We start from the raw sequence: 57,671 nt of genomic DNA, 5'->3' as shown, positions 1-57,671 counted from the left end.
CTGTTCGGGAACTGCCAATACCGATTGCTCCGAACAAATCGGAGGTTGACAGTTTGCAGAACAATGCTCCAAGGAGGATATAGGACAATATCGTGAATGTCAAGCCTCCCCAGACGTATTCGTTTTTTAGGAAACCGAACAGGCTGGGTAAAGCGACGGCAATGGAAGCCAGAAGAATGAATATGATTAATTTCTTCAGGCTAAGTTTGCTCTTGATCGTTTTTATTCCGGTCAAGACAAATATCATCACGGCTACAAATAATGGAGCCAATAAATAACGTGCAAAGAAATATAGCAATATCTTCATATTATTAGATTTTTCATAAGTTCATATTATATCCTAATCGGTTTTCTCCGAGTATAAAATCCGTTTCTCCACGTACCAGATAATCAACTTCGATATTTCTTGTTGAAAGGATGAAAAATTCAAGTATCCGGCGGACATTGGATAGATGCGTTTTTACCTCCTCATAGTCATCTGTCGGAGTATCAAGGATGATTGTCGCCGTCAAATCATCGGTTTCGCTTATCATTAGACCATTAAGGCCTAATGTCTGTCCGACACATCCGGAACCGACGGAAAGGTAAACCGTTTCATCAATCTCATGGACTTCCAGTCGCAGTTTCACCTTCAATCCCAAAACGATAAGAAGCAGTTGCTCGATAGCAGGCAGGTTCTCTTTATACCGTTCTGCATTGCAGAGGAATAGGAACAGCTTATATTTCTGATGGGAAGTAATGGATAGTTCGACATTTTCCATAACTTCAATCATCTTGATGAAGTTCTTCTTGGAGTCCGGGTCTGAAAAGAAATTCAGATGGCGGTTATTGATACGGACCTTTTCTTTGAAAAACTCTGTATCAAAGGGTGCAAAGAATTGTATAAGCTCTTTATCCTGTTTTTCATTGGCTCGGATGGCTTCAACTATCTCCTTGTTGCTCATGCCCGGTGTGCTAAGCACCAATGGATGAAATAGTAATTCCGGCAATTGATGATAGATGCTGTTTCTTGCCAGATTCAGCAATATATATTCTTTGTCGGCATTTGTCGCCGCGATATGCTGTACCGAAACACTTAATACATCTCTGGATTTCACACGACTGTTCATACCATGGCAATTAACCATAGTATGGTCCAACAGCCGCCGGTCAAGAATAAATTGAAGTTCATCATAAAAGATTTCTGCGACAAAATTTATTGCCTGACTGCGTTGGATGCTTTCCAAGGGTTTCTTTTGCGCTAACATTGTTCCCATATCAGTTCACCGTTTCGATAGTTTATGACGATGTTGTCACCCGACTTGATTTGCTCAGAGACAATCAGACGAGATACGGACTTCTTGATATAAGTTCTTATGACTCCTGCTATCGGACGTGCGCCGTATTTGGGAGAATACCCTTTGTTTGCCAGATGTTGCAATGCTTCATCCGACAAATTCAACTGGATGTTTTTCTGTTTCATCAGTTGTTCTTGCAATCTTCCAAAATGGAGGTTGAATATCTGTTTGGCGACATTTTCATCTATTGGCGCAAACGGAACCACCTCGGTGAGACGTCCCAAAAATTCAGGTCGGAAATACTGTGCCATAACCTCGATGAGCTTTCCGGAATCAGGAGTATGTCCGGATTGTATTTGTTCCACAATCCACTGGCTTCCGATATTGGAGGTGAAAATGATTATGGAATTTGAAAAATCTCCTTCCCGGCCCAGTTTATCATGTATCTTGCCTTCATCCATCATTTGCAGGAAAACATCATAAACGCTGCTATGGGCTTTCTCAATCTCATCGAATAACACTACCGAATAAGGTTTCTGTCTGATTTGAGTGACCAGTAAACCACCTTCCTCATATCCTACATATCCCGGAGGTGCACCATACAGCAATGCAGCCGAATGTTCTTCCTTGAACTCGGACATGTCAAATCTGATCATGGCTGATTCGTCATCAAACAGTAACTCGGCCAGTGATTTTGTGAGTTCTGTTTTTCCCGTTCCGGTAGGGCCAAGGAAGAAGAATGAACCTATAGGCTTCTTGGGGTCACTCAGTCCGCTGCGTGATTCTATAATGGCATCTGATAAAGTCGTAATGGCCCGGTTCTGTCCTTTGACCCGTTCTTGCAATTTGCTCTCGATGCTCAAAAGTCGATCCTTCTCGCGGGCTTGTATTTTTCCGATAGGTATATTGGTGCACTCCGCTACAATCGCCTCTATTTCCGAAGAGCGTATCTCTTCAATAGACTGGTCGGATAGTGCCTTTAATTCTTTGATGATGCCCGACAAACGTCCTGCTTTTATCGCGATGTCATCTTCTTTATCCCATACATAGTTGTCTGACAGTTTGGTGGTCAATACGACACTGATTTTGCTGAATACAGAACGGTATAGTAAGTAAAGCGGCCCTTCAGATATTTTTTCGTCGAGACTCTTTATTTCCTCAAAATCCGCTTCCAAATCAGATACACTGGCTCGTGCATTCTTATTGCATAGCCGGACGGCAGCAGCGGTTCTGTCAAGCAGGTCGATGGCGGCATATGGCAGGCTGCGTTCCTTAAAATATCGTTTGGAGAGTGCGATTGAATCTTTAATACACGCATCTGAAATTCTCAGCTCGTAATAGTTTTCAATCCTTTTTTTATGTAATTGTATGGCACTTTCAAGTGTAGCCGTATCCAGTTCTTCAATCTTTATGATATCAAGACGCCCTTCTATCGGATGCTTTTCGATGTTCTTCCGGTAAGAATCGTTCGTGAGTGTGAGAACAAGATTTGCGGCTCCCTCGCTGATTTGCGCACTTAATATGTTGATAAGTGTGGATGCTTTGCCTGATACGCTGTTCTCCAAAAGGACCTGTAAATCATCAATCACCAGCACAGCTTGTTCCAATTGGTTGAGCTTGTGCATCAGATTGACAACTTTTTGTGCTATCTCCGTTTCAGACGAGGTTGATGCGAGCAGTTTTGCCGTATTGAGTCCGACAATAGATATTTGCTTTAACATCTCGTCTTCATTCTCACAGATATCTTTGACAAAGGCGTTAATGATGGAACTCTTCCCGATACCGGATTCACCGACAATCAGTATGCCCTTGTTCTCTGAGCGTTCGAGGCATTCTAAAATAGTACGGACCTCTTTTTCCCTACCGACGACAAAGCCACCGGCATTGATGGTTTCTTGCTTTTTTAGGTTGTCGGCATAAGGAACGCTTGCTGTTATCTGCATTTCCTCTCCTTGATAAGAATGCAACGGGGTAAGGGCATTGTAGTGGGACAATATGTCATCTTCCGAAACATCCAGCATCTCTATCTGCTGATGCGAATACACGACACCTTCACGCAATATGGCGGTAAACACACAGATGGAGTCTATGGAATCCGCTCCTAATTTAATTTTAGACCGTTCGGATTCATCCAAAACCTTTGACAGTTCTTCATCAGGTTCCACTTCTTCTGTGGAAGTACCACTGGACCTATACATTTCGCGGTGGGTGTCAAACCATTCCATTATGTAGCCGACATCCTTCTGCATCGAGGATAAAATTTCCTTTAGACCCGTGTTTTCTGCAAACATGGCCATGACAAGATGTGACACGCCGAACGTGTTATGCTTGTCTTGAAGTGCCATTCCTCTTGCTATCTTAAGGGCAGACACCAAACTTGGGCTATAATTGCTATCATTCATACGAATTTGATTTTATAGTTTGAATTACATACAGAGCGTTCAGTCAAATCTTTTTCAAGATAATGGGCCAATTCTTCCAGATTGGGAATTTCATCTTTATCAAATTGTCCAAACTTTATCTTGACCTCTGTCACTCTGATTAATCCTTTTTTGCTGTCAGGAGATATAGTCACGCCATTACCGACTTCGACTGATTCAACATGTTTTCCCAGCTTGTGCAACAAGTAGCTTTTGATGTCTTCTTTAGATATAATCCGTTCCCGGGACAACAGACCATACCTTAAACTATTAATAAGTTCCTGTTCGCTATCATGCGTTGTTCCTCCTTGCATACAAGTGCGCAACATGATGCCTGAAGCGTCATATTTTTCTATGTTGAATTGTTGTATCAGTGTGCGTTCATTGAAACCGTTCGCCAAAGATCCGGAAGTCACCCAATATTTTATCTCGGCATTGGTCGCATCCTTTTGGGGGACACTTAAAACAAAGGCCTTTATTTTGTTATCTCCTTTTAGCGTGGCCTCCAATCCTTTCTCTATATCATTTATCTTGTTGAACAACTCTTTGAGCTGCGTCGAAAGTGCATCCGGATTCATTGAAGCAAAAGCACTCCCGTCTTCTTTCATTAATTGTAACACTTTTGAAATTAATGAGCGGGCACTGTCCGAATCAAATCGTTCAAGGTCGCCAAAATACAGGCTGAATATACCTGTCGGATTTTCCTCATACTGGTTCAGTCGGTTTACATATTCCCGGCCTGTGTTGTCTTGAAACGAGCGTATGTTCAAGAATTGTGTACGGCCCGGACATTTCAGGGGTATAATTCGTCCGGTGGAACGGAAATTATGCTGTTTGTAAACGATTTGTCTGTTTACAACCGGAAATGTGTTCAAATATACTTCCAGATTTTCAAGACTTTCTTTCGTGAATATTTCCGGAAAGACTATCTTGACCCAAAAGAGATTCTCAGAGTCATCTGGGACCTCGCAGTCGGCCACATAACCGGGAAACATTTCTCGGTAGGTATGTTTCTCTTTGGAAGCATCTTTTATACTCACATTAAAATATAGGTCACTATAAAAATCGCGGATTTCATCAAAGTAGTGCGCATTACTATATGGATCTTCAACATGAAGGCCTGTTTTTGCATTCAATCGGTTTCCTGTGCAGTCATAGAAGAAAGCCATATTCATAAACGGAAGTAACCCCATATCGGAAGACTTGATACAAAACATTACAGAGTCCATGTTTTGCAGGACTTCTTTAGACACATCCAGCCCGACCCAGACGCAATAATCCGCTATCCGGTTTTTAGGGCCAAGGAAGCGTGTTGGAGTGCTAAAGCTATCGGTTGAATGCCTTATACTATCGTTGTATGCGATTGCTTTGACTTTTGCATCAACCAGTTTATAGGAAAACAAAGGGGTTATAAAGACTTGAATATCCCCTTTGCCAAATATGTTTTTCTCTGCATAAAAGTGATCTTCGGCATCAAGTTCGCAACATTCCCCATGATTGGGGGTAATAGTCATAAGCGCATGGGCCGGCTTTGGCAGCGACCATTTGTTTCCTATGAGTATTCTGGACAGGCGGTGAAGTATCCGTGAATCGGACTGATCTATTTCTTGATGCAGCTTGTTGGACTCATGGGCAAAAACTTCAAGCAGCAAATCTATCACGGGGTCCATATCGCGTATATCGGATACACCCCAAAACTCCATAGCCTGCTTTAATATTCGTTCCTTTATTGCAATTTGTTTCTTGTCTGACATAGTTCGATTATTGTGATAAAGGGCTTATATATAATGAGGTGTTAAAACTGAATTTCTCGTTGGTTCTATCCATTATTCCGGTCACCGTTATTTGTGCCTTTCTTCGGATATGAGATACTTTATCTATATTTTCTTCTTCTATTTCCAAAAGGGTAACGTTCACATCTACATTCCGTAGTCTCTTTTCATATTTCTCTATCGTTTTTATTAAGGAGTTTTTTACTCCTTCCTCCCAATCGCTGATTTTCACAAGTTGGTTGAACTCAAGGTCCCATATCATGGAACCAAAGTCTTCTCGGCCGATAACTTCCCCATGGTGAGAAAGAATCAGTAGCATGATGTGTTGGGCTATCGATTCCTGATAGGAACACCTTTGCAATTTCTTGGCAACAGCCGATTGCAATTGTAATGGCATTTTCAGGTAAGTCATACTATTCTTTTATTTTATTCTATTTCGCAAATATACTCTTTTCCTTGTTAGATGCCAATAAAATGCTCCTAAAAATTTGATGGTTTCAGAAATAATTCATATATTGCGCACGGTCACAAAACCAAAAGAGAGCTATAAAAAAAGTATGATATTAAAAAGTAAATTCTATGGCAATCTACAATTATGGAATTGGAGGCAACGAAGTAAAAGTCGATGCGAACGAATCCATCGCGGAAATCCCCTCCAACCGAACTTTGATAGTTCAAAAACTGACAGATGAAGCTCCTGCGGCTCCGGAAAGCGTGTATGGTTTGGAAACCATTGAAGATGTGTTCCAACGTTTTGAACCAACAGTTGACTTATGCCACGTGGATGCGGAAGGTAATGAAATCAAGGAAATCATGACATTCACCGGACTTGGAGACTTCGGAGCCAAGAAGATTAAAGAGAAGAGTGATTTCTTGAGTAAACTTGACATTGAGAAAGAGCAGGGTGTCAGAATAACTCGCCAGCTTACTTCCAACCGCGCTTTACAGAAAGCACTTGAAAATCCGGAAGTCAAAAATGCCATTATGGACGTGATTGAATCATCAATCGAGGAGATTCTGGCAAATCAAAAGAAAGTAGAACTTTAATCTTTTACTAAGATGAAGCAGGAAACTCAACAACAGACAGCCAGTACGACAACCTCACAGAAAGTCGTATCACAACAGGCGCAAAAGTCATCTGCATCGGCAATAGACAAACTCAAAGAATTTGGTGGCTTCGCTTTTCTTGAAAATATCATAGATGGGTATTCCAATCTTAATCCGGCACGAAAGGCCCGTCGCAACATCTTCCTCACGGATGAACAGTGGGAAAATGAACGTAAGGCCTTGGTTAATCGCTTAAGCGTATGGCTCAAACTCTTACGTGAGAATGACACTGCCGAACAAATGCGGGACAAGGCCAAAGAAACCGCAGAAAACGCCGAGAACCTTCTTAATCATAACTTGAAGAATGCTCTTGCCAGGACACGGGAACTTGAAAGCGCATATCGCACTATTGCGTTCTTTTACAAGAACACGGAAAGTGATAAGGTGAAGAATGTCACCATTGTCAATGCGACCATGGAGCAGCTTCAGGATTTGGACAATACCATTTTCGCTGACCACATTAGCAACGAACTCAAACAGAATTTTGACCGTCTTGACCTGCGTCGCAACTACTCCTTGCTTGTCGTTCCTGGATATATAGGCTCAAATGCCATTTTGGATAAGTGGTCTAAAATGGCATACGAGAACAAGGTTTTTCTTGTTACAGACTTCCAAGACCTCGAAACTCCGGACGATGTAGTAGATATATTCTTCAATGCCAATCATACGAGTGGAGATGTGTTCAAATCGAATACTATTATGACCTGTAACTGGTTGCTTGGTCGTCAAAGAGAGGAAAGCGTTGGAGAAGAAGAAAATCTTTATATTCCGCCATCTTCTTCACTTGCCGGAAAAATATACAACACCTTAATGTCTCAGGTAGTAGCCGGAAAGAAATTTGGTGGACTTAATGAAGTAGAAAGTGTACGCTTCGACCTTCGCAAGAGCGAGATTTCCGAGCTTGAACGTATGGGTCTTGTGCCGATGGTGAACGAGTACAGCAAGGTTATGGCTTTCTCCGCCAAGACATTATTTAATGGAGATAATCTTGGCTTGCAGACCTACTCCGTAGTTCGTGTATTCGACTATATAACGAAGGTACTGATTGACTTCCTGAACCGTCGGGCATTTGAAAATTGGACTACTCGCACGGAAGCAGATTTACGTGGTCAGGTTGTGAAATTCCTCGATAGTGTAATGGGACCGAACAAACTCATCGAACGCTTCAAGGTTATGAAGATTGAACAAGACCCGAATCAGAAAGACCGTGTGCTTCTTGACATCCACATCACACCGTATTTCCCGGCAAAAAGCTTCGTGATACAGCTTGCCGGTCATAAAGGCGATAATCCGGAAGATGCTATTTGGGAAAGCGAATATCATCAAGAATAGTATTGAATAATTTTAAATTTACAGATGGGCATAGTTATGCCCATCTGTAAATCATTTATCAGGGTCATGTGTTGCTGAAATTATATGTCTTATTATTGAAATCTTTACTTATATGAAACTCCGAGATGTGGATATTATTATTTCTGGTACAAAAACTGGGGATACCTATTATGCAAAATCTTATCCATGCAGTGATATGGATAAGAATAGCAAAATAGAGCTCTATGGAGTCCCTGTATATTATGTCTATATCAAAGGTACTGATGATAAAGGTCAAAGTGTAAAATATACATGGAAAGCATTACGCTTCATGCCGTATTATAACCCACCAAATTTTAGTTCTTATAAAACAATTGGATGGGTTAATAGTGGCTTGCATAAGCTCAATAGGCAGCCTGCACCAGAATATAAAAAAGCCTATGAGGTACATAATACATATTCTCAACATAATGGTGCAATAGTTCTAAAAGGAACTTTTTACATTCACGCTGGTCCTGAAGATCTTACTCATATTGGATGGGGAGCAGCAGGGTGCGTTGAAATAATAGGAAGTTTTAGTGAGTTTAAAGATCAAGTAAAAGAATTATCGGGGTCAACTCAAGTTGATGCGGATAGTGCAATTTCTGAATTAGTTTTTTATAAAAAACTTTATATAGAAATTGAATATGCTACTCCACCCAATATTAAAGCGAATTTTTATAAAGAAGTTAGTATAAAAAGGAGATAAGATTTATGTGTAACATAAAATATATACTATGTACTATATTTTGTATGTGTGCATATCTTCATGCTGCTGCAATCTGTAGCGATAGTATATCTGATAAGTTTTCATATAAGGTACTTGAAAATTTCAATTATTGTTGGGATAATAATATTGTCTATGAGGATACTAATTCCAAAGATACTGCTTTATTTGTCTCGTCTCATAAATACATAATCTCTCCTATTTTAAACGCTTTTTGTAATAATGTGAACGAACAGACAGAGTTGGCTAAGATCGGATATTGTTGTAAGCATTATCTCATTAAAGTCCCAAATAAATCAAAGAAAAATATACAATATTACTCTATAGAAATCAATATTCTATCTAATATAAAGAGTCATGCCCCCATAACCTCAAAAATAGAAGAATTAAAAAAACAGGACTATGCGATTATTGATATTATATCAGAGGCTCCTGTTATGTGTCTTGTTTTTGTGGAAGCTGATTATTTAGTAGCCGTAACTTATAATATGTTCTATGATTTTGATGATGTATTATCCTTTTCGAAATTCTTTGTAAAAGAACACTTCTCAACAAAATAATAAGATGTCATTACACAGTGAATATAAAACGTAATACATCCTCTTTCAAAGAAAAAATAGAGTTTCATTTTTCGATATATAATGCTTCTTCATTCTTATAATTCTCACATGAATAATCCAACATGAAGTTTTCTTTATATGAAATCATTAGGGTCTCATTTAAATTGACTTCTCTTATCGCAACCGGAAACTATCAGGGATTTAATGTAGATGTGCAGCAAGTTTTCTTCGTGTAGTGAGTGTTCTTTTTTCAAATTGGAGATTTTCCTATAATATAGCAATAAATAAGTAAATTAATACGTCTATTATTGAAATGCAAATTTATTGGTAAACGTAGTTTTTATATTCTGTCTATTGTTTGTAAAGCATAAAAATGTATATTTGCAACAGACCCAATTGCTCTATATCAAAACAAATGAAAAGAGAATGGAATAGCTGTATAAATACTTACAGCCTACCTTGGGATATTATCGTCAATTCAGAAAAGAAGAAGTTTATCGAAAGCTAAAATAAAAATATTTCCTTTTACTGATTTTTGCAGATTTATTTTTATAACATACTATATAATAGTGAAACAGAAAGAAAAGAAAGCTCGAAATAGGAGGACAAATGAACAAATAGACAAGGAGGTAATATCCGAACTTGAAAAGCTTGTAGCTGAATATGGTTTTGGTAATGTCAATTTGAGTGCATTGATGAAAGCTGCAAACATAGAAGCTAATGTGTTTTATAGAAGATACGGCTCAATGGAAAACCTTTACGACAGGCTTGCCAAGCAGTATGATTTCTGGATCAATGATACTATTGACGTTTCCAGCCTGAACATATTGGGACCTAAAAAGTTTTTTGCGGAAACATTCAAGACCCTTTATAGGAACTTGTCTGATAACACTGTAATGCAAAAGTTGTTACTTTATGAAATGTCGGTTATTAATGAAACGACAAAGAGAACAGCAGAAACACGGGATATTATGAATCTAAATTTGATTGCGTTTTATGACAATCTGTTTAAACCGGCGAAAATCAATATTAAAGCTATTATGGCGAATCTGATTGGAGGAATTTATTATCTGATACTTCATAGGAGGTGTGCGAAAACCTGTACAATAGATTTTAGTACTCAAGAAGGGGAAAAGGTCTTTTTCGAATGGATAGATTTTCTAACAGATGCCATTTTTGACAAACTGGAAGCGTATGAAAGGAATAGAAAAGCAGCTCAAGAAATGTTATCAGACGGCATAAGTGAGTTTAAAATATGTAAATACATGGGCATCAATAAAAATGACTTAAAAATGTTACTTTCAAATAGCCATAGAAATTCACGAGAACTTTCAAAGGAAAGCTAAAAATTTTATTTATAGTACATATCATATTGATAAGTAGAATACCATAAAATATTCGCAAAGCTCCATTGCTGCGTAAATCCCTATCCGGATACTTTGTATTAATAGCGGTCATTATCTGTATGGCCGTCGTGTGTATCCATGAACATATAAGTGATTATGGACTTAATAGTCTAATCAGGTCATTGGAGCAAGGGGTATTTGACGTTAGCTATTGTCGGTTACTTTTATAATTTTTTTCTATATCCCTTTGTATAAGGACTGATAGCCTGCTACAAGAAAAATCTGACACGCTTTGTGTAGCGCGTTACATAAAGTGCGTCAAGTTATTTTTCAAAGGGTACACGAACAGACTTGAAATTGCGGAATGATATAACTATATCACTATTCACAGTTTCAAGGTAGTCTTTGGATCTTAGTCCTGCATGTCCGTTCTCCTGTTTTATTATTCCCTGCTTTAGCGTTTTCTATTCCTTTTTTATATACTTCTATTTATCGCTTTTCTGCTGCCGTGCAACCTGCCGTGGATTGAATTTTTCCGCAAAGGTAATCGCCAGTCCCAGTCATGTCAATGCCGGCATTCAGCCGCAAGTGAAGCGCAAAAATCTTCCTCTCCGCTGGTGAGCGTATTTTTCCTCTTCAGCCTTGCCAGATTGTTCCTGCCGCCTTTGGATGCAGAAAAAATCATCCCGGAGGTCGCAAACAGGCCAAACAGAGGGAAATAAAGAATATTTATAAACTAAGGTAACGGTAGGATTAACCACCTGCCACAAAAAGAATTTATTATGTTATACGTTCACACAATTGGTCGCATTGGCAAGGATTGCCAGGTTATTACTGGAGCACACGGTTCATTCATTGCATTTGATATTGCGGTAGATGACTATTCACATGGAAACAGCATCACTACTTGGGTAAGGGTACGGAGTAAGAAAGAGAACCATATTCGACTATCCGAATATCTTACCAAAGGACGGTTACTGCTCATTGAAGGGACACTTTCGGCTTCACTGTGGAAGGATAAGGATGAAAACTGTCAGATTCAACTATCCATTACGGCAGACGCATTGGAGTTCATCAATACCGGAAAGCGTGAGGGTACAACTTCAGAAGCAGAGAGTCCGACGGATGCCGCAAGCAATGCACCTGTACCACCGGTAGCTATGCCGCAAGAGGACAAGGAAGACTTGCCGTTCTGATGATGTGCATATAGTATTGAACAACAACAAATACTAAATGTAGTATTTACTAATTATAGTAAAGTAGGAAGTTAGTAAGTTAGCTATTACTGAAAGTAGTACTTACTACATTTAGTTTATTAGTATTTTAGTATAGTAGTAAATACTAAAATACTTTTTTTAGTAAAATAGTATATACTAATTATAGTATTTACTAAGAATAGTATTATCTTTGTATCGCATATAAAGACATCAAATTATGACAAAAATTATAGCTGTTTTGAATCATAAGGGTGGGGTTGGCAAGACAACTACCACCATCAATCTTGCCGCTGCTTTGCGACAGAAGAAAAAGCGTGTACTGGCTATCGACATGGACGGGCAGGCAAATCTTACAGAATCGTGTGGTCTCTCCATTGAGGAAGAACAAACGGTGTATGGGGCAATGAGAGGTGAATATCCCTTACCGGTTATCGAACTGGAGAACGGACTTGCTGTTGTGCCGTCCTGTCTCGACCTGTCGGCGGCAGAATCCGAACTGATAAACGAGCCGGGACGTGAGTTGATACTGAAAGGCCTGATTGCGAAATTGCTTGACAGTCGGAAGTTTGACTACATCCTGATTGACTGTCCACCTTCACTGGGCTTGCTGACACTCAATGCCCTTACCACAGCGGACTTTCTGATTATTCCGGTGCAGGCACAATTCCTCGCCATGCGCGGAATGGCGAAGATTACAAGCGTAATTGAGATTGTCAAGGAACGCCTGAACCCGAACCTGAGTATTGGTGGCATTGTTATTACCCAGTTTGACAAGCGCAAGACACTCAACAAGAGCGTAGCTGAAATTATCAATGACTCTTTCTGTGACAAAGTGTTCAAAACGATTGTACGGGACAATGTGGCACTGGCCGAAGCTCCTATAAAGGGAAAGAACGTCTTTGAGTACAATAAGAACTGCAATGGAGCCAAAGATTATATGGCTTTAGCACAAGAGGTTTTGAAATTAAAATAAGACAATATGGGCAAGAGTGATTTATTGAAAGACAGTATGAAAAGCGGACTGGACGGATTGCTGTCATCCACGAAGAAATCTCCGCAAAAGAAGGAAGCCACACCACTTAAAACTGAAAAAGAGCCTGCGGTACATTGCAATTTCGTTATCGACAAGAGTGTTCATACGCGTATGAAATTCCTTGCTATTGAGAAGAATATGTCATTGAGAGACATTGTAAATGAGGCGATGAAGGAGTATTTGGAAAAAAACGGTAAGTGAGGGTATGTCCCTCGCTTCCCGTTCTTTTAAATCTGTGACTTCTGTTAGTACGTTATGCCGATATGTATTGCTACATATCAGTCATTGACAACCCTTTGTATGACAGGGAATAACCTTTGAACTCTCCCGTTGCACGCATGAAAGCGGCTGCTTTCGCTTCCAGTTTTTCCATGTCGATATTTTCGGCCTTGCGTTTGACTTCGAAAAATGTCGCCGTATCGTCCAGTTCGTTTTCAGCTACTATGTCTATTTCGTTCTCACCCTTGCGGTCCCACCAGCCTCCGATACGCGTATAGACTTGCCGTTCTATCAGTACACGTTTAAAGTAACGTTCAAGCATCAGACCGCTGAAAGTTTCATAATCCCGACCTATAATCATCTTCACACTTCCATAGTTCTCTATCTCCAGCATATAGCTGTACTTGTAGATGAAGCGGAACCAGAACGTGAAAAAATTATCCTCGATGACATACCGGACATTCTTGGCGGAACTCTTCTCGAACAGCGGTTGCTTCTTCGATATGATTTCGTATTCTTTCTCCAGCTTGGTAAGATAACCGCCGATTTCCTTGCCTACCACGTTTTCAATTTCCGAACGGGATGTTTTTCCTCGTGCAATGGCCGATAGTATGGAGAAATAGATTCCGTAATCCTTGCCGAACTCTTCGATAAGAATCGCTTTACCCTCGCCCAAAAATATGGAGTCGGCCTTTATAATCTGGTCGAGCATAGTCGTTTTGGCTGTTGCTCCTGCATCCACGAGTAGTTGTACATACTTCGCCACACCGCCCGTGAAAGCGTACAAGGCCAGCAGATCTTCCGTCGTGTAGCCGGGGTTGTATTCCGAAAGAATATCTTTCAGAACAGTTGGGGTAAACGGACGCACAGTCATAAAGCGCGACTGCCGGTTATACAACGGCTCTTTCTTATCCTTGAATATCTTTGTCATCATGGAATAAATCGAACCACAGACAATCAGGTTAATACGGGACTTCGGGCTGTATAGATCCCAGATGCGCTGCATATCGCTGAACACCGATTTGTTCACACGGAAAAACTCCTGGAACTCGTCGATAAAGAGTGTGATGGGACGTTCTGCCGAAAGTTTCATCAGGTACTCGAACACATCAGTGAAGTGTTCGGCCCGCCCCATGGTTGGGACCCCCAACTTGTTCTCTATTTCAAGCCGGTAGTCCTCACACAAATCGCCTTCGGCTTTCCGGGCAACAAAGAAATAGAGAATCGGTTCGTCCTCGTATGCCTTCCACACGAGTGATGTCTTACCGATACGGCGACGTCCCGTTACCACTGTAAACTGAGCATTGTTTTTGGCCATTTCGCGAATCTTGCGAAGAGAGGCTATTTCTTCTGTCCTGTCAAAAAATCTCATATCCTTATCCTTTTTTATTGCTATTTCCGAAACGGCTGTTTCCGAAACGGCTGTTTCGTTACTGCAAAAATAATGCAAATTTCTGGTAAAACAGGCAATTGATACAGATTTATTTAGCGAAATGGCTCAAAGGATTTTTATCTGGTAAGTTCCATTCCTGTTTTACACCGTCTGGTCTTACGTCCTTCCGCTTGTCCCGTTGTATCGTTAATCATCCCTTTATAGTTCCATCCGTTTTACCATCCGCCTTTCAGCGTATTCTTCCTTTTCTATATTCTTTTAATGCCACTCATCCGGTCCATCCCTGCCATCGCCGGTTGGTTTTCCAGACGCAAAGGTGGACTGCCGCGCTTGATTCCGTCGCTTTGAAGTGCATTTCCTATAAAATTCTTCCTTTCTGCGAAAGAGTAATTTTCCGGAAAAAGCGTCGGAAATCGCTTATTCGTCAGTCCTTGTAAAGCATCTGTAAATCCCAAGCGGTTCAGGCAGAAAAGAGAACCGAACAAAGGGAAAATAAAAAATTAAATATTAAAACCAATTAAATTTTTATGATTATGGAAGCAACAGCAATTCAATCAGTAGAGAAAAACATCACAATGGTAGCATTGGCAAACGTGCAGCCGAGCAATTACAACCCACGTAAGAATTTTGACGAAGCGAGCCTTGCAGAACTTTCCGAGAGTATTCGTCAGCAGGGTGTGTTACAGCCTATTGGAGTACGCCCAATAGAAGACAACCGCTTTGAGATTGTTTTTGGAGAACGCCGATATCGTGCCTCCCTCATGGCAGGATTGGAAGACATTCCGGCTGTCGTTATGGAAATTTCAGACGAAGTTGCCGAAGAAATGGCGGTAACTGAAAACCTCCAGCGCAAGGATGTTACCCCGATAGAGGAAGCAAATGCCTACCAAAAGCTCATTGATAGTGGTCGCCACGATGTGCAGTCTTTGGCGGTGCAGTTCGGTAAAAACGAAAGCTATATCCGCACACGCCTTAAATTCGTTTCCTTAATGCCCGAAATCGCACAGCTTTTGGAACAGGACGAAATCACAATCAGCGTAGCGAGCGAAATTTGCCGTTATGGGGAAGATATTCAGAAAGAGGTGTACAACAAGCATCTTAAAGAGGGGGTGCAGTACAATAGTTGGCGAGGAATGAAAGCCTCTGATGTTGCACGGAACATCGAACGGCAATATACCACCGACTTGGAGCGATACGCATTTGACAAGACCCTCTGTCTGTCGTGTCCTCACAATACAAATAATATGATGTTATTTTGCGAGGGTGGTTGCGGAAATTGCGCCAATCGTACTTGCCTTGCTGAAATGAATGCAGCATATCTCACGGAGAAAGCCGTGCGCCTTATGGAAGAACGCCCTGAGGTATCCCTCTGCTATGAAAGTTTCAACAGCAATGAAGCCGTAGTAGAACGTCTTACCGCCATGGGTTACGAAGTGGAAAGCCTTAACTATTATGCAAAGGCATATCCCGAACAGCCCGAAGCACCCCGAAAAGATGAGTACGACACCACCGAAGAATACGAACAGGCACAGAGCGAGTTCGAACAGGATTTGAACGATTACACGGAAGAATGCGAAGAAATCCGTACCCGAAGTGAAGCAGGTGAAATCATCCTTTATTTCCGTATTGAGAGCAAGGACATCGTACTCTGTTATGTTCCGAAAGTTACCTGTACTACCAATGACACAAAACAGGAGCAGACGCTTTCACCGGTAGAGAAGTTGGAAAAGCAAGACAAACGCAACAAGGAAATTGCCCTTGAAAAGACTGTAGAGGACACAAAAAAACAGATTTTGGAGGTTGATATGTCCGATTGCAAGTTTGGGCAAGACGAGGACAAGATGATTTATTTCTTCTTGCTATCATCCCTCCGCAAAGAGCATTTCGAAGCGGTAGGTATCGAGGAAAAAAAGCCTTATTCCTACCTTACAGATGAAGAAAAGATAAACATCATTGCCAACCTCACGAGCAAGCAGAAAGCGATTATTCGCAGGGATTTTCTAATTGCTAATTTCAAGAACGCATACGGCAACAATGCCATTGCATCCCTCTTGCTTGACTTCGCACAAAAACATATGCCCGACCTGTTGGCAGACATCAAGAACGGACATAATGAAGTGTATGAGAAGCGTCACCAACGTATCGAAGAGAAAAAAGCCGTTCTTTTGGTGCAGGAACAAGCAAAGCAGGAAGCGGAGCAATCTGACAAACAGCAATCCGAAGTAGGGATGCAGACCGAAGAACAGCCACAAGAGGAAGATATTGCAGCTTAACCATAATCAGTAACCAACGAATAGAGGGTGGAGTAATCTGTCCTCTATTCGTTCCTAATTTGTAATTAGATTAAGGTGAAGATGTTCACGGACAACTGCTCCAAACCGTTGTCGGGCGGCGCGTCTGCCGGGCAAACCCGCCATCCGCGCGATTATGCCTTTTCTATCCCATTTATAGCTACCTCCCGATACCCCGCCGCCACCCGTCTTCATTTATACCTATCAGTTTCCTCCTTTTTATCTTTTCCATCTTATTCCTTCTCCGGTTCCTTCCTGTCCTCGCCGGTTGGTTTTCCAGACGCGAAGGTGGACTGCCGCGCTTGATTCCATCGCTTTGAAGTGCATTTTTATAAAATTCTTCCTTTCTGTGAAAGAGTAATTTTCCAAAAAAAGCGTTGGAAGTAGCTTGTTCGTCAGTCCTGTAAAGCATCTGTAAATCCCAAGCGGTTCAGACAGAATATAGAACCGAACAGAGGGAAGAAAAATAAATCATTAAAATTTCATGACAATGGACAACATCAAAGAAAGCAAAGAGTACAAACTTGCCAAAGAATGGGAAATGGCAGTGAATAGTTTTAGTTTCAATCCCAAGCGTTTTGCAGCCGCTATACCTGATATGCACCCCACACTGCAACAGAGCCTCTATAGATTGTTTAAGGAGTGCATCATTGTGATGGCCGGATGAGACACGTCGCTATGATGACCGCAATCGTGCGTCACATGAAGAAGCAAAGTGTCTTATGGAATACCTCAAGACAAATGGAAAGCATATCCCATTAAAATAACAAGCGTATGAAAACACAAGAAGTACAATTTGGCGGCAATAACTATCCTTGCCGTGTGGTGGAATCCAACGAGGGTGAAGAACTCCTTATCGGCTCGATTACCTTGCTTGATGCCCTTCAGCCCGGTAGTTTCAACGATGAAAACGAAGGCTTCGCAAGCAAGGAAGCCGAAAGAATCTATGACGAGGTTTTCTTCTTTACCGACATGGCAAACCTGCGACTGACAGACGTAGAATTGGTTGCCGAACTGAAAAAGGACAACCCGGAATGGTTCGAATAAAAAAACAATAATCATCTTAAAAATAGCATAGTTATGGAAAAAGAGTATGTAATACAAATAGCACAGACCATTCAAGAGCAGTTGATAGGACTTACCCCTATGCCCGTCCTCATGTCATGGGGTATCGCAGAGTTTGCAGCCACCATCTTCAAAGACCTGCCTGCACTTCGTATCAAAGTAAACGGACTGTTACACACCGGATACGTCATTATTGCACTTAATGGGTCGGACTATTATGAGGTATATCTGTTGAAAGGCAAAGATGCAGAGTGTGTCAATGAAGAAGTTTGTTACAACGAGTTAGGGGATGTCATTGACAGGGCAATTGAATGCGGTACTGACAAAGAGGAATACGAAAAAATTGCCATCAGCAACTCACCCAATTATTAAGCAGGTAGCTCACCTGATAAACCAGAAGAAGAGATTAGTTAGTAGTAAACCGCCAGTACGATTGTACTGACGGTTTTTGTTGTTTTTATTTACATTATATGTCAGACAGCCGGATTTTTATTTCGCGTTGCGCTTATTTTGAACGTCTTTTATCATCTCTTTCACATCTTGCCCCACTTGTACGAAGTTTTTATATAGGATGCGCTCCCGTTCCTCTCTCGACTTGAAAGTGTAGAACTTCGGCAGCGGCACATACGCCGCTTCTTCTTTCTTGATTTCTGCCATATCAAAATCTGTTTTGCAGAAGAACTTTGTAGTCTTGAACTCTTCCGATTCTTGAATATTCATTGAACCGCCCATACCTGTTTTCGTCTTCACAAAGTCCCGTGCCGTCTGACCGCATATCCATCCGGTTGCCATATCCGAGATTTTCGAGGCAGGCACAAGGTTATCCATATTCTCATTGAGATTGATACTTGTTTTGTCCCGGTCAATAGTCACGCCTTTTTTGACCTGGACCACCTTGCCGAAGATGTCATTGGACAACCATTCCAGCGTTTCTTTGGCACGTGCCGAGCCGCTTACCACATTACCTACCGTCGTAATGATCTTTTGCATACCTACCTTACCATAATCGGCTTCCAGTTGCGGTAGTTCCTGAAAGCCGAGCGTTACACTCACCTTATTGCTTCGCGCTGTACCTATCAGACGGTCTATTTTGTGAAAGTAGAGTGTCGGTAACTCGTCCACTATAATACTCACAGGAATATTTTTCCCCTGCCCGGTATTCACACGGGTAACGAGACGGTTTAGGATAAGAGCGTTCAATGCACCGATGATGGATTCCATTTCCGGGTCATTTGCAATCAGCAGGTAACTCGGATTCTTCGGGTCACTCACCTTCAGGTCGAAGTCATCGCCATCCCGGTGGAATATCCAGTAGCTCTCTTTGGTTGCCAGACGCGAGGTATAAACACGTAACGTGCCAATCATACCCTCCAATTGTTCCATTGCCTTATTTTTGAAAGCTGTCTGGAATGGACCAAGCAGCGGAGCAACCTCATTGTCAGTTTCCAGTACCTCGAAAATCGTCTGATAACTTTCATTCAAGAATGACAGAATATGTGGCATGTCCGAATACTTTCCCAGCCAGTAGGCAGGTTCCACGATATTGCCGCCTTCACGGTCGCGCACGATACCTGTCGGTTTCCAGAATTTGGTCTGCGGATCTTGCTGTCTTTCCGCATATAGAGGCTTGCCGTTGGCATCGTAGGGTTCACGTTCATAATTCACGAAGAAGTAGATACAAGCGGCAAGGAAGTTTACCGCCGAGGTTTGGAAGAACTGGTCGCTTCCGCCGCCTCCCTCTTTCTTACCCTTTTGTAGGCTTTCCAATAATGTTTCCGCCGTTTCGCTGGCCGCCGCAAGATTGTTGATGTACTTTGCCTGAATTGGATTCACCCGACGGCTATACTCCACATCCACAAAATTAATCATGTTGAACTTGCACCCTTGGGGTACTCTGCCCAGTTTCTCGTTCTTCTTGTAATGGTAGTAGAGCTTGGTCGCCAATGTAGGAAACTTGTAGTCATACACCACCATGGCGAAACCTTTGGCCGAATGCTGTCGGATAAACGGCTCTATGATACTGAAAGTCTTACCCGATCCCGGTGTTCCAACTACCCATGTTCCTCGAAAGCAGTTGCTTACAGAAATCCACCCCTTACGGAATTTACCCTTATAGTAGTATCGCATGGGGATATTTACGCTGTATTCATTCTCGACTTTTTCTTCACATTGTTCAAAACTTTCATTCTCGAAGTTGAAACGGTCTTTCATCAATCCCTCCTTGATGAACTTTGAAATGTTGTCTAATGCGATATGTACCAGTACTACGCCAGCAATGGAGGCAATCATATAGAGAATGATATTCAGAGGTAAGGTATAAAGCCTTGTTTCCATCGTATGGCCGAACAGCCATACGGAGAGTACGAGCAGCAATAACCCACTCGTCAATGGATACACCACCTGCCGGCGTGCGTTGAACTCCAGATGCTTCTTGTTCCGCGTTCCGACACAAGTGATGCAGATAAGCAGTACCGTTGCGATTTTGCTGTACACAAGATTGCCGTCGTGGTAAATCATCCATTGTTTGATGCGTCCGTGAATGTCGGTCAGTATGCCGCCCCAGTGGTCGAGCATTGCAGGGTCAATGGCATATTCAAAGAACTCCAGCAGCACGGACACATATACCACTGTGCGGAATATTTTATAGAACCCTTGCAATTCCTTACTTTCTTCCATAAGTCAGTCTGTTATTAGTCCTTGTTTTCTACGATACCAATGATTACCTACTCTGATTACATCCATACCGAACCATGCACCATTCTCGTTCAGTTTTGTTTTTATCTTATCAAGTGTTACCGGACCGATACCCCAGATTTCCATGAGATATTGCTCGTTAAGATGAATCAGGTCTCCGATATATAATATTCCATGAGATTCAAGATGGCTTTTGATGGATGGGGTAATACCCAAACTGAATACCGGTTCCGAGAGATAGTGTACTTCTTCTGCCTGAATGTTATTCAGGGCTATTTCAAGCCCCACTTTGATTCTTTTGAGAGAATCAAGGCGTTCTTGCATCTTTTGGATGACAAGCTCGTCTTGCTGTATCTCATTGCGTAATTGGGTTGCTCTCTTTACAAGTTCGGCATTACTTCTTTTCAACTCTCCGTTAATATCCGCCATTGACAGATTACTTGTTTCAAGCTCGTTTCGTGTGCGGTCTAATTGCGTGACAAGTTCCTCCAGTCTGTCGGCATGACGCTTCAAGATTGAATTTTTTTCATTATCGGCAGTCATTTCGTCCAAAAGGTAGCCGAACCTTTTAATTTGAAAATTAATATCTTCTTTATCCGATGCTATGGAATCTGCGAGTTTTGCCAGTATTTGTCGGCATGAATTACCTTTCATGGACTTATACATGAGGACAATTCCCAATATCATCAATGCTATGCTGAAAAATATATCCGTATCTTTCATATCTTTCTATCTTTTATTCGTTTATGGTAATTATAGGGCGTACTTTGTGCGCCTGTACTTTAGGTGTTTCCTGCATTGCGCCGCTCCCCATGGAATAGAGCCATGCCTTGGCTGTCTGTTGCTTTTCGACTTCTGTGGATGTCCAGTACCAACAGTCGTTTTCATCCAGTGGTAACGGCTCACCGCCACATTGTTCGATGACAGGGTTGATTATCTTTCGCATGGTGTAGAGCAGCCGCATCTCTGCCACGGACGGTACATAGGCACTCTGCCCGTACCGCCATAGGTCGAAAACCGCTTCTGCCATTGGCGAAGCGGTTTCTTGTGTATCATACAGTGCGAATGTATTCTCATTGCCATCATAAGCCATGATGTCAGCCGATGTGCCTTGTGCGATGCCGAGGCTGTCGGCGAATGCCTGTGGAGCAATGTCCCACAGGTAAACTGCATAACCGTCCCCCTCCGTATCTCCGCGTTTTTCGGTATCGAAGACAACCGCTATCGCTTTTTTCCCCGATTGTTCATATTGTGCGTAAGGCAAGGCTGTTCCATCCTCGCAGAGGATATGTCCTGGACGAACTGCTGTATCGGGTACGTCTATATGCGTGTCACAGGCAGCGCAAAGCACGGCAGCCGTTGCCGCTGCCACCAAATGTATCTTTCGTATCATATTGCTTTCTTTTTTGTTTCCCTATTTTATAGGTAGTTTCACACCCAGCACGACACCTGCTCGCAGCACGTCCGCACCTTTTATCATCACATCGCTTTTCACTTGCCAATACAGTGTCCATCCGGCCCGTAGCACATAGTTGTGTTCGTAACCGAAGTGCAGGCCACCGAGGAACTTATTCATGTCGCTTCCGGCTGAAGCTCCGATACGCAGACTGCCATAGTGGTTGCGTCCCCGCGTCATGCACGGCTTGTAGGCCACGCCAAAACCGTAGCTGCGGTAGTTTCGCCAAAATGATTCCGGGCAGATATGCCCGCACGAAGCGCACTCTGCCCATTGTAGATAGCCGTTGACGAAGAACTCCCACGTATGGCGATAGTTCATTTCGTGTTCGTAGGCGAGCGTTATATCCATGCCGTTCTTGTAGAGTAGCCCTGTGCCAAGCGAGAGGCGTCCGCTACCTTGTTGTGCATTTGCACTTGCAGCGATACACACGCAGGTAATTATCACGATGATTGTCTTTTTCATAGTCATTCCTCCTCCAATAAATCTGCATGGAACGAATCTGCCGCCAGTATATCCTCATAGTCGATGTTCAGACTGATGTTACGGCCACTAATCTGTTTCTCCGTCATTTCGATGGTCAGTAGCTTGTCATTGGGAAAGGTCATCTTTTTCACGACAATCACATTCCGATAGCCGTGTCTGAATGTCTTGCCCGATTCCAGAACCAGGGCAGGTGTCAGTTCGATAGTCTGTGCGTTGGTTGCCTTGGCGAGTTTCTTGTCTGTCAGCTTTATCCGTATCTCATCAATGTCAAAACGAATGTTCGTCTTGTTCTCGATGGAAAAGTCTATGAAGAAGTAGTCACCCACCGAGTAGATATTGTTCAGACGCATCACCATGCGGTGTGCTTTGGTAGCTACGTTGCGGATTTTTGCAGGTGAGTTCCAGATGCGCCGTGCATGATGTGTCATGTCGGCAGCGGACATTGAGACTGCCGGATTGTTGTACGCATTACGCTCTTGCAGCAATATCTCCTTATCCGTTACTGCCTCTTTCATCCTTGTGGTATAAATCAGTGCGTATTGTGTGCGGTATCGTTCCGTCACAATGGTGACGATGGCGAGTATTTCACCATCCTCGTGTCCGCTTTCCTTGGGCTTTAGGCGAATGATGTTGTCAATGGGCTGATCGCCCGCCACCTTGTCAGTGGAAATATCCACGAAACGCACCGGTTCCGATGCCGTGATGACAGTTGTTATCTGTTCGTTCACCGTCAGTTGTTCCATTTCTTCGTAGGTAGTTTGTGCGTTAGCTTTCGGTAAAATGGAAATACCTGATAGAAGCATAATGCCAAATAAATTCCTTTTCATTGAAATACAGAGTTATAATTGAAAATTCATGATTGCTTTATTCTCTTGCGGATTGATATTTGCCTTATCTGGGATGTCATCCTGCATACAACTTGGAGATTTGTCCGTAACATCTATCTGTTCGAATATGATTTGTTTCGGAAGTATTTTATGGCAGAAATAGCTGCTGTTGAACGGTACGTTTTTCCCTTTTCCGAACTGAATACGTTTATCGAACATGAGTAATTCCAGATCAGTATTCTGGAAAAGTCGGCAGGGTGTTACGTTGTTCAGCCAATAGTTGGACATCAGCAAGGCGAATGGTTTTCCGAGTTTCAGACAGCGTTCGAAGACTTCCACTTTCCGGCTGAAAGGAGGATTGGATACGAGTATATCCCATTGGGACGGTTCATAGTTGAAAAAATCCTGTCCGTTATAGATATGGGAATACACGACATGGAAACCGGCATCCTTGAATTTCTGCACAAACTCACTGTGCTTCGTATCGAAAGGACACCAGACTATCTTGCCTTCAGGTATATATTTGATAATGGGTAATACACCATATCCCGGTGTATATTTTTCATCTGTCGGATTCCCGTATATTTTTTTTAAGTAGTTTGAAGATTTCATAGGCACATGATTAAAAATATTTATATTGATTTCTTTTCCCTATTTCGCTTCATTTCTTTATCTGCCTGGCACGCGCCCAAGTACAACGTCTCGTCCGGGTCATTTGGATTTCACATTGCCAAAGAGTGCCCTTCTCCACTGTTTTGAAATTAACATTCCCGTATCTTGGTCCGTAAAAACCGGTATGTTTTTGAAAAGCGAATAAGGCAATCCTCCGTCTGTCTTCTGTTCGGAAGTTGCATATTAGGGCAAACTGCCCTCTGTGATGCCACCATTCGGTACTCACAAGTTTTCCGATAAATGTTTCGGCTTTATTTGGGGCTATATAGTCCGCATAATAAAGCCCATCCGTACCTTTGTGATATTCTGATAAATCTGTTTCCATGTCATCATCGTTTTAATTCCTTTTTTCCTGTCCGTTCACTAAATACACGAAAGTTCCGTATTTCAACTTGACTTTGTTTTTCTTGATAGCTTTGCTAATGGCATTGCTTGTTTTCTGGTAGGCATTGTTCACCGCCTGCATCCCCCATTGTGCAAGGCTGTTTCCTGTTGTACTTCCCATACTCATGTTCATATTGCCCGACATTGCCCCGCTTGCTACATCCTTGCTCGTTTCCCGGAATTGGCTGTTGGGCACATACAGCCCCTCCATGCCATCTGTATCATAGAGTGAGAGACTCACTTTCACCAATTCGTCATTCACGAGGATGCTGCTGATATTACCTTTCACGCGCCCGGATGAGAATCCGCTTACCGTAGCGTACAGGTATGTTCCCCTTGCTATCACACACTCGCCAATCTCCACATCGTCAAGCAGGCGCAACCTCACGCGCGAGCCGTCCACCGCTTTGATGTTCTCGTCAATGATGGCTTGGATGAGTTTCGGTTCACGGACATTCTTCGACAGTGTGTTAAAGTAGTCCGAGGTTGTCTTCACCTTGCGTACCACCTCGCTGGGCGGTTCGTCCGCTGATGGCGTTTTCACAGCCCGGCTCTCTTCGTTGATGGTTCCGGAGGCTGCTGCTCCTTGTGGTGGAGCAATGTTGGCCGTGTCCGTTTCTGCCGGGGGTACAGTCGCGTTTTGCCCTCTCAGTCTCGCCTCTGCGAGTGCTTTCTCCAGTTCGGCAAGTGCTTCCTGTTCTCGTGTCTTGGCAGAGGCAATTTCCGCTGCCGCAGCTTTTTCCTGTTGTTCTTCCGTGAGCAGGTCGATGTCGTCCTGCGTGTATTTCGATTCATACTCTTCCTTGTTTTTATCGGGTTCTTCCCGGTCTATGTTATCTACAGCGGAGTAGTCTTGTATCTTACCCCATGATTTCGCCATATTCTCGTATTTGCTGCCTATGCCATCGTCCTTGATCTGTGCCCCCGGCAATTCGGGGTTTAGGAACTCCGTCGTCTGCAACGCCTTGTCTTGTATTTCTATCGTTTCTGTCTGAAACAGGTCGAAGATGAAATAAGACGTGCCGAGCAGGGGGAAATAAAGGATGGCGGGAAGCATATATTTCGGCTGGCGAAAATTGATTTTCTCCAATATCTTCATTATACATCTTTTAATTGAGTTGTACATATTTGCCTTCAATGGCACAATTTCTCAGTATCTCTGCGTTGTCTTCTCCGAAAGCTAATAGGATGCTACCGCGACTGGGAGAGTCACCTCGTGCTCCGCCTGGTCGGTAGAATCGGATGCGGTGGCGTAGGAATTTCATTCCCGTCGCTTTTGGAAAGATGACGTCCTGAAACATTTTGGAATCGCAACGGTTGAATAATAATGCAATGCCGTTGCCATGTTCTGCCAATTTCCGGACGAATAGCTCGATAAGAGGACGCGAATAGGGAGGATTGAGCCACACACGCCCTTCCCATATCTGGGACAACCCATCTATGTTCTGGTCATACATGACCTCGGCAGTCGGCCACAACGGATGGATGGGAGCGCAAGGGTCAAGGTCGAATTTGCCCAATGCGTCCAGTATCTCCTTTGGCGTGTACCATTCGTCTGACGAACGGACTGATTTTTCAAGCCGTGTATTCATAAGTACTCTTTTTACTATGGTTTGTCCCCTCTGTTTTTATGTTCCCTTATTTCGACTTCCTGCAACAGCTTGTGCCGTTCCCGAAGCACTGAATCCTGCTTTTCCGTCGCCGTGCGACTTACCGGACTGTGTCTGTACACAGTTACCAAGCGGTAGGCGTTCCATACGAAAGCTCCGATGACGAATGTAAAGACGATGACCAGAAACAGCGTCCGGTGTGCGTTGGCAAAGCCCTGCACCTTGGCCGCCGCTTGGTCGATGCGTGTCGCCTTGGCGAATTTATGCCCGGCCTGCACCTCTCGCTCGTAGCGTTCCTTGTACTGCGGGTCATCTTTGTCCGGCATCTTCTCGCCGAACAACATCCGTTTGAATCCTTTGATATTCATATCTTTGGTGATTTAATAGTTACTCTTTGTTTTTTGCTCGATATCTTTGTTCAGCAATGTGCGCCAGTTTACTATGAGCAGTCCATGCGGATTATTGTCCGTTCTCGGCACACGTTTAAGTTGCCCTGCCGTAACCAGTTCGCGCATCAGGATATTACTCCGGCGCTCGATTCGCTGCCGACCATAGTAGGTGAACTCCATATTCTTTTTGTCAAAGGAGATACTGTCACAGAATATCGAGAACACCGCGCTCGTACCCAATATATTGGAGTAAAATCCCTTTTCCTTGAGGGTATTGTACTGTGCCAGTCCCGTCTCATCGACCAGGTACATCGCTTTTTCCATCGTATAGCGGATGTATTTGTCGTCCGGTGCGAGAGTAAAAAAGTAATGGTGGAACATTTCTACGTGGCTCTTGGCCTCCACGTCCAGTGTTTCGTCCATCGTCGTGCGGGTTACGAGTATAGGTACATTTCCGTCCAGCACATACACCTTTTTCTGCGCGTCCGTCACCATTGTCCGGGCAGTCCAGATACTTGATACGCTGATGATGATACACCCTGCAAGAAAAGCAGTGCAGATGATGCCCACCAGTCGGATTTTATTCTCCAAATGTTTGATGACCATATACCTTTATTTTTTCTTGTTAGACAATCGTGTGTATTCGTCATGTAACATTGTCATGACTGTATCATGCAACTCCGTCAGAAATTTTTCGAACTTCCCGTCAAAAAGCTGTGTGTAATCTTCCCGCATGATTACATGCACGAATATCCACCAGACACGGCGGTTTCGATTCTTGGCATTTTTCTGCAATTTGACCAGTTGCAGACGATAGGTAAGGTAAGTCATCATAGGGACAATATATCGGTTGTCCCATGTAATGGCTTCGTCCAGTTCTTCATATTCCGGATCAATTCGGTGGTTAGGTGCATAAACGAGTTCTTCGCTTATGCGTTCATTTGCATAGTGCACGAAACGCTCGTTCCTGCACCATTTCTCAATTTTCTGTTGTACATTCATCTTTTGGATATTTAATATTAGGTTTATCATTATCTCATCATCGAGCCGATACCGCCCGTAGCCGTCATTTTGGCCTGCTGCGCCACACCTTCTCCAAAGTTCCGTGTAGAGAAGGCCGTGTCGCCTTCAGGTATCATCCATGCTGCCAAGTCCGGCACGAGGTTTAGGCATTTCAGTGCCACGATACTTGCCGCCATCAAGTAGCCGGCGGAGAAGAAGCTGTTTTGCAAGTAGGCCGCCATTGTCTGTTCGCTTGCTGTGATTGCCGTCAGGTTTTCTACCTGTATGCACAGTACAATGTCGAATAACAGTAGCACATAGAAGCCGACGAAGTAGAGCATTGCACCATAGAAATGTACTGTCAGATACCTTATAAGCCACTTCGCCCATGCACCTTCCCATTTGGGCAACAGCGAGAACGCCCATTGTATAGGTCCGAATATTGTTAACATGCCCAGTAGGATTTGCTGGCAATAGATGGTTGCCCACCATCCGATACGATACACAATCAGAGCGATAAGCATGATGATTTTGTCGATACCTACGATGACTCCTGCCGTCAGTGAGGTAAACCACAGTTCGGCTGCGTCTTTCTCCATCTTCGTCACTTCGTCCACTCCGGTTTGTTCCATGGTCGCTTCTACCAGGTTCGGGTCGGAGGTACCCGTGTGAGCGACATCTGCCTGTGCTTGCAAGCTTTGGTACATCGTGTCACGTACATGGATAAGTTGCTGCACTTCCTCGAATTTGTCCGCTATTTGGGTGGCTTCTGCCTCGTACAGGTCATGCGTGTACGAGCCGATGCAGTTCGGGATGTAAGACAGGAAGTCAAGGAAACACCAACTGCTCCCACTGCCAGCCATACCCGTGTCTGCTGGCGGATACCACCAACAGAGGATGATTGAAACAGCCAAAGGACGGAACAGCTTCAGCACATCCAGTGGCTCATGTTTCACCATCATCTTGTACGCCATTCCCGCTGCCATCACAATAGCGAACAGGGCAGCCAGTGCCATGCACATTTGTAGTATCCACCAGAACGGTCCCTGCGAGCCGGTAAAAGTCGCATCAGTCAGGAACTCGTTCGTTTGAAAAATCACATCGTCAATTTCTTCTTCAAGGATATTAATACCGAAATCCGAGAGTATATTTCCGTCTGCCATACGTTTTTGTTTTTTCAGTTCCCTTTGTTTACTGTTTCATCTCCGTCGCCGTTGCCACCCGTGTTATTGCCTGATTGCGGGCCGCGCACGGCAAAGCGCGATTCGTGCCATCGGTTCACCGCATCGCGGACAATACTCTCCTTATCCAGAGTACGGTCAGCGGTAGCATTCAGTAGCGTACTTGTTATCGTAGTATTCTGCCGTTTGGCAAGGTAGCCGACAAGGATTTCGTTCTGTCGAGTTATATCCTCGTAGATGCGCAGATACTCTTTCTTCCGCTGTGCGTTGGGCATATAGGCATCTTTCGTTGCATCAATGGCGCACTGGTAGATATGGTAATATTCCGTCCATCTGTCTTTATCCTCCGGTGTCCCCCCGACAGGCAAGATGCGGTCTATGTTTCGTTTGAACCGTACCATCTGTCCGTTGACCTTATCGCCTTCAGCGACCCATGCGATGTCCGCTTGACGGTCAGCCACGTTCAAGGCTTCTATCTTTGCCCGGCTCACCAATGCCGAGTCGATGGCTTCAGCTTCGTCCGTTTGGTTGTATAGGTTGACGCCCGCCAGTGTGCGGAATGACAGTTTGTTCTTGACTGCTGCCGACTTCTTATACTTGTTGTGCAGTATGGAATAGTAGAGGTCGGGCGAGAGTGCTCCCGTACCGGTTTCCATTACTGTTACTTGGTTTTGTTTCGGCGAATCGTGGTTATAGGTCACGGATTGTGCCTTTGCCGCCGTGGTTGCAATTATTGTAACCGTCACGAGTAAGAGTATTCTGTCCATATTTACTTTCGGTTATTTGTTATTAATCTTTTAATACTCAATGTGTTTCAATCAGTTAATCACCAGGATTATTCCACATTTCTTTTTATATTATATTCATTTCTAATCCTTTCCTCTCCCCGCAAGAAGTGCATATCATCCTTTTCAATACAAATACATTTTCTATTCGTATGAATACAGGCGATTGCAGTGCTCATGCTTCCAGAGGCAAAATCAAGGACTGTGTCACCCTCTTTCGTGTATGTTTTTATCAGATATTTCAACAATGCGACTGGTTTTTGATTAACATGAATCGTTTTGCCCTCTGATTCCGCAGTTTTAAAATATTTCACACTTCGTGGGTATCTCGTTCCTTTGTTTTCATTTCTGAATGTAGGATTTGGTACCTTGTTTACTCCTGTCCAGTTACTTCCTCTCTTTGTACGATTCTCATAAGGCTCACCTTCCTCCATGATTGGATAATAAGGAGTTCTGCCGTTACAAAAGATACTGATTAGCTCATGCGCTTTTAGAGGTTGCTTTTTAGCAAGAAGGAAATTGCTTGCTTTTGACTTTTCCCATACCCAGTCATATTTAAATTCGGCTAAATTGCCACAGCGTAAAAGGCTGCTGAACGGTTCGCTGCCAAATAAAGCCGTAGGCGCATTATCCTTTCTCACTCTTCTAATCTCCTCCCACATTTTCGAGAATGGTATTATCTTATCCCATTGCGAGGCTGTAATTCCAAAAGGTGGGTCGCATAGAACTAAATCAATACTTGATTCTGGGAGAAGAGGCATTACTTCAAGGCAATCGGCTTTATATAGCGTAATGTCTTTTTCAAAAACGATCTTTTTCATTACATCTTTTATTAATGTCCATTTGCCTCTTGGTTATAGGCCAGATAGACTTGTTTGTACTTAAAGTTTCTTTCTCTGTTTGTACTTCTCCGAACATTCAGGACGAAACGCTTTTCCTGCGTTTTAAGATATTCCTTATCAATTTTGGTACATAGAAGTCATAATCTAACTTGTGGCATTATTTACCTCCTTCCTCTTTTACCGTCAATAATCCAGTCGCCCCGCATTGCGCCATCGTCCGAAAGCACCGTCAATAATTTCCCGTTTGGTACGTTCCCGGTAAATCTTCGATTTCCAGTAGCCGATACGTACCTGTATGTATCTCCATGTCTCGATGTATGCCCGGTTCAAGTGTTGCTCAATGCTGTCCAGCGACTTGTTCACGGACTCCAGTACCATAAGCAGGTCGCTGGTCGAGCAGGCCGCTGCGCCCGTGGCATACAGTACGAGGTCGCTCACCGACTTATAGAGGTGTTCGCCCTCGTTGGCGATGTCCCGTATTGCTTTTTCATTGATAGTCAGTATCAGTGCGTCTGACGGCTCGATGTTCCCATGTTTCAGGATTTTCTCATGGAAAGCCTCCAGCATGGTCTTATAGTCACCGATACGGTCACTTACCGAGCTGTAGGTATCCTTCACGTTCAGCACCGTCCGCAGGGATTGGTACATCACGTCGATGACATCAAAGGCACGGGTATAGCGGTCAAGGTCGATATTTACTTCCTTGTATTTGCCCGTCTCCTCACGGCTGTACTCATGCAGCAGTTGGTTGCTGTATTCCAGCGTGCTTCGGGCCAGCAACAGGCTGCGTTGTTTTTTGTGGTCATTTATGTACGCTTCCACCGACACGATATCGAATGTCCATTGGCCCTTGGCGACATCGGGTAGTAGCGCAAGCAACGTAATGGCTATCAGTATAGTGCGTTTCATGGCCGTACCTCCTTTCTGCCACTTCGGGATGTCCGTGCGTTTTCTACCCAGCGGTCATGGCACTCTTCCACGAGTGTCAGCCTACGACCCTCGTCCGTATCGAGTCCCGGTAGCACATCCTTCAGTACGTCGATGATGTTCCGCTTGTAGTGCATCATCTTCTCCAAGGATACGAGGTCGGCGTATATTTTCGTGATACGTGAATCCACTTCTCGTGCGATTTCGAGGCGGTCACTTGACCAAAGCAGGTGGTACACGTCGCTGTTCGGTACTTCTTCCATAGGTTCTGTACGGGCATACTCGGTAGTGATTTTACAGTTGGGATATTCCCGTGCGATTTCCGATATGCGATTATTCACGATTTTAGTCTTTTCCTCGTTCGGCAGGTTCGGATCGAGTGTCAGTACATCGGCAACGTGCGTGTCTGTGTATGCCGAAGTCAATTCCCAACTGATTTGGATAATGGCACGGTGAATCTTGATACCCAGAAAGTATTTCGGCTTCCGTGCGATAGAAATAGTCGCACGGAACGTAATGATACCATTGATGTTCGGCATCGTCGCCTTACGGACGAACGTATAGCCGCTCCATGTACCTCCGTCCTGCCAAGTGAGGCTATAGGCTGTCTTGCAATCCTGCATGATAGCCGGTAGGCGGTAGTAATCATCTGTCGGCACATCGTTCTCTGCTTCCGCTTCCTGCTTCGCATCTGCGTACTCCTTCTGTTTTTGTTGCCACTCGGCAAGTTCGCTTTTCAGTTCCTCGATACGTGTCCGGTTGGAGTTATATTGTTGCCGATAAGCTGCTGCGTCTTCCACGCTCGCCTCGGCAATTTTTTTCAGAAGGTCGGCGTTTTCCTTTTCCAAGGCACTAATCTGAGATTGAAGAACGGCGACTTGATTGTCCGCTTCCCGTATCAGTGCGTCCAGTTCTGAAAGATCCAGTTCGTTCTCCGTTACCGAGGTCTGCATGACGCACTCTTTGGAATGGGCGTCCAGTGAGCCGCCACACTTGCGACACTTGTATTGTGTCGAGCCTTGTCCCAGCGTCGCCCCGTCTGAACAGGTTACACTGATGGTCACGCTTTCGCATCCCTGCAATTTTGCAGCGTCCGTCGCCTGATAATAGTTCCGTGCATCGGATGCTATGTAATAGACATAGCCTTCCTCGTTGTCATTGAACTCCGAGAGGCGGGCATTGAGTTGCGCTTTGAACGTATTCAAATCCATCGAATAGGAGTCGAAGACATCCTCATAGACCACCTCCGTCCGATTCCAACTCTGTGTCACGTGTATCTCGTAGGCGTATGCCTTCTTTGTCTGTTTGTTACCCTTACTGATGATATAGGCCTGTTGTCGGGTATTGATAGTATAGGTGTAGCCATCGTTGCTATTGTTGAGCTGTTGTACTCGACTTCTTGACCATCCGGCATACCGTTCTGAATTGGCGAGGGCCTGCTCCCGTTGCGAAGCGTTCGGATAAAATCCCGGATCACTCGTGTTAAAGCGTGTCCATGCACCCCCGTTCAATATGCTGTTGTCGTCTGTCGGTGGGTAGTAGTCGCATAGAGAAATGCTTCCTTGATCACGCCGTGCGATATACCACCGTTGCGTGTAATAGTTCCCGACAGCATTGTCCATATAGTCGGTCATCCACGATGTGAGGTCGTAATTGCTGAAATTGAACAATGCGGCCACGCTATCCTGACCGCCCACCATGTCGATTAGCAGACTGCCGATGTCATGTTCCGCCTGCTCGAAGAGAGTACTGTAGTGTTCATACAGGTTGCCGATTTCATTGACTTTGCCACCCAACAGGTCATGGAACGCACTACTTTGCAGTAGAGCGTCACCGAGGTTCTCCATACCTGATGTTGCCAGCCCTACGCCCATGTTATAAAGGTTGTCAATGTCGCCCTTTAAGTTCTCAATCGTGAAATTGCCCGGCACTTTGGTAAAGTTGTCCAACATCCGTTGCCAATCGGTACCGCCCAGTTCTGCGAGGTTCAGCAAGGTGGCAATGTCGCGGTCAATTTCCAGAAAAGCGATGTCCGAGAACGACAGCGTGCTGTTTGTCACCACACTTTCGAACTGCATACACAGGCTCTTCGTATCGTCGCACACTTTCATCAGGTAGCTGCCCCAGTGGATTGCTGTTTGTGGTGAGCGCAGCATCAGCTTCGCCACCACCCATATTTTCGGCATGATTTTTTCTGCCACCATGTGGTAAATTCGACGATAGTAGTAATTTTCCGTGCTGCTGCACCAGATGCCAAGGTCGGACAGAGCCTTGTGTTCCAAAAATTTGGAAGAAAATATCCCTGCTGCCGCCACTTCTGCCGCCGTATAGTGTTTCAGAATATCATCCACCTGCTCGCGGTAGTAGCTTTCGGCTACTGCCTCCGTGCCGAATGCTGCGGCCATGGCCGCCACGGTACGAGCGTCATAGTTCACGCTGTAATATTGTGCGTGAACATGCTGTGTCAGGGCAGGCAATAGGATAACCCAAAAGATAAACAGCCGTTTCATCGTTTCAGACCTCTTTTATGTATTCCGGTTCCTTGTGATTGAAATACCACCGTTCAGATTCGATACAATTCTCCGTGACAAGTCGGCAGAACATATCATGTATGATGGTAGTATCCTTGATGGCCCTTTTGATCCGGGCTTCTTGGGAGCCGAACCATCTCAAAAAGAAAGGCTGGTTTAGATAAGTTTCGCGCACGGTCTGATAACGTAGCCATCCCAAGTCACTTAGTCTTTTTTCACTCATCGGACTACTGTTCAGTTCCCTGAATAGTTCTTCTCGAAACCTGTTTTCATCGAAGACAGGTTTGCTGTTACATAGCCTGTCGCACATATCGTAAAACTCCTTTTCTTTGGGGTTTTCTTCATAATACCGGTTCAAATACGCTTCCAGTTCTACATCGGACATACCCAACCGAAGGGAATACTCTGCCAACAACCGTTCGATGGCGGCTACTTTGTCCGGTGTCATGTCATCCATGCGGAGCAGGTTCTCCTTGGACAGCATACAAAACTCCCGGAGGGACAAAACAGTGAGTTCCGGATTGCTGACAGAGATTTGTTCGCGCGTCAAGCTGCTTTCAAACCCCATCATATTTATCCCGTAGCCCAGTGACAGGGTGATTAAAATCCTTTTCGTTTTCATTATGATGTTATTTTAGTGGTTAAGTTCAGTACACATCCCGCTTCATTAACTTTCTGCGCAAACGGCAATGCCTTGCCGATACCGCTGGTATTCCAGTCGCGGCAATATGCCTCGATAGCCTCTTGGTGGCTGCATTGTAACTCGCGCTTGTAAAGCTTCAGAGCCTCTTTCTCCGCTCGTTCGGTCGTGTAAGTCATGTAGCACTCGCGCGGTTCTTCCACGCCATAAACACCGCTGGTCGTGCCCCGACGGATAAACACCTCGCGGAAGAAGCTGCGTCCTTCCTTGTTTTCAAGGCGGTTAATGGTGAAAATTTTCTTACAGTCCACGTCCGTTAGGCCAAGAATCGTCTTGATGGTGTCGAAACGTTCCTTGAATTTGCTCTGGTCAAGCAGCATCACCACATCCGAGTTATTGATGATGGCCTCTTTCACGATTTCGCTGCCGATGATGTCTTGTATTTCCTGTGTCACCACGCCCACACTGGCCCAGAATTTACGCGCTGTTTTGTACATAAATTTAATGTACTCCGCCATCAGCGGGCTGGCGATGGCTTTCCATGCTTCCTCGATGACAAGGACTTTGCGGTTCTTCTTGATGCGCATTTTTTGCAAGAAAACATCCATGATAATCAGCGTGACCAAAGGAAAAAGCAGCGGGTCATCTTTTATGCTGTCGATTTCGAAGACCACGAACGTCTCGTCGAACAGCGAGCTGTCCATGTTCTCGTTCAGCGTTTTTTCGTGGTTGCCGCCCAAATAGAAGTCCTTCATCATATAGCGGTATGTCGAGAGGTCGATGCCCGTGATACGGTTCTCCTCACAGATATCTGGGATGCGCTGCACGGAATATTCATAGAAAGAGTTGAATGACAGTTCCTCCACTTTCAGTTCCTTGCGTCGGCCCTCTATCTCGTCAATGATACCCTCGATGCGGACCGCGCGTTCCCGTTCGCTTTCGTGCCGCTTCTCACTGCTGTTGCGGTCATCAATAACGAGGCTCTTACGCAAGTCCTCACGCTGTTGGGGTGTGAAGCCCTCGAAACCATTGAAGTAGGCGTCGTAATATTCCGTGATGACGTGCTCTATCAGACGGTCTTCCGTCTTTGTGACCGTTCCCTGCGTACCTTTCCAGATAAGCAAGACGAGGTTTTTCAAGAATCCCGTTTTTTCTACGTTCATCTCTTCCCGATTGATGCGGAACGGATTCATCGTGATGGGCCGTTCCTCGGTATAGCTGATATACTTGCCGCCGAAATACTCGCATAGCCCCTCGTATGAGTTACCCGTATCGACCATTACCACGTCCGTCCCCTGTTCATGCAACTGGCGCACGACGGAGTTCATGTGGAAACTCTTTCCGCTGCCCGAAGGCCCCAGGCAGAAAAAATTCGAGTTGTCGGTCAGCTTGTTCTTTCCCTCTTTTCCCGTGATGTCGATAGCTACCGGAACACCTTGACGGTCAGTATAATAAATTTTTATCGGCGTTTCCTCACTATGCTGCACCCGTTCCTTGTACATCAGGCATACCGCAGCGTCGGAGAGGGTCAGAAAACGGTCATATTCCTCGTTCAGGCTGTAACAGTTGCCCGGAAATGAACTGACGAACAGTTCCAGTTGGTTGTATGCACGCTTACTGATATGTATGCCCATGCGCCCAAAAGCGTTTTCCAAGTGATTCGTGCATTTTTGAAGGTCGGTGTCGGCAGGCACGCCCACCACCATGTTGAAGTGCGTGTACACGAGCAGTTTGCTTTCACGGGCTATTACGTCCTGTACCTGCTTGATGTCCTCTACGGCCATTTGGTTACTCGGATTGGGGATGCTTGCGTGCCGGTTCTTCTTTTTGTCGAGTAATGCCAGTTCACGCTTCTGACTGGGCAGGAAAATAATTTGGTTGTACACCACCGTTTCTGCGTTCGGAATATTATCCACCACCGAGACAAGATCCACTGGCATCTCGGTATTATTCACCTCGATATTGGTATAGGGACGTATCAGCGAGGGGAGTGCGGCGCAGTCCACGTCCACGAGGCTGTACACCTTACAGCGTTTATCACCCATAGATACCGTTTCGTCGTCAGACTTGACATTCGTCATCGAGACCGTACGGTCTTTGAAGTTCATCGCAAAGTAACGGTCCACATATTCGCTTGCCTCGGCTTTGTTCAGGAATTTCACTTGTACACCGCTGTCGCGTAGTAGGTCTCGAACCTTATAAATCTTCACGAGGAAATCGCGCCATTTCTTGCTATCGTAAGAGAAAAGACGGCTCTTCTTGGCTTCCTGTGTGATAGCCAGATAGCAAAGGCTGTCCGTGTACGGACGCCCATTAAAATAACGGAAGTACGATGCCGAAAGAAATTCTTGATTATGCTCCGGCTCCTTCGCGAACTGTTTTCTCACGAAGATGTCCTGTTTGTGTAAGGCATATCCTTCGCCCAGTGTTTGCGCAAGGGCAGAGAATAGATGCGTGAAATCGTAATAGCTGTCAATGTCCGCCGAATACTTCTGTACCGGATTTTCGATTTTTAAGACGGCGGAATATTCACCCGTCTTGGTGTACAGCACACCCACACCATCTGTATCTTCCACAGAGAAATAGATATTCTGAAAGATGTGCTTGCGCTTGCCGCCCGTACCGAACGTATAGACTGACAAGGCCATACCCGTACATAGGGCGATGAAAAATAAAATGATATATAGGGTCATTCCGATATGCGTTCATTAAATAGGGGCAGGTCTGCCTCGGCTGGAGGCGAACCCGCCCGCGTTCAACAATCAATCAGCCACACACATTGCCGTGATGGTTTTTCTTATAGTCATACTTTGTGCGAATAGGCATACACATACACTCCACGTTTTACATTTTTGCTGTGCAGCCCTTTTCGCTGTTTGAGGATGATAAGCACGATTCCCGCAGATAAGACAGTTGCCAATACGACCAGTCCGGCCACAAAGCCCATAAGACAGTAGGCGGCGATAAAGCCCACAATGGCTCCACCAGCCACGCCTGCCGCCCAATAGATGTAGCGACCTTGTAATCCCATCAGCTCCAAAGGCCGTTGTAACCCCTTGAACAGCGGATAATCCGGATAACGTCCGTCATTAATCATTTCTTGACTGTTTATGCGTTAATTCCGAAGAACAGAGGTAATGCTTGGGCTGCCGCAATCAAGAAAAGGCACGCCCCAACTACCATCATAATCTTCTTCTTGACATCCTGTTCCTCGTTGTTCATGGCGATATACACCGAAATGGCTCCGATGATGGCCACGACACCAGCAATGGCATAGCAGAGTTTGACCATGACAGGAACGTATTTCACAATTTCCTCCGCTACGGTTGATAGAGCTGTCGTACCGGCCGAGTAATCGCCTGCCGTACTTTGAGCCATAGCAGGTATGCCTCCCAACAGGGCAATGATTAACATTCTTACTTTGGTGGAAACTTGCATGATAGTTTTCTTTGCCTTTCGGCACATTCTTTTAAATTTCTGAAACATATTTATTACATTTTTGTGGTACTCTTGTTTTTGAATTTATTTTACACTTCTATCAGCCACCTATATGCGGTAGCCGAAGAAAGCAGGGAACACGATTGAAGCTCCAATGATGAAGAGGCACGCACCGACAAGTGATACGATAGACTTCACCACGCCGTCCTCGCCTGTGTTCATTTTGATATAGATCTGGAGCGCGGCAACGACTACGAAAACCGAGGCGACAGCGTAGCAGATGTACAGCACGTACAGCATCATCGTCACCACGAAGTCGTGCATCGTTGCCAGTGCGTCTGCACCCCAACTGTAGTTTACGCTGCCACTTTTGGCGAATGCCGCATAAGGGACAAAGCACAATGCACATAATATTTTTTTTGCTTTCGACATTTTACAATCGGTCTTTGAGAGGTTTCCACACCAGTTCCGGACGGTTGCCCGTCTTTCCTTTGGCAAGCATCGCTTTGTACAGTTCGTCTGCCGTGTATGCGTCCGACAGGTAGGTCTCGGTTTCTTCCATCTGTTCCTCCGCTTGGGCTTTCAGGCGTTTTAGCTTCTCCGCCACGGCTATCTCGCCATTATTGTCTGCGGTTTCCGTCTCCTGTGGTGCAGGCGAAGCGGTAGGGGCAACATCTGTTTCATATTTCTCATTACCCACATTGAATCCCGTATCGCTCTCCGTCACGTACACACTCTGTTCATCTTCTGGCGCACCGAGGTCAAATACCTCTTCTTCCGGCTTGCCATTTCCTTTTTTTCCATAAAGGTCCTGCACGATGATAACTGCATAATAGACGAGATAGGCAACCGTCAGGACAATGGTGAAAATAAAATATGATTTCATATATTTTTGTATAATATGATTTTTATATTTGGTTGTGTGTGCAAAATAAGAATGGATAATTTGAAAGATAAAATTATTGATTATAAAACGTATCGTTTCAATATAATATTTTTTCAAAATCTAAAAATCATATTTCAAAATCATATTCAAATATGATTTTGGATAAGAAAACAGGAAAAGTCGGGATATAAAAAAAAACCCTCCGTGATGAAGGAGGGCTTAGGGAGCGGTTTTTTCATTGTTTCTTCCCACGTAAGTAGTCGTTCAGGTCTTTGTAACCGGCATAACAGTTTGATTCGTTATAGACGCATCTGCCATACATCCCGGCTATGGTTTCCACTGTCTTTTGTCCGGCAAGGTCATTGTCAAGGTAACAGTGAATATACGTGTATTTTTGCAAATACGTCAATGTCCTTTTCAGATTACTGACCGAGTTCATAACAAGGTAGTCACAGGGGGCATTAATGCAAATGGCACTATCGTCCGTCTGTTTTAGGGTTAGATAGGACAGAAAGTCCATGAATCCTTCAAATAGGCAGACACGGCTCTGTGCCTCACCACGCGATTGGGGTATCAAGGAAATGTCCTTGTTCTTGATACATCCTTTGTAATAAGGGTTTCGTACCTCGTATCCACCGGATATATTGCCAAAGGCCAGTGCAAAGTAACGTCTCTGGCGCAGTTCGTAATGGACTTCCTTGCAGAACATTCGTCCGATATCCGAATCAATCATACGTGAATGGAGATATGAGAGCAGTGCGTGGTGTCGCAGCGGCACGATAATCAAATTCTTCATGTCGGCTTCCACTGGTCGAGAGGTTGCGGGCAACGCCCGGGTTTTCGGCAGCGACACACCATTGACATACCGTTTGATGTATGCTAATGCTTCACTCACACTTTTAGTTCCGCAAAGGTACTTACCCAGTTCCACAAGGTCGCCTCCGGTGGCCTCACCAAAATCATACCATTCATTCAGCCGGTCATTGACTTTGAACGATGGCGTCACCTCTTTCCTGAGAGGCGAAAGATACCAATATTGCTCTGATTTCATATACTGCGCACGGTGGCCGAGCTGGGCCAAAAAGTCCACGATACGCACTCGTTTTGCTTCGTCTATGGTCATATTAAATTTCTTTTCACTTGTTTGTACAAAAGCGGTTTAGTTTAGTTTGCGCCCCTATATATATAAATACTAAATTAAACTGAATTATATAGGCCCGCGCCCGCTCTCATTCTTCATCGAAAAGCATGGTTTCTGCCTGTGTCATGTCATAATAAAAAAGTTTATCTCGTTTGATAACCAGTTTTAAGGTGTCAGTCAAATATTGCAGCAGTTTGACCATTACGTTTCTCCCACGCTTAAATCCGATTGCCTCGTAAGCAGTCATCATGGCTTGCAGCATATTTTCAAACCCACGGATAGGTTTGTCTCCAAACGCAGCGGAAAGGGCTTCACGGTGCTGTTCGATGCTTAGTTCCATAAAACCCGTCCGTTGTTTCGGTTTCTGATGTGGGGCATTCTCAAACAAATGCCCTTCTGCGAGAACCGGGAGCCCACCCTCATTGACAGTGAAAGCAAAAGGTTTAAACTCTTTCTCACGGATATGTAACGCATGGACCTCGCTGATGTTGGGACAATCATTGTTTTTGCTGATGACCAGTACGGTTTCCGCTTTGTTGCTCATTTCCGTACCGATATGCCCGCGTACATTGTTATCTCCTTTATTCAAGTGTAGCACACAGTGGATATGCAGGTCATACTTTGATGACCATTCCATCATCTTGTTAATGACTTCCACAGACTCACCGGTACTGTTTATATCAAGCATCAGGTCACGGATACCATCGATAATTACAAGTCCGTATCCTTTTCTTTGGCGTAAGGCGTAGTCGATGACCCCAATGCGTATGGCCGGAGAGTATTCGCGCAAGCAAATAAAGTCGAGGTTTTCACTGTCGGTTGTAGTGGGCAGTCCGGCAAGCCGCAAGATGCGTTCCAGTACATTATGACAATGGAAGCGGCTCTGCTCCGTGTCCACGTACAGAATCTTGCGTTTACCTTCCGGGAGGTGCGCCCGGTAGTTCAGCACTTGTTTCCCTGCCAGCGATGCAGCGACAATGGCCGAAACGTTAAATGTTTTTTTTGATTTCGCCTTGCCGGTTGATGCGCTGAAGTTGCCGAGCGTAGCAATGGTCGAGTTGTCTATCCAGATAATCTGTGGCGGCGTTTCATAGGTATCCGTCGCCCGAATCTGCGAGGCGGAGAGGATATCCGATAAGAAATCCTCCTCCGGCCTCATATCCACATTATATTCAGTTCTTCTTTCGTTTTCCATGGCGTCTTTGATTAAAGAAAGGTTGTGTGGCAGCGGCCTCGTTTGCCATACGTGCTGCTTCATCTACGGTTGGTTCATAATTCTGCAAAAGCCATTCGTCCAGATCTTCTTTGGCGAAATATATCATTTTGCCACGTGGCTTGTAGTGCGGAATCTCCTTGCCTGATGTTAGCTTGTACAGCATACTCTCGGATATTCCGATATACATACAAGCCTCTTGGAAGGTAAACACCTGTTTGGTGGTATATATATTTTTTTCCAGCAATGCGATGCGTTCCAACAGACTTTCTATCGGATCTAATTTCTTTAGGATGGCTTCGACGCTTGTAAGCCGTTCACTCAGCCGTTCCATGAATGTCAATCTATTATTTTGCATAAATGAGTTATTATAAATTTAGACAATGAAGTATATCCTCCGTTATGTAGCGCGCTAACGGAGGTCAAAGATAGGGCAACCCAAAAGGTCAGCGTGAGTTTGTACCGTGATAGTAACCACGTATCACGGCAACTGTCACGCTTTTACCTTTCACATACTTCGCTTATTGGCACTTCTTACCACTCTCTCAGTTCATCAATGGCTCGTCTGATACCGTAACCTGTTGATGTCATGTTGTTACGCAAGGCAGACAGAGCGGATGAAAGGCTTGAAGCTGAAACGAATCCTTTTCCATCCTTGGTTTGCAAGAACCGCCCACTACTAAGAACGGACTGCCATTTGGCTTGGATAAACGAGTGCTCAAGGAGTGTATCAAACAGGATGGCCACATGGCGGATATTGTTTACACGAATACAGAATCCTTCTTTACAGGAAAGCAGGGCTTCCATATCTTCAACGTGTAGGGTAGAAACGCAAAACAGATGATAAGCATTGGCACAAGCTGTAATACCTATCATCTGTTTACGAGTGAGATTGCATCCAAAAGAAAGAGGATAAATTCTTGTCGGTCCATCTTTGCAGCACGTGACGGACTGTGATGGTGGCACAAACGTATCATACGTTCGTTTCAGTTCCATACACTTCTCGAACGAGAAGTCTGCTTCGGTAAAAAATGCTCGGATAAGATGGGAGCAATCGTTTAATAGCCCCTTGACGATATGAATGTTCATTTCATGGCAGTTCCGGCAGACCGCATGGTCACAGTCGATATACCGGTGGCTGTTTACGAAATCCTCCACGTAACGGTAGTACTGCTTATTGCCCGTCACGACATCACGGAGATACATTGTTTTTGCTTCAACGAGCAATGCGAATAATTCTTTCGCTACATCCTGTTCTGCAACAAAATGGTGCAGATGTTTTTTCCCTCCAAAAAGAGAGAGGGCCATTGTTAGGTCTTTTCATGATGAAATATTTTAAATTGGATTTATATGATATATTATAAGAGTGTTGCTCCCGAAAGAGAATCCTGTCGGAACAACACCCTTATAAGTGGTTACATATCTGATGTTCATTGCATTGTCAATCGAATAAACCGTTGGTCAGATTTACTGCATCGTCTTTTTTCTTATTGACGATTTTGGCATACACTTGGGTCATCTTTACAGATGTATGACCGAGCAATTTAGATACAGTGTACAAATCGGCCCCCAATGTCAGCATCATTGTGGCGAACGTGTGGCGGGCGGTATGAAAGGTGAATCGCTTGGAAATTCCGGCTGCTTTGGCCCATGGTTTGATAAGCTGGTTGATACCAGAAGGCAAATCGAACACATGGTCGTCTGCTGTCTTGTCCCCACGTTCCGGCATCCACTTCAACGCTTCATTGGAGAGCGGAAGGTAAATCGGTTCTTTCGTCTTCTGCATGGCTACTGCCAAGCGGTATTGGCCGTTGTCAATAAACACATCTTTCCATTGCAATCCGATAATGTCACTGATACGTAGTCCACAGAAGCAGGAGAACAAGTAGGCACTTTTTACCCCTTCGTTCTGCATTGGTGTAGCGATTAATGATCTCACTTCTTCAATAGTCATATACGAACGCACACTTTCCGGCATCTTGGGCTTCTCCGATTTTTCCATTTCGTTGAATGGATTCTTTAAGATCCGTTTCGCACGGACAGCGGCATTTAACGCACCGTTGAAAATCTGGTAATAGGTATTACGCGTAGAAGCCGAGATGGGTTTTCCTTTGGGACGGTAGTTTGTCAGCATATAGTCGATATAGCCGTGGCAAAAAGTGAGGTCAATCTGATTTAATGTGAATCTTTCTCCTGCATACTCTTTCAAGATACCGGTAACAGATTTTATCTGGCCTATGTTTTTCTTACCACGTTTCTTCTGTTCCTCTTTATAGAGTTGCATCCAGTCCAGCAGATAAACCTTATCCTTGTGATTCATGATACCGGCTTCACCACTTGTCAACTCTATGATACGCTTCGATTTGATTGCATTTGCGGCAGCCATTGTCGTTTCGTTCTGTTGGCGGGCATTACGATCCGTTTCCGGAATAAGATACATTTTCAGATACTCGTATGTCCGCTTACCATTTCGGTATATATCCAGATACAAACTCTTGCTGCCATTGGCCAACTCCTTCGTCCGAAGACGAATCGGCTCCTTTACTTTTATTGGCTTTCTGGTCCTTGGCATATTTGTGTCCTTTTATTCGTTATTTCCTATCACAAAGGTACAAATAAAAACGAAATGAAGAAACAAACAAGAAACAAAAATGTACCTAAAAAGAGCAAAGCAACTGAAAACGTAGAAAACAACTGAAAATAAAAACTCGTATATAAATTATTGATATATAGATGATTTATCTATATTTATTTGGAACTTGTTTTCATTTTATATATGTCTTTATGATTATTGGAAAGTAATGCGATAGTTCCCAATTCGGGACCTTTGTATTCGGTGATAAATATGCTGGAGAGCGAGTAATAACCAAATCCAGCTCCAACTGCCATGCAGTCTAATGGACTTCGTTGGCTCATAAAAGCTCCCGCTATGGCGCAGCCTGCTAATGTGCCGAGTATCGTCATGATAGGAAGGAATACAAGCCGGGGATTTAGGGACCGAAAACTTTTCAGGGTGTTCGGATCGTTACCGATGCTGATACCTACGCAAAACATGAGTCCGCAGAGGGCATAGTAACTAAGTTTACTGTTGGTGAAATCGTATGGGATGAGATGGTAAACTCCACAGAGAGTGCCGATAATGAAGAAAGAGACAATAATCAAACTACCTTTCATGCATTTGTCTCCTTTCCTTTACTATATAATAGGTACCACAAGCCCCATGCGCATAGAGTACTTCCTATGACAGCAGCTACCGTGATGATAACTGCTTCCAGCCCAAGAGTGTGTAATCCTTTGATGATAGATTCATTACCCCCTACATCTATTCCGAGAAGAAAGAGAAGAATCCATATAAGGAGAGTGATTATCTTGTGTATCCATGATAGTCTTTTACTGCGTAACAAGTAGCCAAGAAGCATGCCTGTCAGCATAATTCCAATAATGATAAACATAGTTAGTGCCTGCTTTTTGGCTGCAAAGATAGTATTAAATGTAAATCTTGGCTAATCTCTTCCACGATTTCTTTCGTGCCCATTGACAAACATTCGACCATATCATCCACGCAAGCGGCATTGACAGACGGTGAATCTTCAAAACTACGGTTTCTCGTAGTCTGCTATCCATAATATATGATTTGTTTTCATCGTTGTGGCTTTTCAATATGAATGATCTTACTTGTCTCCGTACTGATTCCAATCATCCCAATTCCTCCATGTACATTGCTGGGGTACTTGATTGGTTCATTTATTGTTTCATCGTAAGCGTCGGAATCTACCAGGTTAAGTGCTTTCAGATAGTAGTATTCTGTTTCCGTGATGCTTAAAAGACGTACAATAATATCCATCTTTACATTGGTGCCGTATTCAGGAAATCCGTCAATATCTGTCTGGTTGTAAACCGTCATTGTGTAAGATGTGTTTTTGAATCGTGAGTCGTCGAATACACCATATATATTCTTTACGGTGTCGAACATGCCGTTGTCTTCGTCATCGCTGTTGGTAGGCTGTCCGTCTGTCAGCACAATATCCTCGCGGGATATAAAATGATAGCGATGTATTGTCCGGCTGACAAATTCCCCTGTTTCTTCATTATAGTCTTTCACTGTCATTTGCTTATCCATGATAAGCCGGTAGTAATTATCTTCGTTGTATCGATCTTTGATATTGATTTTGTATCGGAGAAAATTCTGCGTATAATAATACTTAGTCATTGGAATGGTGACCGTATCGATATCAGCTATTTCATGTGGACGCTGTGGTACGGTCACTTCAGCCCATGCGTGATATTGTCCGTCGTTTGTGAGGGCGTCGATACGAACTACATCTCCGGGAGTAAATTTGCTGGAAATATGGAAACGGCATTGCATATTTCCTTCCGTTTGGGGTGGGAGCGGACGTAAACTTTCTGATAACTGTCCGTTAACACGTACTTCCACCGTGGCATTTTCTACATGAGTGGCGTATCCTCTTCCCGTGAAATTGAGATAGAGAACGTTGGTCAGACTGTCTGCGTTGATTAGTGCGTTCATCACTAGTTTGGGGGGATTGTCCTTTACACTAAACGGGAGTTCGTTTTCGCAAGATACTGTTGTCAGCAATGCTATTAACAGGATAAATGGATAACATATACGAGTTCTCATAATGGGTTTAGAATTTATAAGTGTAAGTGAATGATGGAATTAATGGAAGTATAGTATACTTCTTGATAATCGGTTTGTAGGGATCGTTTTTGCTGGTACTGCGATATACAAAGGTAGGATTCATCGCATTATATGCATTATACAGACTGATATTCCAGGTACGCATACCATGTTTGGTCTTTTTGTTGAAATTGACTCCCACATTCAACCGGTGACTGGCTGGTAACCGGTAATTATTACGATGCTCCACATACGAAGCTTCTCCGATGGTGGGTGAATTTATGCTTGAATCAAAATAATCTCCATATCCATATCCTCCTCCAAATCCGTTGTTTGTGCCGTCACTAGGACGGATGACAGCGGTTTTCTCTTCAGGGATTGTACTTGTTCCACCTGTATAGAACACCCAGGAAGCACCGATGTCGATACGGTCGCTGAACTTATGGTTGATTGTCAGGTTGATATTGTGTCTTCGGTCATATTTATATGGGAACCGTTCACCGTTGTTGATACCACCTTTGGCAAACTGACGATCACTTTTGGATAAAGTGTATGACAACCATCCCGTTGTTCTTCCAAGTGTTTTCTGTGCCATGAACTCAATACCGGCCGAACGTCCTTTGCCCATTTCCACTTTGTTTTCCCAACCGGAGGAAGAACCGAAGAAACTGACGCCTTCCTTATATTCCAGCACATTATACATATCCTTATAATACCCTTCTACCGAGAATTCCCATCCTTTGATTCCCGTATAGTATCCGCCCAATGAATATTGGTGGGAGCGCATCGGCTTGATCTTTTTAGTGACCGGAACCCATAAATCCGTAGGCATGGCAATGGGCATGGAGGATAGTAAATGCACATATTGGCTCATTTGGGTATAAGATGTTTTCAGGGTTACATCTTTTCCCAACTGATAGCGTGCGGAAACACGTGGTTGCAAAGAAAAGTAACTTTGTTTTTGCACATGAAACAATGAGAAATGCAGTCCGATATTCAGGCGCAGACGATCATTCATCTTGATGTTGTCTTCCAGGTAAGCGGATAACTCATGTCCGTAAATCCGGTTGTTGGCTATGCTGTGGTAGGTTGTGTCCAGGTCTATTTTATCTCCTGTCTTATTGGAGATTTTAGAGGTCATAACTTCCGGGCGGAAACGATGATAGATATATCCTGTTCCAAATTTGAGGTGGTGTTTGGGAGATGGATTATAATCGAAGTCGATCTGGTAATTCCAATCATTGATTCCCGAACGGTAATCGGCTGAATACCGGTTGGTAAATGATGTACCGCTACTGCCGAGATATTGATTGTTGGTATATGAGTTGATGTCGAATAAATAGTTGCTGTAGGAGATTGTCGTATTGCAGAATAAACGGTTGTTGAATACATAGTTCCATCTGGCAGAAAGAATCGTGTTTCCCCAATTCATTTTGCTTCCGTCTTTGAAATCTGTATTTCCATCATAATTGGCAGCAAAATGATCCTTTCCATTGTAGGCAGATAGATAGATACGGCTCCGGTCGGAGAATTTATGATTGATTTTGGCATTGATGTCATAAAAATAATAACTGTATTCCTCGTCATCCGGCATGAATGGTTTAGCGATGAGGTCGACATACGAACGTCTGGCGGAAATATTGAAAGACGTTTTTCCTTTCACAATCGGACCCTCCAGGTTGATTTTGCTAGTTAGTAGTCCGATACTAAGTGTGCCATGGTATTTCTGCATATCTCCGTCATTGGTACGGACATCGATGACAGAAGAAAGCCGTCCGCCGAAACGTGCCGGAAAAGAACCTTTGAATAGTGTTACTTTTTTGACGGCTTCCGGAGTAAAAACCGAAAAGAATCCGAACATATGGTCTACGTTATATACAGGAATCCCGTCAAGTAAGATTAGATTTTGATCCGGGCTTCCACCACGTATATACAGTCCGGCAGATCCATCTACTCCTGCCTGTACGCCGGGCATCAGTTGGATGGCTTTCATTACATCTGCCTCTCCCAGTATGCTCGGAGTATTTTTTATTTGCGTCATTGGAATCTCGATAGATCCCATCTGGGTGGCTATAGTTCCTGTCTCGGTTTTGTCGGAAACGATGACTACTTCCTGCAATTGCGTGTTACCCTGCAGGCGGATATTTAGTAATGTATCTTGTGAGAGCGTAAAATGATGCGCTTCTGTGGCATAGCCCAGATAGGAGAAACGCATTTCGGTTTCTCCTTCGGGCAAGGTGATGCTGTAAAAACCGTAAGGATTGGTAGTCGTTCCCTGATTTTGATGACTCTCAAAGATATTTGTTCCAATCAACGTCTCGGAGGACGTTCCGTCAGTGACGTATCCGCTGATAGTAAACTTGCGGCTTACGTTTTTAGTTTTTTTCTTTTTTTGCAGCAGGATATAGCGATTGGAAAACTGGTAACTGATCGTTTCATCCTTGAATACTATATCAAGTATTTCGTGCAGAGGTTTTTCTTTAACTTTCAGGTTGATCTTATGTTTGATACTGATTTCTTCGCTGTATATAAAGGAATAACCGGTTGAATTTTCAATTATTTTGGTGAATTCCTTCAATGTCGCGTTTCGTAGTGTCAATGTAAGCCGGGCGTTTGCGTTTTGTGCGTGTACGTGGGCGGTGATAAAGAACACCATACCTATCAGAACAAGGGTTCTGACAGGTAGGTGGCCTTGGTGAATAGTTTTCATTTTTAGTCTGGTTTAGCAGTGATAATAATCTGTTTCTTGTTTTGTGAGTAGTCGAAATAACCGGCATTATGTAATACAGATAAAATAGTTGCCAAGTCTTCTCCATTGCGGAAGCGTGCTGTGATCCGGTAATTTTGCAAAGCCGTGTCGGCTATGTGGATCGTTGCTCCGAATGAATTGGATAGTTCGCGGGCAATCTCCTGCAAAGGCAGATCATCGAATATAAACTCTCCCTGTCGCCAGGAAATTTCATCTTTTGCATTTGCTAGAACTTTGCGGGTGAGTTTTTCTTCCACCTTATTATATATAGCAATCTCGTTTGGCTCCAAAATCACACGAACTGATTTGCTTTTATTGCTGACTGCTACCGAACCTGTCAATAACGTTGTCTTTACATCCGGATTGTTATGATAGGCATCTACGTTGAAGTGAGTTCCCAACACCTGAACGTCAATCGTTTCAGTCTGCACGATAAACGGATGTTTCTTGTCCTTGCTTACTTCAAAATAAGCCTCTCCATTTAGCTCCACTTCCCGCTTGTCCGATTTGAACTTTTCAGGATAAGAAAGCGAAGAATAATGGTTGAGAGTGACGGTGCTGCCATCAGGAAGACAGACTGTGCGTGTCTCTGCCAAGGTGGAAACCGTTTGTATCGTGACTGGTTGCATATATAAATAGGCTGTCCATACCGATAGACAAAGTAGAGCTACTGCCGCCGCTGCCGAGAAAGTATGTATCAGTGTCAGACGCCGGGTATGTGATTTCAGTCTTTTCTCTAGTTCCGGGTAGCTGGCTGTTGCTGAAAACCGTCCTCGCGGTGAACGTGTGGAAGCGACGAGCTTGTTCAGTATTTCTTCTAATTCCGTATCGGTGTATTTCATCTTTTTTCTGTATTGTTCTTAATCTGTTATTTTCGTTTCAACAGAATGGTCAACTTGCTGACTCCACCTTCTTTCCACTGGGGAGTACAGGATAAAGTGACATTCTGCTTCTTCAATATCATCTGTTTAGGATAGATTTTTATGACAGTTGTTGCTGACTTCTTACCCGCTTTGATGATTACTTTTTTTTCTGTCAGCTGTACGACTGCGGCTTGGCCTACTACCGGAGGAGGTGTGGCAAGTACTACCGTCCGGTCTTCTTTTGTTTTTTCTGTTGCAACAATTTTAATTTTCAACTCACATTCGGATTTGTTGCTTTCACATTCTACTGTTTCCTTCGAATGTTCGAATCCTGCATAATCCTTCGGTAAATTGTCGTTGTCATTGTTGCATGAAAACAGGCACAGACAAACTGATAGAAGGACAAAGATTCCCATGTTTGCGTCATTTAGCTTTTTCATTTTCTGTCTTTTTTAGTGATTGATTGACTTATTTGTTGATAAAGACCGGAGGGTGACAGAAACTCCCTACGCTCTTTGTCTAAAAGAATGTTAATCTATTTCAGCCCGGCTAATCATCTCTTTTAAACGTGTGATTGCTTTCTGAAGTTGTGCGTCCACTGTATTCATGCTGATGCCTAATTCTTCTGCTACTTGTGCGTAACTCTGTTTTTCTTCACGGATGCGGATGAATACTTCCCTGCAACGTTCCGGAAGCCGGTCGAGTGCTTTTACGTAAAGAGCAAACAGCTCTTCACTGATGAGCGATTCTTCCGGCGAATAACTCTGTTCTTGAGGCTCCGGCAGAGAATCGGGATGAATGAGCGTATGTCTTGATTCTTTTTCCAGATAATTGAGCGAAGCATTTTTGACGAGAATAAAACAATAATCTTCAATGTTTCTCACATCAAGCAAATTGCTGCGTTGCTTCCATAGTTTCAGGAATACGTCGAGAACGATTTCCTGCGACCATTCTTCCTGTTTCACATAGTAATAGGCAATACGAAAGAGACGGTCGTAAGTCATGTTGTAAAAGTCTCGGAAAGCAGTTTGCGAATCCAGTTCTTTCATTTGCCGCAATAACTTTCTTACTTCTGATTCGGTCATCGGCTTTTTGTTTGGTTAGTCTACCCAAAGTAAATCACTCATTATACTGTCGGAAATGAAAATACCTTCACGCGTCAAGCGCAGAGCTCCGTTGTATTCCTCCAGTTTACCATTTTTCAGATAAGGTGCAGCCATTTTTTGACAATACTCCCACATTTCATTGCCGAACATCTGTTTCAGTTTCTCTATAGGTGCTCCCCATACTGTGCGTATGGTAGTGATAATAAATTCGTTGTAGCGGGTGGTTGGGTCCAGATGCTCTGTCTCGAAAGCACGGCAGCCTTCTTCTATACCTTTTATATAGGTGTCGATTGAAGACACATTCCATTCCCGTGTCGCTCCGTCAAAAGAATGTGCTGATGGCCCGCATCCCAGATAAGGTATTCCTTTCCAATAGGAAGTGTTGTGGCGGGAATATTTTCCGGGGCGGCAGAAATTGGAAATCTCATAGTGTTCAAATCCTGCTTTCTGCAAATGCTCTATCAGTAATGTGAAAAATTCTAAACTGGAGTCTTCGTCTACCTCGGATATCTGATGTTGTTTTAACATATTATATATAGGTGTATCTTCCTCATAAATCAAGTGATAGGCGGAGATATGTTCTACATTCAGACTGATAGCCTGGCGGAGATCGTTTTCCCATCGTTCTTTTGTTTCTCCGGGCAATCCGTAAATTAGGTCGATACTGATGTTCTGGAAACCGGCTTTCCGGCATCTGTCAATTGCTTCGATGGCTGTACGGGCATTATGGCGTCGTCTCAATAGTTTGAGCGTAGCGTCATCAAAAGTCTGTATTCCCATGCTGAGACGGTTGAAAGGAAGTGAGGAAAGCATTTCCAGATATTCCTGCGATAAATCATCCGGATTAGCTTCCAGAGTGATTTCTTGGCAATGATTCAATCCGTAGTGCTCCCGGATAGTATCAAATATCAGTTCGAAATCTTCTTTTTCCAGTTGAGACGGGGTTCCGCCACCGAAATAAATAGTTGCTATATCTTCTCCTTTCAGGTATTCTTTGCGCATCGCCAACTCCCGGCAGAGAGCCTGTACATAACGGGTTTTGAGTTCGCTGCGAGTGGTTGAGTAGAAGTCGCAGTAGATGCAGCGCGTTTTGCAAAAAGGAATGTGAAGATAGATACCTGCCATAGCTATGCTGTTTGGGTTTGTGGGTGTAAAAGTAAGACTATTATTAGATATATCAAAAAAGCTGTTGACGGAAATTATTTATAGTGGGGCAAGAATACGCTAAATAGATAATTCTCCCATCGATTAGTAGAAGATAATTTCCTGCAATGCTGAATTTAAGATCTTTTTTTTTATAAATAAGATTCGAACTTGTAGCCGGGTTTTCGTTTGACAGTTGTCAAGCGATAGTTCAACAATTGTCATTCTATCGCTTGACAACTGTCAAACGAAAACTGATTAGGTAACGGGGGAACTATTGTATGAAAGGAAAACAACTAAAAATAACATCGTGCTGGATTACTTGTTGCAACTATGAAATTAGTTTATAGACATGCGAAAATAATTTTTAACCCGGTTCAAAAATGTTCATGTTAAAGATGTGTTACATAACATTGTTTAGTAACACTGCCGTAAGTGTTGCTTTTCCCCCAATTAATCCCTAATTTGCGCATCACAAAATTAATGGTATGTGAGAAACATACTGAGTAATTACTAAAATCTTATATATTATGAAAGTATATCAGACTAATGAAATCAAGAACATTGCCTTGTTGGGAAGTTCTGGCTCTGGGAAAACCACTCTCGTGGAAGCGATGCTTTTCGAGAGTGGTGTTATAAAACGTCGCGGATCTGTTGCCGCAAAAAACACAGTTAGCGATTATTTTCCTGTTGAACAAGAGTATGGTTACTCCGTTTTCTCCACCGTTCTCCATGTAGAATGGAATAACAAAAAACTTAATATTATTGACTGTCCGGGATCGGACGACTTCGTAGGCAGCACAGTGACTGCACTAAATGTGACCGACACAGCAATCATCCTTCTCAATGGCCAATACGGCGTCGAAGTCGGTACACAAAATCACTTCCGTTATACAGAAAAGCTGAATAAACCTGTTATTTTTCTAGTCAACCAGCTTGATAATGAAAAATGCGATTATGATAATATCCTCGAACAGCTGAAAGAGGCATACGGCTCTAAGGTTGTTCCTATTCAATATCCGATAGCTACCGGTCCGGGCTTTAATGCACTGATTGACGTATTGTTGATGAAAAAATACTCGTGGAAACCTGAAGGAGGGGCTCCGACAATCGAAGATATTCCGGCAGAAGAAATGGATAAGGCCATGGAAATGCACAAAGCATTGGTAGAAGCTGCTGCCGAGAATGATGAAAATCTGATGGAGAAATTCTTCGAGCAAGATTCCCTGTCAGAAGACGAAATGCGTGAAGGTATCCGTAAGGGATTGATCGCCAGGGGTATGTTCCCTGTATTCTGCGTCTGCGGAGGGAAAGATATGGGCGTTCGCCGCTTGATGGAATTCTTGGGCAACGTTGTTCCTTTTGTATCTGAAATGCCGAAGGTACAAAATACGGGAGGTAAAGAAGTGGCTCCGGATGTCAATGGACCGGAATCTCTTTATTTCTTCAAGACAAGTGTGGAACCGCATATTGGTGAAGTTTCCTATTTTAAAGTAATGAGCGGTAAAGTTCATGAGGGAGACGATTTGCTGAATGCCGACCGTGGCTCGAAGGAACGTATCGCACAAATCTATGTGGTAGCCGGTGGTAACCGTGTCAAGGTGGAAGAACTGCAAGCCGGTGATATCGGTGCTGCCGTGAAACTGAAAGACGTGAAAACCGGTAATACACTGAACGGTAAGGATTGCGATTATAAATTTAACTTTATCAAATACCCGAACTCTAAATATACCCGTGCCATTAAGCCGGTCAATGAAGCGGATGTGGAAAAGATGATGAGTATCTTGAACCGTATGCGCGAGGAAGATCCTACATGGGTGATTGAGCAATCAAAAGAACTGAAACAGACTTTGGTACACGGTCAGGGAGAATTCCATCTTCGTACATTGAAATGGCGTTTGGAAAACAACGAAAAACTTCAGGTGAAATATGAAGAGCCGAAGATTCCATATCGTGAAACGATTACCAAAGCTGCCCGTGCTGACTATCGGCATAAGAAACAGTCCGGTGGTGCCGGTCAGTTTGGTGAAGTTCACCTGATTGTAGAACCTTATAAAGAAGGTATGCCTATACCTGAAACTTATAAGTTCAACGGACAGGAGTTTAAGATTACCGTGAGAGGCACGGAAGAGATACCATTGGAATGGGGCGGTAAACTGGTGTTTGTCAACAGTATCGTCGGTGGTTCTATCGATGCCCGTTTCCTGCCTGCTATTATGAAGGGGATTATGTCTCGTATGGAGCAAGGACCGTTGACGGGTTCGTATGCTCGTGACGTGCGTGTCATTGTTTACGATGGTAAGATGCACCCGGTAGATTCGAATGAAATCTCCTTTATGCTTGCCGGACGTAATGCCTTTAGTGAAGCCTTCAAGAATGCCGGTCCGAAGATTCTGGAACCGATTTATGATGTAGAAGTGTTCGTTCCGTCTGATAGGATGGGTGATGTGATGGGAGATCTTCAGGGACGTCGCGCCATGATTATGGGTATGAGTAGTGAAAAAGGTTTTGAGAAACTGGTTGCTAAAGTACCTTTGAAAGAAATGTCATCTTATTCTACGGCACTTAGCTCTCTCACGGGCGGACGTGCTTCGTTCATTATGAAATTCTCTAGTTATGAGCTTGTTCCGACAGACGTTCAGGATAAGTTAATGAAGGATTTTGAAGCTAAACAAACCGAAGAATAAGTATAAATGATAGTTGATAAATAGTATGTGATAGTTGATTGAAAATTCACTATAATATTCGGTATTTATCATCTATTAGACATAAAGAATCAACTAAAACGTTAAAACCGCCACCTTTTTTAAGTAAAAGGGGGCGGTTTTTGTTTAACTATGATTAATAAAGATAGAAAAACACAAGGAAAAGATTTAATTTTTTATTAAATTTGCAAACCAAAGGAGCGGTTTTGTTGTTGTAGTAATCAGAATACAACCTAAATAACTCTTTACGGTTAATTTCCGGGAAGTTCCGGTTAAATCAAGTTAATGCATTAGGAGTGTTAATTAGGGAGTGTTAATTTTGTTGCTATGAAGAAGTCAACAATTTGGATATTAGGTATTGTAATGGGGCTTTCCTTCCTTAGTCTGCTGTACTTGCAGGTAAGTTATATAGAGGAAATGATGAAAACCCGTAAGGAACAGTTTGATTCGGCTGTACGCAATAGCCTGGATCAGGTTTCCAAGGATGTGGAATATGCAGAGACCAGACGTTGGTTGATCGAGGATATTTCAGAAGCAGAGAGAAAAGCACTAATTGCGAATAATGCTTCCATGCAACAAGACAACTTGATTCAGCAAACGCAACGGTTTACGGTGAAGTCAAAGGATGGGAAGGTATATTCGGATTTCGAGTTGAAAGTGATGACCACTAAGCCCTCCGAGCTTCCGAAGGCTATGATTTCTCCTTATAGGGGGACAAAGACTATTCCGGAAACTTCGCGTTCATTGGTGGAAGCCATCAAGAATCGGTATATGTATCAACGGGCATTACTCGATGAAGTGGCCTGGCAGATGATTTATCGGGGAAGTGACAAGTCGATTGGAGACAGAGTACGGTTCAAAGAACTGGATGACTATCTGAAATCGAGCTTATATAATAATAGTATAGATTTGCCTTATCACTTTACGGTGATTGACAAAGACGGCAGGGAAGTCTACCGTTGTGCGGATTATGAGGCAAAGGGAAGTGAAGACGCTTATCAACAGGCATTGTTCAAAAATGACCCGCCTGCAAAAATGAGTATATTGAAAGTACACTTTCCGGGGAAGAAAGATTATATCTTTGACTCTATCAGTTTCATGATTCCGTCGCTGATATTTACACTGGTATTGTTAGTGACATTCATCTTTACGATTTATATCGTATTCCGGCAAAAGAAACTGACGGAGATGAAGAATGACTTTATCAATAATATGACGCACGAATTTAAAACACCGATATCTACCATTTCATTAGCAGCCCAGATGTTGAAAGATCCGGCGGTGGGAAAATCTCCGCAGATGTTCCAGCATATATCGGGAGTGATTAATGATGAAACCAAGCGCTTGCGCTTCCAGGTGGAAAAGGTACTCCAGATGTCGATGTTTGAGCGTCAGAAGGCTACTTTGAAGATGAAGGAGATTGATGCGAATGAATTAATAGCAGGAGTTGTCAATACCTTTGCGCTGAAAGTGGAACGGTATAATGGTAAGATAACATCGAACCTTGAGGCCACCGATCCTGTTATATTTGCAGATGAGATGCATATCACGAATGTAATCTTTAATCTGATGGATAACGCGGTGAAATATAAGAAACCGGAAGAGGATCTGGAACTGAAAGTGAGAACGTGGAATGAGTCGGGTAAACTGATGATTTCGATACAGGATAATGGTATCGGTATCAAAAAAGAGAACCTGAAAAAGATATTTGAAAAGTTCTATCGTGTACATACGGGTAATCTGCACGATGTGAAGGGCTTTGGACTTGGATTGGCTTATGTGAGAAAAATAATATTGGATCATAAGGGAACCATCCGGGCGGAAAGCGACCTGAACGTGGGAACTAAATTTATTATTGCATTACCTTTATTAAAAAATAATTGATATGGACGAGAAACTGCGTATTTTATTGTGCGAGGATGACGAAAATCTTGGCATGCTTTTAAGAGAATATCTACAGGCAAAAGGTTATTCTGCTGAGTTATATCCTGATGGAGAAGCCGGTTATAAGGCTTTCTTGAAGAATAAATATGACTTGTGCGTGTTTGACGTGATGATGCCTAAAAAAGACGGCTTCACACTGGCACAGGATGTCCGTGCAGCAAATGCTGAAATTCCTATTATCTTCCTGACGGCTAAAACGCTGAAAGAAGATATCCTGGAAGGCTTTAAAATCGGTGCGGATGATTATATCACCAAACCGTTTAGTATGGAAGAATTGACATTCAGAATTGAAGCAATCTTGAGACGTGTTCGTGGAAAGAAGAACAAAGAAAGCAATATCTATAAGATTGGTAAGTTTACTTTCGACACGCAGAAGCAAATTCTGTCGTCAGAAGGCAAACAGACTAAACTGACTACTAAAGAATCTGAACTACTCGGATTGCTTTGTGCACATGCCAATGAGATTTTGCAACGTGACTTTGCTCTGAAAACAATCTGGATTGACGATAACTATTTCAATGCCCGTAGTATGGACGTGTATATCACGAAATTGCGTAAGCACCTGAAAGAAGACGACTCAATCGAAATTATCAATATTCACGGAAAAGGCTATAAACTGATTACTCCGGAAGTTGAATCTTAATGATTGCGTTTGAGATAACTCCAAATAAAAAATCCCGGGAACATTCGTCTCCGGGATTTTTTATTGATTTTGTGAAATTAATCAGCGATCTTCTTATTAATAACAATATAAGAAATGAGTCCCAGTACTACAAGTACTACTGAAGTACCCAGGATGGCGTTGTTGTTTACATTTCCTGTAAAGGAACAAGCCAGCAGGATGACTACTCCGACCAAGATTAATATCAATCCTAAGTTCTTTAATAAGCCTTTCATGTGTGTGTATTTTAATAGATTATAATATTCCAGTCACAAATTAAAGCATAATTCTTTAACGAGCGAAATTATTTGGATAAAAATTCCATTATAAATGCACGATTTAGTGGATTTTATGATTTAAAGAGAGGTTCTTCTACCTAATCTTTCGTATTGTAGAATACCTTTTTCAGCACCTCCTGCCCAATGCTCAATTCGTCGAGAGTGATGCCGTGAAGAGCCTCTTTTAGAGTCTGTCCGGCAATGACACGCGCTTTTTCTTCCAATTCTTTCCCGTCTTTGGTCAGATGGATCAGGTTGGTGCGGCGGTCTTTTTTGTCGGAAATGCGCACAACAAGATGCTGCCGTTCCATATTATCTATCAAACGGGTCATACTGGGCTTGTCTTTAAAAGTTGCATTACACAACTCTTGTTGCGTCACCCCGTCTTTTTCCCACAGAAAAATGAGTACCGTCCATTGTTCTGGGCTGATTTCCAATCCGTTCTGACGGAAGTTTCGGTACAGTTTCCTGTTGATTGCCGCAGAAACTTTGCCATTTAATATGGCGAATATAAGCCGAATGTCGAAATTAAATTGCTCTATCATGAAATTATTGTTTAAACAACTTTGCAAAGGTAAGTCTCTTCCCGGATAAATCCTATCTTCGGATACAAAAAAAGATTAAATATTTGTAGTTCAAAATAAAATGTCTAACTTTGCACCCGCATTTAAAATCAAATAATTTATTTATTTAATTAAACGA

58 protein-coding genes and 2 pseudogenes (1 of these 60 only partly in view) are annotated in these 57,671 nt (G+C 43.5%); 15 read left to right on the top strand and 45 right to left on the bottom strand.

What is annotated here, in order from left to right; all coding sequences use genetic code 11:
* The 5 genes in view from I2I04_RS16840 to I2I04_RS16820 are tightly spaced (at most 13 nt apart) and all read right to left on the bottom strand, a layout consistent with a single transcriptional unit that may run on beyond the window.
* On the bottom strand, positions 1-307 hold the start of the coding sequence (locus I2I04_RS16840; protein WP_004310146.1) for a TssN family type VI secretion system protein. Its footprint begins 572 nt before the window's first position; the window shows 307 of its 879 coding nt (coding positions 1-307); it begins with the start codon at positions 305-307; the stop codon falls past the left edge of the window.
* A gap of 13 nt (positions 308-320) precedes the next feature.
* Complete coding sequence (locus I2I04_RS16835) at positions 321-1,256, bottom strand: hypothetical protein (RefSeq protein ID WP_005777320.1); 936 nt, start codon at positions 1,254-1,256, stop codon at positions 321-323.
* On the bottom strand, positions 1,241-3,679 hold the full coding sequence (locus tag I2I04_RS16830; protein WP_004310148.1) for an AAA family ATPase: 2,439 nt from the start codon (positions 3,677-3,679) through the stop codon (positions 1,241-1,243). Before I2I04_RS16830 ends, I2I04_RS16835 begins: the two co-directional genes overlap by 16 nt.
* Positions 3,676-5,451 carry a type VI secretion system baseplate subunit TssF gene (locus tag I2I04_RS16825; protein WP_138293791.1) on the bottom strand — a complete coding sequence of 592 codons (1,776 nt, stop codon included), beginning with the start codon at positions 5,449-5,451 and terminating at the stop codon, positions 3,676-3,678. Before I2I04_RS16825 ends, I2I04_RS16830 begins: the two co-directional genes overlap by 4 nt.
* A 7-nt stretch (positions 5,452-5,458) precedes the next feature.
* Positions 5,459-5,881, bottom strand: a complete 423-nt coding sequence (locus I2I04_RS16820) for a GPW/gp25 family protein (protein WP_004310150.1) — start codon at positions 5,879-5,881, stop codon at positions 5,459-5,461.
* A gap of 167 nt (positions 5,882-6,048) precedes the next feature.
* Here I2I04_RS16820 and I2I04_RS16815 point away from each other — a divergent pair, with 167 nt between their 5' ends.
* The 8 genes from I2I04_RS16815 (at position 6,049) to I2I04_RS16780 (ending at position 13,010) form a co-directional block, all read left to right on the top strand.
* The gene (locus I2I04_RS16815; protein WP_004310151.1) at positions 6,049-6,516 is read left to right on the top strand and encodes a hypothetical protein; all 468 of its coding nucleotides are present in this window, start codon (positions 6,049-6,051) and stop codon (positions 6,514-6,516) included.
* Positions 6,517-6,528: 12 nt separating this feature from the next.
* Positions 6,529-7,908, top strand: a complete 1,380-nt coding sequence (locus tag I2I04_RS16810) for a DUF5458 family protein (protein WP_004310152.1) — start codon at positions 6,529-6,531, stop codon at positions 7,906-7,908.
* Between the two features lie 112 nt (positions 7,909-8,020).
* On the top strand, positions 8,021-8,635 hold the full coding sequence (locus I2I04_RS16805; protein WP_004310153.1) for a hypothetical protein: 615 nt from the start codon (positions 8,021-8,023) through the stop codon (positions 8,633-8,635).
* 5 nt (positions 8,636-8,640) lie between these two features.
* A complete protein-coding gene (locus I2I04_RS16800) occupies positions 8,641-9,213 on the top strand; it encodes a hypothetical protein (protein ID WP_004310154.1) in 573 nt (190 codons plus the stop codon).
* Positions 9,214-9,782: 569 nt separating this feature from the next.
* The gene (locus I2I04_RS16795) at positions 9,783-10,559 is read left to right on the top strand and encodes a TetR/AcrR family transcriptional regulator (protein WP_004310156.1); all 777 of its coding nucleotides are present in this window, start codon (positions 9,783-9,785) and stop codon (positions 10,557-10,559) included.
* A gap of 782 nt (positions 10,560-11,341) precedes the next feature.
* On the top strand, positions 11,342-11,755 hold the full coding sequence (locus I2I04_RS16790) for a single-stranded DNA-binding protein (RefSeq protein ID WP_004310157.1): 414 nt from the start codon (positions 11,342-11,344) through the stop codon (positions 11,753-11,755).
* A gap of 238 nt (positions 11,756-11,993) precedes the next feature.
* A complete protein-coding gene (locus I2I04_RS16785; protein WP_004310158.1) occupies positions 11,994-12,749 on the top strand; it encodes a ParA family protein in 756 nt (251 codons plus the stop codon).
* Positions 12,750-12,755: 6 nt separating this feature from the next.
* A complete protein-coding gene (locus tag I2I04_RS16780; protein ID WP_004310159.1) occupies positions 12,756-13,010 on the top strand; it encodes a hypothetical protein in 255 nt (84 codons plus the stop codon).
* A 70-nt stretch (positions 13,011-13,080) separates the two neighbouring features.
* On the opposite strand, the gene I2I04_RS16775 is transcribed toward I2I04_RS16780, so the two are convergent.
* Together I2I04_RS16775 and I2I04_RS16770 are read right to left on the bottom strand one after the other, a co-directional pair.
* A complete protein-coding gene (locus I2I04_RS16775) occupies positions 13,081-14,400 on the bottom strand; it encodes an ATP-binding protein (RefSeq protein WP_004322072.1) in 1,320 nt (439 codons plus the stop codon).
* A gap of 269 nt (positions 14,401-14,669) precedes the next feature.
* Positions 14,670-14,906 carry a hypothetical protein gene (locus I2I04_RS16770; protein ID WP_004310161.1) on the bottom strand — a complete coding sequence of 79 codons (237 nt, stop codon included), beginning with the start codon at positions 14,904-14,906 and terminating at the stop codon, positions 14,670-14,672.
* Positions 14,907-14,954: 48 nt separating this feature from the next.
* Between I2I04_RS16770 and I2I04_RS16765 the strand changes: the two genes are divergently transcribed.
* The 4 genes and pseudogenes from I2I04_RS16765 (at position 14,955) to I2I04_RS16750 (ending at position 18,149) form a co-directional block, all read left to right on the top strand.
* A complete protein-coding gene (locus tag I2I04_RS16765; RefSeq protein WP_008659497.1) occupies positions 14,955-16,694 on the top strand; it encodes a ParB/RepB/Spo0J family partition protein in 1,740 nt (579 codons plus the stop codon).
* A 508-nt stretch (positions 16,695-17,202) separates the two neighbouring features.
* Positions 17,203-17,479 (top strand): annotated as a pseudogene (locus I2I04_RS16760) (hypothetical protein).
* Between the two features lie 7 nt (positions 17,480-17,486).
* Positions 17,487-17,759 carry a hypothetical protein gene (locus I2I04_RS16755; RefSeq protein ID WP_004310164.1) on the top strand — a complete coding sequence of 91 codons (273 nt, stop codon included), beginning with the start codon at positions 17,487-17,489 and terminating at the stop codon, positions 17,757-17,759.
* Between the two features lie 33 nt (positions 17,760-17,792).
* Positions 17,793-18,149, top strand: coding sequence for a hypothetical protein (locus I2I04_RS16750; RefSeq protein WP_004310165.1), 357 nt, complete (start codon positions 17,793-17,795; stop codon positions 18,147-18,149).
* Between the two features lie 117 nt (positions 18,150-18,266).
* Here the strand turns inward: I2I04_RS16750 and I2I04_RS16745 are convergent, their stop codons facing one another.
* The 36 genes and pseudogenes from I2I04_RS16745 to hemW form a co-directional block, all read right to left on the bottom strand.
* Complete coding sequence (locus I2I04_RS16745; protein ID WP_004310166.1) at positions 18,267-20,453, bottom strand: type IV secretory system conjugative DNA transfer family protein; 2,187 nt, start codon at positions 20,451-20,453, stop codon at positions 18,267-18,269.
* Between the two features lie 3 nt (positions 20,454-20,456).
* Entirely contained in the window at positions 20,457-21,194 is a 738-nt protein-coding gene (locus I2I04_RS16740; RefSeq protein WP_004310167.1) for a DNA-directed RNA polymerase subunit alpha C-terminal domain-containing protein, read from the bottom strand.
* Between the two features lie 13 nt (positions 21,195-21,207).
* Positions 21,208-21,864: a DUF1566 domain-containing protein gene (locus I2I04_RS16735; RefSeq protein WP_004310168.1), complete on the bottom strand. Its 657-nt coding sequence runs from the start codon at positions 21,862-21,864 to the stop codon at positions 21,208-21,210.
* 21 nt (positions 21,865-21,885) lie between these two features.
* Complete coding sequence (locus tag I2I04_RS16730; protein ID WP_004310169.1) at positions 21,886-22,398, bottom strand: hypothetical protein; 513 nt, start codon at positions 22,396-22,398, stop codon at positions 21,886-21,888.
* Positions 22,395-23,240 carry a conjugative transposon protein TraN gene (gene traN / locus I2I04_RS16725; RefSeq protein ID WP_004310170.1) on the bottom strand — a complete coding sequence of 282 codons (846 nt, stop codon included), beginning with the start codon at positions 23,238-23,240 and terminating at the stop codon, positions 22,395-22,397. The genes I2I04_RS16730 and traN overlap by 4 nt, the downstream gene beginning before the upstream one ends.
* 12 nt (positions 23,241-23,252) lie before the next feature.
* On the bottom strand, positions 23,253-23,852 hold the full coding sequence (locus tag I2I04_RS16720; RefSeq protein WP_004310171.1) for a hypothetical protein: 600 nt from the start codon (positions 23,850-23,852) through the stop codon (positions 23,253-23,255).
* Positions 23,853-23,901: 49 nt separating this feature from the next.
* Positions 23,902-24,237, bottom strand: coding sequence for a hypothetical protein (locus tag I2I04_RS16715; protein ID WP_004314541.1), 336 nt, complete (start codon positions 24,235-24,237; stop codon positions 23,902-23,904).
* A 12-nt stretch (positions 24,238-24,249) separates the two neighbouring features.
* The gene (gene traM, locus I2I04_RS16710) at positions 24,250-25,395 is read right to left on the bottom strand and encodes a conjugative transposon protein TraM (RefSeq protein ID WP_004310172.1); all 1,146 of its coding nucleotides are present in this window, start codon (positions 25,393-25,395) and stop codon (positions 24,250-24,252) included.
* A gap of 10 nt (positions 25,396-25,405) precedes the next feature.
* Complete coding sequence (locus tag I2I04_RS16705) at positions 25,406-25,888, bottom strand: DNA N-6-adenine-methyltransferase (protein ID WP_004310173.1); 483 nt, start codon at positions 25,886-25,888, stop codon at positions 25,406-25,408.
* Between the two features lie 14 nt (positions 25,889-25,902).
* A complete protein-coding gene (locus I2I04_RS16700) occupies positions 25,903-26,274 on the bottom strand; it encodes a hypothetical protein (RefSeq protein WP_004310174.1) in 372 nt (123 codons plus the stop codon).
* A 12-nt stretch (positions 26,275-26,286) separates the two neighbouring features.
* Positions 26,287-26,901, bottom strand: a complete 615-nt coding sequence (gene traK / locus I2I04_RS16695; protein WP_004310175.1) for a conjugative transposon protein TraK — start codon at positions 26,899-26,901, stop codon at positions 26,287-26,289.
* 6 nt (positions 26,902-26,907) lie between these two features.
* Positions 26,908-27,297, bottom strand: coding sequence for a hypothetical protein (locus tag I2I04_RS16690; RefSeq protein ID WP_004310176.1), 390 nt, complete (start codon positions 27,295-27,297; stop codon positions 26,908-26,910).
* Between the two features lie 29 nt (positions 27,298-27,326).
* Positions 27,327-28,460, bottom strand: a complete 1,134-nt coding sequence (locus tag I2I04_RS16685) for a hypothetical protein (protein WP_004310177.1) — start codon at positions 28,458-28,460, stop codon at positions 27,327-27,329.
* A 14-nt stretch (positions 28,461-28,474) separates the two neighbouring features.
* Positions 28,475-29,245 carry a DUF5045 domain-containing protein gene (locus tag I2I04_RS16680; protein ID WP_004310178.1) on the bottom strand — a complete coding sequence of 257 codons (771 nt, stop codon included), beginning with the start codon at positions 29,243-29,245 and terminating at the stop codon, positions 28,475-28,477.
* Positions 29,246-29,313: 68 nt separating this feature from the next.
* Positions 29,314-30,084: a DNA-methyltransferase gene (locus I2I04_RS16675; RefSeq protein WP_004310179.1), complete on the bottom strand. Its 771-nt coding sequence runs from the start codon at positions 30,082-30,084 to the stop codon at positions 29,314-29,316.
* Between the two features lie 204 nt (positions 30,085-30,288).
* A complete protein-coding gene (locus I2I04_RS16670; protein WP_004322064.1) occupies positions 30,289-31,014 on the bottom strand; it encodes a hypothetical protein in 726 nt (241 codons plus the stop codon).
* Positions 31,011-33,542 carry a hypothetical protein gene (locus I2I04_RS16665; RefSeq protein WP_004310182.1) on the bottom strand — a complete coding sequence of 844 codons (2,532 nt, stop codon included), beginning with the start codon at positions 33,540-33,542 and terminating at the stop codon, positions 31,011-31,013. The genes I2I04_RS16670 and I2I04_RS16665 overlap by 4 nt, the downstream gene beginning before the upstream one ends.
* 4 nt (positions 33,543-33,546) lie before the next feature.
* On the bottom strand, positions 33,547-34,185 hold the full coding sequence (locus I2I04_RS16660; RefSeq protein ID WP_004322062.1) for a hypothetical protein: 639 nt from the start codon (positions 34,183-34,185) through the stop codon (positions 33,547-33,549).
* Positions 34,185-36,896 carry a helicase HerA domain-containing protein gene (locus I2I04_RS16655; protein WP_008659494.1) on the bottom strand — a complete coding sequence of 904 codons (2,712 nt, stop codon included), beginning with the start codon at positions 36,894-36,896 and terminating at the stop codon, positions 34,185-34,187. Before I2I04_RS16655 ends, I2I04_RS16660 begins: the two co-directional genes overlap by 1 nt.
* A gap of 110 nt (positions 36,897-37,006) precedes the next feature.
* The gene (locus tag I2I04_RS16650; RefSeq protein WP_004310185.1) at positions 37,007-37,300 is read right to left on the bottom strand and encodes a hypothetical protein; all 294 of its coding nucleotides are present in this window, start codon (positions 37,298-37,300) and stop codon (positions 37,007-37,009) included.
* Between the two features lie 11 nt (positions 37,301-37,311).
* Complete coding sequence (locus I2I04_RS16645; RefSeq protein ID WP_004322059.1) at positions 37,312-37,689, bottom strand: DUF4134 domain-containing protein; 378 nt, start codon at positions 37,687-37,689, stop codon at positions 37,312-37,314.
* A gap of 60 nt (positions 37,690-37,749) precedes the next feature.
* A complete protein-coding gene (locus tag I2I04_RS16640) occupies positions 37,750-38,073 on the bottom strand; it encodes a DUF4134 domain-containing protein (protein WP_004310187.1) in 324 nt (107 codons plus the stop codon).
* 1 nt (position 38,074) lies between these two features.
* Entirely contained in the window at positions 38,075-38,527 is a 453-nt protein-coding gene (locus I2I04_RS16635; protein WP_032497462.1) for a hypothetical protein, read from the bottom strand.
* 235 nt (positions 38,528-38,762) lie between these two features.
* Positions 38,763-39,650, bottom strand: coding sequence for a toprim domain-containing protein (locus I2I04_RS16630; protein WP_004310189.1), 888 nt, complete (start codon positions 39,648-39,650; stop codon positions 38,763-38,765).
* Positions 39,651-39,756: 106 nt separating this feature from the next.
* Positions 39,757-40,863, bottom strand: coding sequence for an AAA family ATPase (locus I2I04_RS16625; protein WP_005777412.1), 1,107 nt, complete (start codon positions 40,861-40,863; stop codon positions 39,757-39,759).
* Positions 40,841-41,239 (bottom strand): helix-turn-helix domain-containing protein, encoded by a 399-nt coding sequence (locus tag I2I04_RS16620; RefSeq protein WP_004322056.1) that lies wholly within the window; start codon positions 41,237-41,239, stop codon positions 40,841-40,843. Before I2I04_RS16620 ends, I2I04_RS16625 begins: the two co-directional genes overlap by 23 nt.
* A gap of 176 nt (positions 41,240-41,415) precedes the next feature.
* Positions 41,416-42,189, bottom strand: a complete 774-nt coding sequence (locus I2I04_RS16615) for a hypothetical protein (RefSeq protein ID WP_004310192.1) — start codon at positions 42,187-42,189, stop codon at positions 41,416-41,418.
* A 133-nt stretch (positions 42,190-42,322) separates the two neighbouring features.
* Complete coding sequence (locus tag I2I04_RS16610; RefSeq protein ID WP_005777415.1) at positions 42,323-43,453, bottom strand: site-specific integrase; 1,131 nt, start codon at positions 43,451-43,453, stop codon at positions 42,323-42,325.
* Between the two features lie 203 nt (positions 43,454-43,656).
* Positions 43,657-44,055: pseudogene (locus I2I04_RS16605) on the bottom strand (lysine exporter LysO family protein); the annotation flags it as partial.
* Complete coding sequence (locus I2I04_RS16600) at positions 44,052-44,333, bottom strand: LysO family transporter (RefSeq protein WP_143257745.1); 282 nt, start codon at positions 44,331-44,333, stop codon at positions 44,052-44,054. The pseudogene I2I04_RS16605 and the gene I2I04_RS16600, both read right to left, overlap by 4 nt.
* A 188-nt stretch (positions 44,334-44,521) precedes the next feature.
* Positions 44,522-45,520 (bottom strand): DUF4249 domain-containing protein, encoded by a 999-nt coding sequence (locus I2I04_RS16595; RefSeq protein ID WP_195473002.1) that lies wholly within the window; start codon positions 45,518-45,520, stop codon positions 44,522-44,524.
* 7 nt (positions 45,521-45,527) lie between these two features.
* Positions 45,528-48,230: a TonB-dependent receptor gene (locus I2I04_RS16590; protein ID WP_195655476.1), complete on the bottom strand. Its 2,703-nt coding sequence runs from the start codon at positions 48,228-48,230 to the stop codon at positions 45,528-45,530.
* Positions 48,231-48,232: 2 nt separating this feature from the next.
* Positions 48,233-49,111, bottom strand: coding sequence for a FecR family protein (locus I2I04_RS16585; protein WP_195655475.1), 879 nt, complete (start codon positions 49,109-49,111; stop codon positions 48,233-48,235).
* A 26-nt stretch (positions 49,112-49,137) separates the two neighbouring features.
* Positions 49,138-49,572: a hypothetical protein gene (locus I2I04_RS16580; protein WP_195655474.1), complete on the bottom strand. Its 435-nt coding sequence runs from the start codon at positions 49,570-49,572 to the stop codon at positions 49,138-49,140.
* Positions 49,573-49,662: 90 nt separating this feature from the next.
* Positions 49,663-50,217 (bottom strand): RNA polymerase sigma-70 factor, encoded by a 555-nt coding sequence (locus tag I2I04_RS16575; protein ID WP_044918835.1) that lies wholly within the window; start codon positions 50,215-50,217, stop codon positions 49,663-49,665.
* 15 nt (positions 50,218-50,232) lie between these two features.
* Entirely contained in the window at positions 50,233-51,363 is a 1,131-nt protein-coding gene (hemW, locus tag I2I04_RS16570) for a radical SAM family heme chaperone HemW (RefSeq protein ID WP_195473010.1), read from the bottom strand.
* A gap of 548 nt (positions 51,364-51,911) precedes the next feature.
* Here hemW and I2I04_RS16565 point away from each other — a divergent pair.
* From I2I04_RS16565 to I2I04_RS16555, 3 genes are all read left to right on the top strand, one after another.
* On the top strand, positions 51,912-54,068 hold the full coding sequence (locus I2I04_RS16565; RefSeq protein WP_143257750.1) for an elongation factor G: 2,157 nt from the start codon (positions 51,912-51,914) through the stop codon (positions 54,066-54,068).
* 345 nt (positions 54,069-54,413) lie between these two features.
* On the top strand, positions 54,414-55,970 hold the full coding sequence (locus I2I04_RS16560) for a sensor histidine kinase (protein ID WP_143257751.1): 1,557 nt from the start codon (positions 54,414-54,416) through the stop codon (positions 55,968-55,970).
* A gap of 1 nt (position 55,971) precedes the next feature.
* Complete coding sequence (locus I2I04_RS16555; RefSeq protein ID WP_004299326.1) at positions 55,972-56,673, top strand: response regulator transcription factor; 702 nt, start codon at positions 55,972-55,974, stop codon at positions 56,671-56,673.
* Between the two features lie 77 nt (positions 56,674-56,750).
* Here the strand turns inward: I2I04_RS16555 and I2I04_RS16550 are convergent, their stop codons facing one another.
* Positions 56,751-56,927, bottom strand: coding sequence for a hypothetical protein (locus tag I2I04_RS16550; RefSeq protein WP_004299327.1), 177 nt, complete (start codon positions 56,925-56,927; stop codon positions 56,751-56,753).
* 140 nt (positions 56,928-57,067) lie between these two features.
* Entirely contained in the window at positions 57,068-57,514 is a 447-nt protein-coding gene (locus I2I04_RS16545) for a MarR family winged helix-turn-helix transcriptional regulator (RefSeq protein WP_004299328.1), read from the bottom strand.
* Positions 57,515-57,671: the final 157 nt, after the last annotated feature.

It is taken from the genome of Bacteroides sp. 1001136B_160425_E2, from assembly GCF_015559655.1.
Classification (GTDB): domain Bacteria; phylum Bacteroidota; class Bacteroidia; order Bacteroidales; family Bacteroidaceae; genus Bacteroides; species Bacteroides luhongzhouii.
The sequence above is the reverse complement of the archived record's forward strand: the minus strand, read 5'-3'. Positions and strand labels throughout refer to the sequence as shown.

What these genes read in the sequence shown, in the direction of transcription:
- I2I04_RS16545 (WP_004299328.1), bottom strand. Translation starts at nt 57,514, where the DNA reads ATGATAGAGCAATTTAATTTCGACATTCGGCTTATATTCGCCATATTA.
- I2I04_RS16790 (WP_004310157.1), top strand. Translation starts at nt 11,342, where the DNA reads ATGTTATACGTTCACACAATTGGTCGCATTGGCAAGGATTGCCAGGTT.
- I2I04_RS16730 (WP_004310169.1), bottom strand. Translation starts at nt 22,398, where the DNA reads ATGACTATGAAAAAGACAATCATCGTGATAATTACCTGCGTGTGTATC.
- I2I04_RS16685 (WP_004310177.1), bottom strand. Translation starts at nt 28,460, where the DNA reads ATGGCAGACGGAAATATACTCTCGGATTTCGGTATTAATATCCTTGAA.
- hemW (WP_195473010.1), bottom strand. Translation starts at nt 51,363, where the DNA reads ATGGCAGGTATCTATCTTCACATTCCTTTTTGCAAAACGCGCTGCATC.
- I2I04_RS16560 (WP_143257751.1), top strand. Translation starts at nt 54,414, where the DNA reads ATGAAGAAGTCAACAATTTGGATATTAGGTATTGTAATGGGGCTTTCC.
- I2I04_RS16615 (WP_004310192.1), bottom strand. Translation starts at nt 42,189, where the DNA reads ATGGCCCTCTCTCTTTTTGGAGGGAAAAAACATCTGCACCATTTTGTT.
- I2I04_RS16635 (WP_032497462.1), bottom strand. Translation starts at nt 38,527, where the DNA reads ATGAAATCATATTTTATTTTCACCATTGTCCTGACGGTTGCCTATCTC.
- I2I04_RS16800 (WP_004310154.1), top strand. Translation starts at nt 8,641, where the DNA reads ATGTGTAACATAAAATATATACTATGTACTATATTTTGTATGTGTGCA.
- I2I04_RS16650 (WP_004310185.1), bottom strand. Translation starts at nt 37,300, where the DNA reads ATGATTAATGACGGACGTTATCCGGATTATCCGCTGTTCAAGGGGTTA.
- I2I04_RS16595 (WP_195473002.1), bottom strand. Translation starts at nt 45,520, where the DNA reads ATGAGAACTCGTATATGTTATCCATTTATCCTGTTAATAGCATTGCTG.
- I2I04_RS16665 (WP_004310182.1), bottom strand. Translation starts at nt 33,542, where the DNA reads ATGAAACGGCTGTTTATCTTTTGGGTTATCCTATTGCCTGCCCTGACA.
- I2I04_RS16750 (WP_004310165.1), top strand. Translation starts at nt 17,793, where the DNA reads ATGGAAAAAGAGTATGTAATACAAATAGCACAGACCATTCAAGAGCAG.
- I2I04_RS16555 (WP_004299326.1), top strand. Translation starts at nt 55,972, where the DNA reads ATGGACGAGAAACTGCGTATTTTATTGTGCGAGGATGACGAAAATCTT.
- I2I04_RS16610 (WP_005777415.1), bottom strand. Translation starts at nt 43,453, where the DNA reads ATGCCAAGGACCAGAAAGCCAATAAAAGTAAAGGAGCCGATTCGTCTT.
- I2I04_RS16580 (WP_195655474.1), bottom strand. Translation starts at nt 49,572, where the DNA reads ATGAAAAAGCTAAATGACGCAAACATGGGAATCTTTGTCCTTCTATCA.
- I2I04_RS16780 (WP_004310159.1), top strand. Translation starts at nt 12,756, where the DNA reads ATGGGCAAGAGTGATTTATTGAAAGACAGTATGAAAAGCGGACTGGAC.
- I2I04_RS16820 (WP_004310150.1), bottom strand. Translation starts at nt 5,881, where the DNA reads ATGACTTACCTGAAAATGCCATTACAATTGCAATCGGCTGTTGCCAAG.
- I2I04_RS16785 (WP_004310158.1), top strand. Translation starts at nt 11,994, where the DNA reads ATGACAAAAATTATAGCTGTTTTGAATCATAAGGGTGGGGTTGGCAAG.
- I2I04_RS16835 (WP_005777320.1), bottom strand. Translation starts at nt 1,256, where the DNA reads ATGGGAACAATGTTAGCGCAAAAGAAACCCTTGGAAAGCATCCAACGC.
- I2I04_RS16645 (WP_004322059.1), bottom strand. Translation starts at nt 37,689, where the DNA reads ATGTTTCAGAAATTTAAAAGAATGTGCCGAAAGGCAAAGAAAACTATC.
- I2I04_RS16735 (WP_004310168.1), bottom strand. Translation starts at nt 21,864, where the DNA reads ATGATACGAAAGATACATTTGGTGGCAGCGGCAACGGCTGCCGTGCTT.
- I2I04_RS16680 (WP_004310178.1), bottom strand. Translation starts at nt 29,245, where the DNA reads ATGGACAGAATACTCTTACTCGTGACGGTTACAATAATTGCAACCACG.
- I2I04_RS16740 (WP_004310167.1), bottom strand. Translation starts at nt 21,194, where the DNA reads ATGAAAGATACGGATATATTTTTCAGCATAGCATTGATGATATTGGGA.
- I2I04_RS16775 (WP_004322072.1), bottom strand. Translation starts at nt 14,400, where the DNA reads ATGAGATTTTTTGACAGGACAGAAGAAATAGCCTCTCTTCGCAAGATT.
- I2I04_RS16660 (WP_004322062.1), bottom strand. Translation starts at nt 34,185, where the DNA reads ATGAAAACGAAAAGGATTTTAATCACCCTGTCACTGGGCTACGGGATA.
- I2I04_RS16810 (WP_004310152.1), top strand. Translation starts at nt 6,529, where the DNA reads ATGAAGCAGGAAACTCAACAACAGACAGCCAGTACGACAACCTCACAG.
- I2I04_RS16630 (WP_004310189.1), bottom strand. Translation starts at nt 39,650, where the DNA reads ATGACCATAGACGAAGCAAAACGAGTGCGTATCGTGGACTTTTTGGCC.
- I2I04_RS16805 (WP_004310153.1), top strand. Translation starts at nt 8,021, where the DNA reads ATGAAACTCCGAGATGTGGATATTATTATTTCTGGTACAAAAACTGGG.
- I2I04_RS16690 (WP_004310176.1), bottom strand. Translation starts at nt 27,297, where the DNA reads ATGAATGTACAACAGAAAATTGAGAAATGGTGCAGGAACGAGCGTTTC.
- I2I04_RS16620 (WP_004322056.1), bottom strand. Translation starts at nt 41,239, where the DNA reads ATGCAAAATAATAGATTGACATTCATGGAACGGCTGAGTGAACGGCTT.
- I2I04_RS16625 (WP_005777412.1), bottom strand. Translation starts at nt 40,863, where the DNA reads ATGGAAAACGAAAGAAGAACTGAATATAATGTGGATATGAGGCCGGAG.
- I2I04_RS16640 (WP_004310187.1), bottom strand. Translation starts at nt 38,073, where the DNA reads ATGTCGAAAGCAAAAAAAATATTATGTGCATTGTGCTTTGTCCCTTAT.
- I2I04_RS16550 (WP_004299327.1), bottom strand. Translation starts at nt 56,927, where the DNA reads ATGAAAGGCTTATTAAAGAACTTAGGATTGATATTAATCTTGGTCGGA.
- I2I04_RS16575 (WP_044918835.1), bottom strand. Translation starts at nt 50,217, where the DNA reads ATGACCGAATCAGAAGTAAGAAAGTTATTGCGGCAAATGAAAGAACTG.
- traM (WP_004310172.1), bottom strand. Translation starts at nt 25,395, where the DNA reads ATGAAGATATTGGAGAAAATCAATTTTCGCCAGCCGAAATATATGCTT.
- traN (WP_004310170.1), bottom strand. Translation starts at nt 23,240, where the DNA reads ATGAAAAGGAATTTATTTGGCATTATGCTTCTATCAGGTATTTCCATT.
- I2I04_RS16705 (WP_004310173.1), bottom strand. Translation starts at nt 25,888, where the DNA reads ATGAATACACGGCTTGAAAAATCAGTCCGTTCGTCAGACGAATGGTAC.
- I2I04_RS16715 (WP_004314541.1), bottom strand. Translation starts at nt 24,237, where the DNA reads ATGGAAACAGATTTATCAGAATATCACAAAGGTACGGATGGGCTTTAT.
- I2I04_RS16815 (WP_004310151.1), top strand. Translation starts at nt 6,049, where the DNA reads ATGGCAATCTACAATTATGGAATTGGAGGCAACGAAGTAAAAGTCGAT.
- I2I04_RS16675 (WP_004310179.1), bottom strand. Translation starts at nt 30,084, where the DNA reads ATGAAAAAGATCGTTTTTGAAAAAGACATTACGCTATATAAAGCCGAT.
- I2I04_RS16745 (WP_004310166.1), bottom strand. Translation starts at nt 20,453, where the DNA reads ATGGAAGAAAGTAAGGAATTGCAAGGGTTCTATAAAATATTCCGCACA.
- I2I04_RS16720 (WP_004310171.1), bottom strand. Translation starts at nt 23,852, where the DNA reads ATGAAATCTTCAAACTACTTAAAAAAAATATACGGGAATCCGACAGAT.
- I2I04_RS16670 (WP_004322064.1), bottom strand. Translation starts at nt 31,014, where the DNA reads ATGAAACGCACTATACTGATAGCCATTACGTTGCTTGCGCTACTACCC.
- I2I04_RS16565 (WP_143257750.1), top strand. Translation starts at nt 51,912, where the DNA reads ATGAAAGTATATCAGACTAATGAAATCAAGAACATTGCCTTGTTGGGA.
- I2I04_RS16590 (WP_195655476.1), bottom strand. Translation starts at nt 48,230, where the DNA reads ATGAAAACTATTCACCAAGGCCACCTACCTGTCAGAACCCTTGTTCTG.
- I2I04_RS16585 (WP_195655475.1), bottom strand. Translation starts at nt 49,111, where the DNA reads ATGAAATACACCGATACGGAATTAGAAGAAATACTGAACAAGCTCGTC.
- I2I04_RS16765 (WP_008659497.1), top strand. Translation starts at nt 14,955, where the DNA reads ATGGAAGCAACAGCAATTCAATCAGTAGAGAAAAACATCACAATGGTA.
- I2I04_RS16700 (WP_004310174.1), bottom strand. Translation starts at nt 26,274, where the DNA reads ATGAATATCAAAGGATTCAAACGGATGTTGTTCGGCGAGAAGATGCCG.
- traK (WP_004310175.1), bottom strand. Translation starts at nt 26,901, where the DNA reads ATGGTCATCAAACATTTGGAGAATAAAATCCGACTGGTGGGCATCATC.
- I2I04_RS16655 (WP_008659494.1), bottom strand. Translation starts at nt 36,896, where the DNA reads ATGACCCTATATATCATTTTATTTTTCATCGCCCTATGTACGGGTATG.
- I2I04_RS16755 (WP_004310164.1), top strand. Translation starts at nt 17,487, where the DNA reads ATGAAAACACAAGAAGTACAATTTGGCGGCAATAACTATCCTTGCCGT.
- I2I04_RS16600 (WP_143257745.1), bottom strand. Translation starts at nt 44,333, where the DNA reads ATGTTTATCATTATTGGAATTATGCTGACAGGCATGCTTCTTGGCTAC.
- I2I04_RS16825 (WP_138293791.1), bottom strand. Translation starts at nt 5,451, where the DNA reads ATGTCAGACAAGAAACAAATTGCAATAAAGGAACGAATATTAAAGCAG.
- I2I04_RS16830 (WP_004310148.1), bottom strand. Translation starts at nt 3,679, where the DNA reads ATGAATGATAGCAATTATAGCCCAAGTTTGGTGTCTGCCCTTAAGATA.